This window comes from Xanthomonas sp. NCPPB 4467 (genome assembly GCF_041475665.2).
Taxonomy (GTDB): domain Bacteria; phylum Pseudomonadota; class Gammaproteobacteria; order Xanthomonadales; family Xanthomonadaceae; genus Xanthomonas; species Xanthomonas dyei.
In genome coordinates this window covers 5,187,501-5,245,171 of sequence record NZ_CM191260.1, presented here as the reverse complement: position 1 = coordinate 5,245,171, position 57,671 = coordinate 5,187,501, and the positions used below count along the sequence as shown (strand labels likewise).

Annotated in this window: 48 protein-coding genes and 2 pseudogenes (2 of these 50 cut by a window edge); 30 read left to right on the top strand and 20 right to left on the bottom strand. The window is 65.6% G+C overall.

The window, feature by feature from the left end; genetic code table 11:
* The 7 genes from ACCQ06_RS22910 to ACCQ06_RS22880 all read left to right on the top strand — a co-directional run.
* A protein-coding gene (locus ACCQ06_RS22910) for a putative Ig domain-containing protein (RefSeq protein ID WP_372365905.1) crosses the window boundary here: on the top strand, positions 1-1,929 show its end. The gene continues 2,835 nt to the left of window position 1, outside the view; the window shows 1,929 of its 4,764 coding nt (coding positions 2,836-4,764); its start codon lies off the left edge, out of view; its stop codon occupies positions 1,927-1,929.
* Between the two features lie 361 nt (positions 1,930-2,290).
* On the top strand, positions 2,291-5,695 hold the full coding sequence (recC, locus tag ACCQ06_RS22905; RefSeq protein WP_316689623.1) for an exodeoxyribonuclease V subunit gamma: 3,405 nt from the start codon (positions 2,291-2,293) through the stop codon (positions 5,693-5,695).
* Entirely contained in the window at positions 5,692-9,555 is a 3,864-nt protein-coding gene (gene recB, locus ACCQ06_RS22900; protein WP_316689621.1) for an exodeoxyribonuclease V subunit beta, read from the top strand. The genes recC and recB overlap by 4 nt, the downstream gene beginning before the upstream one ends.
* A 222-nt stretch (positions 9,556-9,777) precedes the next feature.
* Positions 9,778-12,159: an AAA family ATPase gene (locus tag ACCQ06_RS22895; RefSeq protein WP_316689620.1), complete on the top strand. Its 2,382-nt coding sequence runs from the start codon at positions 9,778-9,780 to the stop codon at positions 12,157-12,159.
* 168 nt (positions 12,160-12,327) lie between these two features.
* Entirely contained in the window at positions 12,328-12,618 is a 291-nt protein-coding gene (locus ACCQ06_RS22890) for a HigA family addiction module antitoxin (protein ID WP_316689619.1), read from the top strand.
* Between the two features lie 147 nt (positions 12,619-12,765).
* Complete coding sequence (locus ACCQ06_RS22885) at positions 12,766-13,242, top strand: hypothetical protein (RefSeq protein WP_316689618.1); 477 nt, start codon at positions 12,766-12,768, stop codon at positions 13,240-13,242.
* A 194-nt stretch (positions 13,243-13,436) separates the two neighbouring features.
* A complete protein-coding gene (locus ACCQ06_RS22880; protein ID WP_316689617.1) occupies positions 13,437-13,631 on the top strand; it encodes a hypothetical protein in 195 nt (64 codons plus the stop codon).
* A gap of 426 nt (positions 13,632-14,057) precedes the next feature.
* On the opposite strand, the gene ACCQ06_RS22875 is transcribed toward ACCQ06_RS22880, so the two are convergent.
* Positions 14,058-14,390 carry a hypothetical protein gene (locus ACCQ06_RS22875; protein ID WP_104617336.1) on the bottom strand — a complete coding sequence of 111 codons (333 nt, stop codon included), beginning with the start codon at positions 14,388-14,390 and terminating at the stop codon, positions 14,058-14,060.
* Positions 14,391-14,949: 559 nt separating this feature from the next.
* Between ACCQ06_RS22875 and ACCQ06_RS22870 the strand changes: the two genes are divergently transcribed.
* Both ACCQ06_RS22870 and ACCQ06_RS22865 read left to right on the top strand, forming a co-directional pair.
* On the top strand, positions 14,950-15,357 hold the full coding sequence (locus ACCQ06_RS22870) for a hypothetical protein (protein ID WP_104617337.1): 408 nt from the start codon (positions 14,950-14,952) through the stop codon (positions 15,355-15,357).
* 34 nt (positions 15,358-15,391) lie between these two features.
* The gene (locus ACCQ06_RS22865; RefSeq protein ID WP_316689615.1) at positions 15,392-16,546 is read left to right on the top strand and encodes an XVIPCD domain-containing protein; all 1,155 of its coding nucleotides are present in this window, start codon (positions 15,392-15,394) and stop codon (positions 16,544-16,546) included.
* Positions 16,547-16,661: 115 nt separating this feature from the next.
* Here the strand turns inward: ACCQ06_RS22865 and ACCQ06_RS22860 are convergent, their stop codons facing one another.
* Positions 16,662-16,994 (bottom strand): hypothetical protein, encoded by a 333-nt coding sequence (locus ACCQ06_RS22860; protein WP_316689614.1) that lies wholly within the window; start codon positions 16,992-16,994, stop codon positions 16,662-16,664.
* A 337-nt stretch (positions 16,995-17,331) separates the two neighbouring features.
* On the opposite strand from ACCQ06_RS22860, the gene ACCQ06_RS22855 reads away from it, so the two are divergent.
* Entirely contained in the window at positions 17,332-18,429 is a 1,098-nt protein-coding gene (locus ACCQ06_RS22855) for a hypothetical protein (protein ID WP_316689613.1), read from the top strand.
* Here ACCQ06_RS22855 and ACCQ06_RS22850 read toward each other — a convergent pair whose 3' ends face one another.
* The 3 genes from ACCQ06_RS22850 to ACCQ06_RS22840 are packed head-to-tail and all read right to left on the bottom strand — an operon-like array spanning position 18,430 to position 20,632.
* Positions 18,430-18,918 carry a PIN domain-containing protein gene (locus ACCQ06_RS22850; RefSeq protein ID WP_316689612.1) on the bottom strand — a complete coding sequence of 163 codons (489 nt, stop codon included), beginning with the start codon at positions 18,916-18,918 and terminating at the stop codon, positions 18,430-18,432.
* Between the two features lie 2 nt (positions 18,919-18,920).
* A complete protein-coding gene (locus ACCQ06_RS22845; protein ID WP_316689611.1) occupies positions 18,921-20,036 on the bottom strand; it encodes an ImmA/IrrE family metallo-endopeptidase in 1,116 nt (371 codons plus the stop codon).
* Between the two features lie 5 nt (positions 20,037-20,041).
* Complete coding sequence (locus ACCQ06_RS22840; protein ID WP_146096775.1) at positions 20,042-20,632, bottom strand: hypothetical protein; 591 nt, start codon at positions 20,630-20,632, stop codon at positions 20,042-20,044.
* Positions 20,633-20,910: 278 nt separating this feature from the next.
* On the opposite strand from ACCQ06_RS22840, the gene ACCQ06_RS22835 reads away from it, so the two are divergent.
* Positions 20,911-21,807: an RluA family pseudouridine synthase gene (locus ACCQ06_RS22835; protein WP_316689608.1), complete on the top strand. Its 897-nt coding sequence runs from the start codon at positions 20,911-20,913 to the stop codon at positions 21,805-21,807.
* A gap of 24 nt (positions 21,808-21,831) precedes the next feature.
* Here ACCQ06_RS22835 and ACCQ06_RS22830 read toward each other — a convergent pair whose 3' ends face one another.
* Positions 21,832-22,077, bottom strand: coding sequence for a helix-turn-helix domain-containing protein (locus ACCQ06_RS22830; RefSeq protein WP_115552350.1), 246 nt, complete (start codon positions 22,075-22,077; stop codon positions 21,832-21,834).
* A gap of 111 nt (positions 22,078-22,188) precedes the next feature.
* Here ACCQ06_RS22830 and ACCQ06_RS22825 point away from each other — a divergent pair, with 111 nt between their 5' ends.
* Positions 22,189-22,491, top strand: a complete 303-nt coding sequence (locus tag ACCQ06_RS22825) for a hypothetical protein (protein ID WP_316689605.1) — start codon at positions 22,189-22,191, stop codon at positions 22,489-22,491.
* Between the two features lie 106 nt (positions 22,492-22,597).
* On the opposite strand, the gene ACCQ06_RS22820 is transcribed toward ACCQ06_RS22825, so the two are convergent.
* The gene (locus ACCQ06_RS22820; RefSeq protein ID WP_211287747.1) at positions 22,598-23,029 is read right to left on the bottom strand and encodes a hypothetical protein; all 432 of its coding nucleotides are present in this window, start codon (positions 23,027-23,029) and stop codon (positions 22,598-22,600) included.
* Positions 23,030-23,260: 231 nt separating this feature from the next.
* Here ACCQ06_RS22820 and ACCQ06_RS22815 point away from each other — a divergent pair, with 231 nt between their 5' ends.
* Positions 23,261-23,662 carry an antitoxin Xre/MbcA/ParS toxin-binding domain-containing protein gene (locus tag ACCQ06_RS22815; protein ID WP_316689604.1) on the top strand — a complete coding sequence of 134 codons (402 nt, stop codon included), beginning with the start codon at positions 23,261-23,263 and terminating at the stop codon, positions 23,660-23,662.
* Between the two features lie 403 nt (positions 23,663-24,065).
* Here the strand turns inward: ACCQ06_RS22815 and ACCQ06_RS22810 are convergent, their stop codons facing one another.
* Positions 24,066-25,673: an alpha/beta hydrolase gene (locus ACCQ06_RS22810; RefSeq protein ID WP_316689603.1), complete on the bottom strand. Its 1,608-nt coding sequence runs from the start codon at positions 25,671-25,673 to the stop codon at positions 24,066-24,068.
* A 609-nt stretch (positions 25,674-26,282) separates the two neighbouring features.
* Between ACCQ06_RS22810 and ACCQ06_RS22805 the strand changes: the two genes are divergently transcribed.
* Positions 26,283-26,843, top strand: a complete 561-nt coding sequence (locus tag ACCQ06_RS22805; protein ID WP_104617052.1) for a hypothetical protein — start codon at positions 26,283-26,285, stop codon at positions 26,841-26,843.
* Positions 26,844-26,968: 125 nt separating this feature from the next.
* Here the strand turns inward: ACCQ06_RS22805 and ACCQ06_RS22800 are convergent, their stop codons facing one another.
* The 4 genes from ACCQ06_RS22800 to ACCQ06_RS22785 all read right to left on the bottom strand — a co-directional run bounded on the left by ACCQ06_RS22800 (position 26,969) and on the right by ACCQ06_RS22785 (position 29,080).
* Positions 26,969-27,385 (bottom strand): type II toxin-antitoxin system VapC family toxin, encoded by a 417-nt coding sequence (locus ACCQ06_RS22800; RefSeq protein WP_316689601.1) that lies wholly within the window; start codon positions 27,383-27,385, stop codon positions 26,969-26,971.
* Complete coding sequence (locus ACCQ06_RS22795) at positions 27,382-27,636, bottom strand: FitA-like ribbon-helix-helix domain-containing protein (RefSeq protein WP_316689600.1); 255 nt, start codon at positions 27,634-27,636, stop codon at positions 27,382-27,384. Before ACCQ06_RS22795 ends, ACCQ06_RS22800 begins: the two co-directional genes overlap by 4 nt.
* 138 nt (positions 27,637-27,774) lie before the next feature.
* Positions 27,775-28,887, bottom strand: a complete 1,113-nt coding sequence (locus ACCQ06_RS22790) for a type II toxin-antitoxin system RelE/ParE family toxin (protein WP_316689598.1) — start codon at positions 28,885-28,887, stop codon at positions 27,775-27,777.
* On the bottom strand, positions 28,874-29,080 hold the full coding sequence (locus ACCQ06_RS22785; protein WP_115560731.1) for a hypothetical protein: 207 nt from the start codon (positions 29,078-29,080) through the stop codon (positions 28,874-28,876). The genes ACCQ06_RS22790 and ACCQ06_RS22785 overlap by 14 nt, the downstream gene beginning before the upstream one ends.
* A gap of 247 nt (positions 29,081-29,327) precedes the next feature.
* Here ACCQ06_RS22785 and ACCQ06_RS22780 point away from each other — a divergent pair, with 247 nt between their 5' ends.
* Complete coding sequence (locus ACCQ06_RS22780; protein ID WP_316689597.1) at positions 29,328-29,852, top strand: CcdC protein domain-containing protein; 525 nt, start codon at positions 29,328-29,330, stop codon at positions 29,850-29,852.
* 33 nt (positions 29,853-29,885) lie between these two features.
* On the opposite strand, the gene ACCQ06_RS22775 is transcribed toward ACCQ06_RS22780, so the two are convergent.
* Both ACCQ06_RS22775 and ACCQ06_RS22770 read right to left on the bottom strand, forming a co-directional pair.
* Positions 29,886-31,151 carry a phospholipase D-like domain-containing protein gene (locus ACCQ06_RS22775; protein WP_316689596.1) on the bottom strand — a complete coding sequence of 422 codons (1,266 nt, stop codon included), beginning with the start codon at positions 31,149-31,151 and terminating at the stop codon, positions 29,886-29,888.
* Between the two features lie 168 nt (positions 31,152-31,319).
* On the bottom strand, positions 31,320-31,868 hold the full coding sequence (locus ACCQ06_RS22770) for an RNA 2'-phosphotransferase (RefSeq protein ID WP_316689595.1): 549 nt from the start codon (positions 31,866-31,868) through the stop codon (positions 31,320-31,322).
* 141 nt (positions 31,869-32,009) lie between these two features.
* On the opposite strand from ACCQ06_RS22770, the pseudogene ACCQ06_RS22765 reads away from it, so the two are divergent.
* Positions 32,010-32,222: pseudogene (locus tag ACCQ06_RS22765) on the top strand (YdeI/OmpD-associated family protein); the annotation flags it as partial.
* 114 nt (positions 32,223-32,336) lie between these two features.
* Positions 32,337-33,698: an MFS transporter gene (locus ACCQ06_RS22760; protein WP_228325386.1), complete on the top strand. Its 1,362-nt coding sequence runs from the start codon at positions 32,337-32,339 to the stop codon at positions 33,696-33,698.
* Positions 33,699-33,939: 241 nt separating this feature from the next.
* Here ACCQ06_RS22760 and ACCQ06_RS22755 read toward each other — a convergent pair whose 3' ends face one another.
* The 5 genes from ACCQ06_RS22755 to ACCQ06_RS22735 form a co-directional block, all read right to left on the bottom strand.
* Positions 33,940-36,111 (bottom strand): FUSC family protein, encoded by a 2,172-nt coding sequence (locus ACCQ06_RS22755; protein ID WP_316689594.1) that lies wholly within the window; start codon positions 36,109-36,111, stop codon positions 33,940-33,942.
* Positions 36,108-37,568 (bottom strand): efflux transporter outer membrane subunit, encoded by a 1,461-nt coding sequence (locus ACCQ06_RS22750; RefSeq protein WP_316689592.1) that lies wholly within the window; start codon positions 37,566-37,568, stop codon positions 36,108-36,110. The genes ACCQ06_RS22755 and ACCQ06_RS22750 overlap by 4 nt, the downstream gene beginning before the upstream one ends.
* Entirely contained in the window at positions 37,565-38,488 is a 924-nt protein-coding gene (locus tag ACCQ06_RS22745) for an efflux RND transporter periplasmic adaptor subunit (RefSeq protein ID WP_228325383.1), read from the bottom strand. Before ACCQ06_RS22745 ends, ACCQ06_RS22750 begins: the two co-directional genes overlap by 4 nt.
* The gene (locus ACCQ06_RS22740; protein WP_074052590.1) at positions 38,485-38,703 is read right to left on the bottom strand and encodes a DUF1656 domain-containing protein; all 219 of its coding nucleotides are present in this window, start codon (positions 38,701-38,703) and stop codon (positions 38,485-38,487) included. The genes ACCQ06_RS22745 and ACCQ06_RS22740 overlap by 4 nt, the downstream gene beginning before the upstream one ends.
* A gap of 101 nt (positions 38,704-38,804) precedes the next feature.
* A complete protein-coding gene (locus ACCQ06_RS22735) occupies positions 38,805-39,260 on the bottom strand; it encodes a MarR family winged helix-turn-helix transcriptional regulator (protein WP_104617063.1) in 456 nt (151 codons plus the stop codon).
* Between the two features lie 130 nt (positions 39,261-39,390).
* Here ACCQ06_RS22735 and folE point away from each other — a divergent pair, with 130 nt between their 5' ends.
* From folE to ACCQ06_RS22700, 7 genes and pseudogenes are all read left to right on the top strand, one after another.
* A complete protein-coding gene (gene folE, locus ACCQ06_RS22730) occupies positions 39,391-39,993 on the top strand; it encodes a GTP cyclohydrolase I FolE (RefSeq protein WP_228325381.1) in 603 nt (200 codons plus the stop codon).
* Positions 39,994-40,190: 197 nt separating this feature from the next.
* Positions 40,191-41,660: a DUF3375 domain-containing protein gene (locus tag ACCQ06_RS22725; RefSeq protein WP_316689583.1), complete on the top strand. Its 1,470-nt coding sequence runs from the start codon at positions 40,191-40,193 to the stop codon at positions 41,658-41,660.
* Entirely contained in the window at positions 41,647-42,345 is a 699-nt protein-coding gene (locus ACCQ06_RS22720; RefSeq protein ID WP_316689581.1) for a DUF4194 domain-containing protein, read from the top strand. The genes ACCQ06_RS22725 and ACCQ06_RS22720 overlap by 14 nt, the downstream gene beginning before the upstream one ends.
* A 58-nt stretch (positions 42,346-42,403) precedes the next feature.
* Positions 42,404-45,802 carry an ATP-binding protein gene (locus ACCQ06_RS22715; protein ID WP_316689580.1) on the top strand — a complete coding sequence of 1,133 codons (3,399 nt, stop codon included), beginning with the start codon at positions 42,404-42,406 and terminating at the stop codon, positions 45,800-45,802.
* Between the two features lie 4 nt (positions 45,803-45,806).
* Positions 45,807-46,988, top strand: coding sequence for a Wadjet anti-phage system protein JetD domain-containing protein (locus ACCQ06_RS22710; protein ID WP_316689579.1), 1,182 nt, complete (start codon positions 45,807-45,809; stop codon positions 46,986-46,988).
* A 61-nt stretch (positions 46,989-47,049) separates the two neighbouring features.
* Positions 47,050-47,856 carry a TonB-dependent siderophore receptor gene (locus ACCQ06_RS22705; RefSeq protein ID WP_316689577.1) on the top strand — a complete coding sequence of 269 codons (807 nt, stop codon included), beginning with the start codon at positions 47,050-47,052 and terminating at the stop codon, positions 47,854-47,856.
* Positions 47,748-49,010 (top strand): annotated as a pseudogene (locus ACCQ06_RS22700) (TonB-dependent receptor). Before ACCQ06_RS22705 ends, ACCQ06_RS22700 begins: the two are co-directional and overlap by 109 nt.
* Positions 49,011-49,083: 73 nt before the next feature.
* Here ACCQ06_RS22700 and ACCQ06_RS22695 read toward each other — a convergent pair.
* Complete coding sequence (locus ACCQ06_RS22695) at positions 49,084-49,857, bottom strand: sulfite exporter TauE/SafE family protein (protein ID WP_316692736.1); 774 nt, start codon at positions 49,855-49,857, stop codon at positions 49,084-49,086.
* 85 nt (positions 49,858-49,942) lie between these two features.
* Here ACCQ06_RS22695 and ACCQ06_RS22690 point away from each other — a divergent pair, with 85 nt between their 5' ends.
* From ACCQ06_RS22690 to bphP, 6 genes are all read left to right on the top strand, one after another.
* Complete coding sequence (locus ACCQ06_RS22690) at positions 49,943-50,332, top strand: YchJ family protein (protein WP_316689575.1); 390 nt, start codon at positions 49,943-49,945, stop codon at positions 50,330-50,332.
* A gap of 332 nt (positions 50,333-50,664) precedes the next feature.
* Entirely contained in the window at positions 50,665-50,871 is a 207-nt protein-coding gene (locus ACCQ06_RS22685) for a hypothetical protein (protein ID WP_104617070.1), read from the top strand.
* Between the two features lie 324 nt (positions 50,872-51,195).
* Entirely contained in the window at positions 51,196-53,358 is a 2,163-nt protein-coding gene (locus tag ACCQ06_RS22680; RefSeq protein WP_316689572.1) for a lytic murein transglycosylase, read from the top strand.
* Between the two features lie 710 nt (positions 53,359-54,068).
* Positions 54,069-55,328 carry a TCR/Tet family MFS transporter gene (locus ACCQ06_RS22675; RefSeq protein WP_104617072.1) on the top strand — a complete coding sequence of 420 codons (1,260 nt, stop codon included), beginning with the start codon at positions 54,069-54,071 and terminating at the stop codon, positions 55,326-55,328.
* Positions 55,329-55,433: 105 nt separating this feature from the next.
* Complete coding sequence (locus ACCQ06_RS22670; protein WP_104617073.1) at positions 55,434-56,027, top strand: biliverdin-producing heme oxygenase; 594 nt, start codon at positions 55,434-55,436, stop codon at positions 56,025-56,027.
* A protein-coding gene (gene bphP, locus ACCQ06_RS22665; protein WP_316689570.1) for a bacteriophytochrome BphP crosses the window boundary here: on the top strand, positions 56,024-57,671 show its 5' portion. 257 nt of this gene lie beyond the right edge of the window; 1,648 of the gene's 1,905 nt are visible here — the first part of the coding sequence; it begins with the start codon at positions 56,024-56,026; its stop codon lies beyond the right edge, outside the window. Before ACCQ06_RS22670 ends, bphP begins: the two co-directional genes overlap by 4 nt.

Below are 57,671 nucleotides of genomic sequence, written 5' to 3'. Positions count from 1 at the left end.
ACCGTGTCCGGCGGCGTGGCGCCTTACAGCTTTGCGGTGACCAGCGGCAGCTTGCCGGCCGGCCTGACCCTGGCCGCCAATGGCACGCTGTCGGGCACGCCCAGCGGCGAAGGCGTCAGCAACTTCACCATCGCCGTGACCGATGCCAGTGCCGCCAGCGCTGCGCAGGCCTATAGCTTCAGCGTGGTCGGCGCGGCTCCGGTGGCGGTTGCAGACACCGCCGCAACCATGGATGGCACCGCAGTGACGGTGGCGGTGACCGGCAACGACACCGGCACCATCACCGCGATCGCCATCACCACCGCACCCACCAACGGTACTGCCGTGGTCGATGGCCTGCAGGTGGTCTATACCCCGACCGCCGGTTTCATCGGCACCGACGTGGTGAGCTACACCGCCACCGGCAGTGGCGGCACCTCGGCGGCGACCACGCTGACCATCACGGTCAACGCGCGGCCGGTTGCGGTGTCGGTGACCGCAGAGGCAGTGCCCGGCGAAGCGCAGCAGGTGGATATCACCCGCAACGCCACCGGCGGGCCGTTCGTGGCCGCTGCGGTGGTCGCGGTGCTGCCGGCCTCCGCCGGTACCGCCACCATCACCCGTGTCGGTGGTGCCGCCACCGCATCGGCGGCACGCGCCTCCGGCCTGTCGCCGGCCGCCACCGCGATGGCCGAAGTGCCTACCTTCACGCTGACCTTTACGCCCAACCCGGCATTTGTCGGCCAGGCGACGGTGCAGTTCACCTTGTCCAACGCGTTCGCCACCTCGGCGCCGGCCAGCGTGGTGTTCAACATCGCACCGCGCCGCGACCCGAGCCAGGATGCGGAAGTGCGCGGCTTGATCGATGCGCAGTCCGAGTCCACACGGCGGTTTGCGCGCGCGCAGATCGACAACTTCCAGCGCCGGCTGGAGGCCACCCATCGCGGCGGCGGTAGCTTCAGCAACGCGGTGAGCTTCCAGCCCACCTCGCATTGCCGCCAGGCCGAGCGCGGTGTCAGTGCGCAGCCCTGCAGCCCGGACACGCAGGATGCCGATAACGACTTCCGCGATGCGCCGGCGGTGGCGTCCAGCGGCACCGCGCAGGCGCAGGGGCAGGGCGATCTGGGTCTGTGGATCGGTGGTGCGATCCGCTCGGGCAGCTTGAACCGGCAGGCCAGCAGCAACGGTGTGGACTTCCAGACCGACGGCTTGAGCGTGGGTGCGGATTACCGGGTGGCGCAGTCGCTGGCGATCGGTGCAGGCCTGGGTTGGGGCCGCGATGACAGCGACGTGGGCAACAACGGCAGCCATAGCAAGGGCAACGCGTACACCATGGCCGTGTATGCCAGCTTCCATCCGGGCAAGGCGTTCTTCTTCGACACCCTGGTCGGTTACCAGTTGTTGTCGTACGACCTGCGCCGCTATGTGAGCGACGATGGCTCGCTGGCCGAAGGCAACCGCGACGGCAAGCAGTGGATCGCCTCGCTGTCGACCGGTGCGGACCTGCAGCGCGACAGCCTGCAGATCACCCCGTATGCGCGGCTGGATGTGTCGCGCGCCACGCTGGACGGCTATAGCGAAGACGGCGTGGCACCGTTCGCGTTGCGCTATGCCGACATGGATGTGGCCACCACCACCGGTAATCTGGGCCTGCGTCTGGAATGGCGCCGCGAAGTGAGCTGGGGCCGCCTGACCCCGCAGCTGCGGGTGGAATACCAGCGCGACTTCCAGGGCCGTGGCGATGCCACCCTGAGCTACGCCGACCTGTCTGGCGGGCCGTTCTATCGCACCGGCCAGAGCGCGTTCGATCGCAACCGCTTGATGGTGGGCATCGGCGCGGCGTTGCTGACCGAACAAGGCCTGTCCACGCGACTGGAATACCGCGGCATCACCGACGGCGACAGCGGCAACGACCAGACCTGGATGATCAATCTGGAAAAGAAATACTGATCGCGCCACGCGCGCCGCAGTAAAGGCAACGCGATGGGCCGGGCACTGCTCGGCCCATCGCGTTTGTGGCGCGTACAGTCGTGGCAGGTAGAGCGCAGTGAGGTACTTGTCGCGTGCGGTTGGCTTACACATGCACACGGCAGGCGACACGTCGCGCGCAGCATGGCTCGCATGACGCTGCGTAGGCTGCGCGGCCGCAAGCGATGGCGACACCGATCCCTGCCACTGGCCGCGCTCGCCTGAGCGCAGTTGCCATGTTGCGGACACCACGTGTCGGCGCAGTACGTGCAAGCACATCGACTGGCGCGCATCGGGCAGGTCGACAGCGCATTCCCTCGCCATCCGGCACAATGCCGCACGCATGCACGCCACCTCCGCGCCCGATTTTCGTCTCTATCCTTCCAATGCGCTGGATACCCTGGCTGCCTTGCTTGCGCAGGAGCTGCGTCGGTCAGTGCCCGGGCAGCCTATATTGCAGCCGGAGGTGGTGCTGATCCCGCAGGTGGCGATGCGGCGTTGGCTGCAGTCCACGCTGGCCGCCGAGCATGGCGTGGCGGCCAATCTGGAATTTCTCACCCCGGGCGAATTCGTTGCGCGCGCGCTGGAGCGCAATCTCGGCCCGGCCGACGATGATCTGGACATGGCGACCACGCAGTGGCGCCTGTACGCGACGTTGCAATCGGATCTGGGCAGCGACGCCGCGCTGGCACCGCTGGCCGGCTATCTGGCCGATGGCGATGCGCTCAAGCCATGGGCGTTGGCCGGCGAGTTGGGCAACGTGTTCGAAAAGTACCAGGCATGGCGACGCGACTGGTTGCTGCGCTGGGAAGGTGGCGCCGATCCGGACGACCCGCAGGCACGGCTGTGGCGCAGCATCGCCACCGGGCGGCAATACCGTGCGCGCCGCATCGGCCAGTATCTGGACCGTTACGCGCGCGCAGATGGGCCGTTGCCGCAGGGCTTGCCGACGCGCCTGTTCGCCTTCGCCATCCTCAATATCTCGCCCGACGTGCTGCGCGTGCTGGCCACCCAAGCGCGCGTGGGCACGCTGCATTTCTATCTGCCCACGCCCACGCAAGGCTATTGGGGCGATCTGCAGACGCTATGGCAGCGCCGCCGCGAAGACGGCGCGGTGCAGCTATTCGTCGATCAAGTGCAGGAAAATCCGTTGCTGCAGGCGTGGGGTGCGGCCGGGCGCGATTTCATGGCGCTGGTGGGCGATTACGAGGTGGTGCATCCGCTGGCGGAGATCGCCGCCTACGCCGACCCGCTGGAGTCCGGCCGTCGCGCACTTGCCGATGGCGGCCTGGGCGACAGCCTGCTGCGGCGCATGCAGAGCGATCTGTTCCATCGTCGCGCACCCGCCGTGCCTGCGGCATTGCCGGCGGTGAATCTGCACGACCCCAGCCTGCAGGTGCATGCCTGCCACACGCGCTTGCGCGAGCTGCAGGTGTTGCACGACCAGTTACGCGCCTTACTCGACGACCCGCGCTTCGACCCGCCCTTGCAGCCGCGCGAGATTGCGGTGTTGTCGCCCAACATCGACCCGTATGTGCCGTATCTGGAGGCGGTATTCGGCAGCCATGGCAGCGACGATGCAGTGCCGTACGCCTTGGCCGACGCCAGCCCGCTGGCGAGCGAGCCGTTGGCCGAGGTGTTTTTGACCTTGCTCAAGCTGCCGATCGCACGCTTTGGGTTGCATGAAATTCTCGACCTGCTGGCCAGCGCACCGATCGCCGAGGCCGCCGGGCTGGACGACGCCGGGCTGGAACGCCTGCGCACCTGGCTGCACGCGGCCGGCGCGCGCTGGGGGCTGGATGCGCTGCATCGGCGTCAGCATCAGGCGCCCGGCGATGACGCTTACACCTGGCGTTTTGCGCTGGACCGGCTGCTGCTCGGCCATGCCAGCGGCGCCGACGACGACATCGATGGCGTGGCGCCATGGCCGCAGCTGGAAGGCAGCGCACTGACCGCACTCGACACGCTGATGCGGTTGCTGCGCGTGCTCGAACGCCATCAGTCCCTACTGGCCGAGCCGATGCCGCCTGTCGACTGGCGCGAGCGTTTGCTCGAGCTGCTGGATGCGTTGATTCCCACCGCGCCATCGGCCCCGCGCGCGCAGCGCGCGCTGGATCGGTTGCGCAGCCTGATCGATCAATTCGCCCGCGATGCGCAGCGCGCGCACTACGCCGGCAAGGTGCCGGCCGAGGTGGTGCGTGCGCATTTTGAAGCGATACTGGGCGAATCGGACACGCGTGCGCCGCTGCTGACCGGCGGCATCAGTTTCGGCCGCATGGTGCCGATGCGCTTGCTGCCGTTCCGCGTAATCTGTTTGCTCGGCATGAACGATGGCGATTTCCCGCGTCGCGACCCGGCCGCCGGGCTCAATCGGCTCACCGCAGAATTGGGCACCGAGCGTCGCCGGCATGGCGACCGTTCCACCCGCGAGGACGACCGCTTTTTGTTTCTGCAGTTGTTCGCCTCTGCGCAGGACGTGTTCTATCTGAGCTATCTCGGCGCCGATGCGCGCGATGGCAGCGTGCGCGAGCCGTCGGTGCTGGTCAGCGAATTGTTGGCGAGCGCGGCGCAGTACCACGCCGACCCAGCGGCGATCGACACGCTGGTGGTGCATCACCCGTTGCAGCCGTTTGCCGCCGCCGCATTCGGTGCGCTGGGCGATGACGGCGCAGACCCGCGGCGTTTCAGTTATCGCCGGCAATGGCGCCCTGCCGTGGACAGCCTCACCGGCCAGCGCCAGCCGCTGGCGCCGTGGGTGACCGGTGCGCTGCCGGCCGATCACATCGCTTTGCCCACCAGCGTGTCCATCGACGATCTACGCCGCTTGTTCGGCGACCCGGCCGGGCAGTTTTTGCGCCATCGCTTGGGCATGCGCTTGCCCGACCCGGCCAGCGAAGACAGCGATCTGGAACCGCTGCTCGCGCCCACGCGCGGGCTGGATCAATACGGCTTGCAGCAGCAGGTGTTCGAGGCGGCGTTGGCGGGTGAGGTCGATGGGTTGTACGAGCGGCTGCGCGCACGCGCCTTGCTGCCATCGGGCCCGCTCGGCCGCCGTCAACTCGACGAGCGTGTGGCGCAGCTGCGCCCGTATGCCGACGCGTTTCGGCAATGGCGTGGCGATGCGCCGGCGCAGTCGCGCCGCTTGCAGGTGCAGATAGGCGATATCGACGTCCACGGCCGCGTGCCCGGCTGGTATGCCGATGGCGTGGGGCGCGTGCAGGTCGGCGCGCTCAGTGGCCGCAGCGCGATCCGCCACGGCCTGGAATGGTTGCTGCTGCGCGCCGCCGGCGAGCGCGTGCCGTATGTGCGTTTCTTCGAGCAGGACGATGGCCTGGGCCCGTATCCCATCGATGCCGAACCGCTCTCGCAGACGCAAGCGCAACACGCCTTGGGCGCGCTATTGCAGCTGTATCGCCACGGCTTGCAAATGCCGCTGGCGTTTGCGCCGTACAGCAGCTGGAAATACCACCAGGCCGCGCGCAGCGATGATCTGGACAAAGCCATCAAGGACGCCGCCGGTCAATGGCAGGCCAGCTTCGGCTGGAGCGAGTCGCACAGCCCGGAATTACGCCTGGTCAATCGCGGCCGCGACCCGTTCGCCGATGCGCAGCGCTTTGCCGACTTCGCCACCACCAGCCATCGCGTGTACGACCTGCTCGAACGCGGCAACACCGACACCACGCTCGACCCGGAGCGTCTGATCGACAGTTGGCGGCACTGGCACGGCGCGCAGGACGACGCCGAATGAGCGCGCCTGTGAGCGACCCGTATCTGCAGTTGCCGCTGCACGGCGTGCGCCTGATCGAGGCCAGCGCCGGTACCGGCAAGACCTTCACCCTGGCCACGTTGTTCACCCGGCTGGTGGTCGAGCGCGGCTTGCGCATCGGCCAGATCCTGGCGGTGACCTTTACCGAAGCGGCCACGCAGGAATTGCGCCGCCGCATCCGCGAGCGCCTGGTGCTGGCCGCCTCCCTCGTCCCCGACACCGTCGTAGGAGCGGACCTGGCCGCGACCAAACCACCTGCAACGCAGGCATCCAACGCTCCATCAGCGTCTATAGGAGCGGCGTCGGCCGCGATCGACCTCGCCGACGTCCCGTCGCGGCCAAGGCCGCTCCTACAGGAAGCGCCCGACGTCCTGCTCACCCGCGCCATCCTCACCGCGCATCTGGCTACCGGCGATGAAACCCCGGCCGCGTTGCGTCGCCGCCTGCAGCAGGCGGTAGAAGAAATCGACCTGGCCGCCGTGTTCACCATCCACGGCTTCTGCGCGCGCGTGCTGCGCGAACATGCGCTGGAAAGCGGCCAGGCCTTCGCCGCGCCGCAACTGCTCGCCAACGACCGCGAACTGCTGAGCGAAGTGGCCGCCGATCTGTGGCGCCAACGTGCGGCCGATGCGGTGATGGCCGAAGACTTGATCGCGCTGTGGTCTGGCGGCCCGCCTGCGCTGGCCACCGATCTGCGCGCGTTGGTGCGGCACGCGGCGATCCTGCCGACAGCGTCCGATGCCAGCAGCGACGATGCTGCCGCATTGCTGCAGGCGGTGGACGATGCACGCCACGCGCTGGCAAGCGCATTCCACGCGCATGGCACGGCGTTTTTCGAATCCATCATGTCCGCCATCGATGGCGGCATCTTGAGCAAGGTCAGTTACAAACCGGACTGGCTCACTGCGCTCTGGCACTGGTTCGACAGCTTCGCCGCCGCGCCAACGCACGACAGCGCCCCGCATCCCAAGCTGCTCAAGTTGACCGCTGCCGAACTGGCATCGGGCACCAACAAGAAGTTCGTCGATCGCACGCCGGCCTCGCCGATGAGCCACGAAATCGACGGCTATCTCACCGCGCTGGCACGTGTCGAAGAATGGCGCACACGCCGCCGCATCCGTCTGCTGCATGCCCTGCGCGACGATGCCATCGCACGGCTCGCGCTGCTCAAGCGCCAGCGCCGTGTGCAGACCTACGACGACCTGGTCGATGGCGTGGCGCACGCGCTGCAAGGCCCGCAAGCCGGTGCACTGGTGCAACGCCTGCGCGCGCAATACGCCATCGCGCTGGTGGACGAATTCCAGGACACCGACGACCGTCAGTGGTCGATCTTTTCCAGCGTGTTCGGCGAAGGCCCGCTCGCACGTGCGGCCGGGCTCGAGCCGGCGCTGTTTTTGATCGGCGACCCCAAGCAGGCCATCTACGGCTTTCGTGGTGGCGATGTGCGCACCTATTTGGCCGCCGCAATCACCGCCGAACTGGCGCCACCGCTGAGCCACAATTTCCGCTCGCGCCCTGGCGTGCTGGCGGCGATCGATGCGTTGTACGCGCAGGCCGGCTACACCGAGGCCTTCCTCACCGACGGTATCGCCTTTCACCCGGTGCAGGCAGGCACCAAGCGCGCCGATGCCGACCTGCAGCGCGATGGCGCCACCGCCCCGGCGCTGACGCTGTGGCGCGCGCCGGAACCGCCGCCGCCTGCGAAAGGCAAGCCCAAACCCTGGAGCGCCGGCCGCGCGCGCGAGCTGGCCACCGCCGCCTGCGTGGCTGCCATCCGCGGCTGGCTGGCCGGTGGTCGCGACGGCACCGCCACCATCAATGGCAACCCGGTGCAGGCCGGCGATATCGCCGTGCTGGTGCGTAGCCACGGCGAGGCCACGCGCATCCAGCAAGCGCTGGGCGCGATGGGCATTCCGGCGGTCGCCGCCGGCAAGCAGAGCCTGTTCGCCACCGACGAAGCATTGGAACTGCTGGCCCTGCTACAGGCCTTGCTCGACCCCGGCGACGACAGCCGCCTGCGCGCCGCGCTGGCCACGGTGTTGATCGGCGAAGACGCCATCGCCATTGCCGCACTCGAACGCGATGGGCAACGCCATCGCCGCTGGCAGCAGCACGCACTGGACTGGCGCGAGCGCTGGCAGCGCGGCGGCCCGCTGGCCTTGATCGGCGAGCTGGGCGCCACGCACGGGCAACGCCTGCTCGCGCTGGTCGATGGCGAGCGCCGCCTCACCAATTACCTGCAACTGGCCGAACTGCTGCAGGAAGCCGACGTGCGCGCACTCGGCCCGCACGGTCTGGTGGACTGGCTGGCACGCCGCATCGCCAATGCCGACGACAACGACGAAGCCCAGCAACTGCGGCTGGAATCGGACGCGCGCCGCGTGCAGATCGTCACCCTGCACAAGAGCAAGGGCCTGGAGTATCCGCTGGTGTTTCTGCCGTACATCGGCATCGGCCGCAGCGACAAGGGCGCTGGCCGCCATTGCGTGGTGCATGCGCCGGACAGCGGCCGTCAGCTGCATTGGAAGACAGACAAGGACGACCCCAGCTGGAGTGCCGCCGAAGCCGCCTGGAAGCAGGAACAACGTGCCGAAGACGCACGCCTGCTCTACGTCGGCCTGACCCGCGCCGAGCATGCTCTATGGATCGCCAGCGGCAGCTTCCATCAGCACGAACGCACTGCTTTGTCGGGCATGCTGCGCGCGCTCGATGCGTTGCAAGGCGCGGCAGGCGAGGGCGCGGTGGTGGTGGACACCAGCACCCCGCCAGCCAACCTGCCGCGCCTGCCGCCGCCGATTGAGGCGCAGGTGCCGCCGGCGCGCAGTCCGCAACGGCACATCGCGCCGGAATGGTGGGTCTACAGCTTCACCCAGCTGGCCAACGCCGATGCCGGCGCCGCCATCGACCCGATGGCCAGCGCCACCGTGGTGGGCAGTGGCGGCAGCGACGAGCCGTCCGGCAGCGAGGCGGTGGCGGTTGCCGCAGCCACCGAGGCCGAACCGTTCGATGCGCGTTTTGCCGGCAACCGCTTCGGCGTGGTGATGCACGACGTGTTCGAACGCTGCGACTTTGCCGCCTGGCACGCGTGGCAGCCCGGCCAACCCGCGCCCGAGGGTCAGGCCACCGCAATCCTCGACGCCCTGCAACGCGGCGGCTATGCCCAGGACGATCTCGACGACGGCCTGCGCGTGCTCACCGCCCTGATCGGCCACACCCTCACCGTGGTGTTGCCCGAAGGCACCGCCCTGGCCGCCGTGCCCGAGCCGCAGCGCCGCAACGAAATGGAATTCCACTTCGCCATGCGGCCCACCCGCGTCGATGCGCTGCTGGCGTTGCTGCATCGGTTTGGTGTGGTCGGCGACCGCCAGGCCTTCGGCGCGCGCCACCGCCTGGAAGGCCTGATGACCGGCCTGATCGATCTCACCTACACCGTCGATGGCCGCTGGTACGTGCTCGACTACAAATCCAACCGCCTGCCCAGCTATGACGCCGACGCCCTGGCCCGCGCCATGGCGCACAGCGAGTACGAGCTGCAGGCGCTGATCTACACCGTGGCCCTGCACCGCTGGCTGCGCTTCCGCCTGGGCGATGCCGCCGACGGTGGCGGCTACGACTACACCCGCGACTTCGGCGGCGTGCGCTACCTGTTCTGTCGCGGCCTGGACGCCACCCGCAACGCGGCCGACCCCGGCTCCGCCAGCGCTGCCGTTCCCCGCTCGCCCGCCCCCGGCATCCACGCCTGGCGCTTCGACCCGGCCCTGGTCGACGCCCTGGACGCGCTGTTCGCCGGCAGCGCCCTGGAGCCGACCTCCAGCAACGCAGGCACGCCCAATGCCCACTAGCACACAGCCTCTTGCGGCCGACGCACCAAGGTCCCTGTCCCTCCGGGAGAGCGCGCAGCCCGTCAGCGCCGATGCAATAAAGCCCCTGTCCCCCCGGGGCGATCAGGCACTGGTGGCGCGCCGCTGGCGCGCGTGCCCTGGAGCGCCCGCGCCACTGGCGTGGGCCTGGGCGCGGAGCGGGGGTTGGAGTGACGCTACGTCCGCGAGTCAGGCATCCACCTTATGAGCCACCCAACCCTGCTGACCGCCCTCCACCAGAGCGGCGCCCTGCGCACGCTGGATCTGGCCTTCGCCCAAAGCCTGCAACGCCTGGCCCCAGACACCGACCCACAGGTCCTGGCGGCCGCCGCGCTCGCGTCGCTGGCAGTCACCAGCGGCCATGCCGGGCTGGACCCGGCGCGCGCCGCCATGCTGCTGGACCAACGCGACGGCCCATCGCCCGCATTCCCGGACCCTACCGACTGGCAACGCACCCTGGCCGCCTCGCGCTGGGTCGACCAACCGAACCCCGAAGATCCGGCCGCCGCCGACTGCCCGCTGGTCCTCGAACACGGCCTGCTCTACCTGCGCCGCTACCGCGAGTACGAACGCCGGCTTGCGCTAGGCCTGCAACGCGTCGCTGCCCAGCCCATGCCGGCGTTCGACGCCAACGCGCTGGCGCCGTTGTTCGCACAGCTGTTCCCAAACGCGACCCCAACCGCTCAGCCCGTGGACCCAATCCCTCTCCCCCCGGGAGAGGGTGCCCGAAGCGCGGGTGAGGGGTCGGGCCTGCCCGAGCCATCCCACCACCAAGACGGCACGAAGCCACCGGCCCCGTCCAACTCCCCCGACCGCCAGGCCCAAGCCGCCGCGCTGGCCCTGCGCCGCAAACTGCTGCTGATCACCGGCGGCCCCGGCACCGGCAAGACCACCACCATCGCCCGCTTGTTGCTGTTGCGCATCGCCCAGGCCCATGCCGCCGGCCACGCGCCGCCACGTATCGCGCTGGCCGCGCCCACCGGCCGCGCCGCCGAGCGCATGGCCGAAAGCCTGCGCGCCATCGCCGCCGGCATCCAGCTGCCGCCTACTTACAGTGCCTTCCAAGCGAAGCAGCCACCGAACCCCGCTGTTTCCCCTCTCCCGCAAGCGGGAGAGGGTGCCCGAAGGGCGGGTGAGGGCCCGCCACTGCCCTGGGAATCCCTCCTCCCATCCGGCGCCAGCACCCTGCATCGCCTGCTCGGCGTCATCCCGGATTCGCCAAACTTCCGCCATAACGCAGACAACCCGTTGCCGTTCGACCTGATCGTCGTCGACGAAGCCTCCATGGTCGACCTGCCGCTGATGTGCAAGCTGGTCGAAGCCGTCACCGATGGCACTCAGCTGATCCTGCTCGGCGACGCCGACCAACTGCCCTCGGTAGAAGCCGGCGATGTGCTCGCCGCCATTCTGCAGGCCGCCGGCCCCGGCGACGCCCTGCAACCGCAGGACGCCGACGCGCTGCAACCGCTGCTCGGCCACGCGCCCACTGGCAGCACGCCTGCCAGCATCCAGACCATTAGCCACACCATCAGCCACAGCCACAGCAGCGGCCTGGCCGGCCACCGCGTGCACCTGCTACGCGGCTATCGGCAAGCGGAAAACTTCGCGCTCGCCCCACTGGCCGACGCCATCCGCGCCGGCGACGCCGACACCGCGCTGGCCCTGCTGCGCAGCGGCGAGCTGGCCGGCGTGCACTTCCACGAAGAGGGCGACGACCCGCTCACCCTCGGCCGCGACGCACTGCTTGCCCACTGGCGCGCCCTGGCCGATGCGCAAGACCCCGCCGCCGCCCTGCGCGATGCAGGGCGCCTGCGCCTGCTCACCGCCGTGCGCGCCGGCCCGCAAGGCGCGCGCGGCCTCAACGCCCGCATCGAACAACTGCTCGCCGACACCGGCTCCGGCGCGCGCAGACTCGGCGGCGCCTCGCCCTGGTTCCAGGGCCGCCTGCTGCTGATCACCGAAAACAGCTACCGCCACGGCCTGTTCAACGGCGACGTCGGCATCTGTTTGCGCAGCGACGCGAGTCCCTCTTCGGGGCAAAGCGACGCGAATCCCTTCTCGGGGCGCGACAACACAAGCGCCACCTCAGAGCGCAGCGATGCGAGCACCGAGACAACGCGCGCCGACGCAGCCCCGTCTTCTGGCCCAAGCCACCCCAGCGGCACCGCAAACCGCGCCGACCCCGCCGCCGACCGCCGTGCCCAAGGCCCCTTGGTCGCCTGGTTCGAAGGCGACGGCGACGGCCAGGTGCGCGGCTTCCACCCCGCCGCCTTGCCCGCCCACGAGAGCGCCTTCGCCATGACCGTGCACAAGGCCCAGGGCAGCGAATTCGACGACGTCTGGCTGCAACTGCCCACCCGCGACGCCCGCGTGCTCAGCCGCGAACTGCTCTACACCGGCATCACCCGCGCCCGCGGCGCCCTGCACCTGGCCGGCAGCGAAGCGGTCATCCGCGCCGCGCTCGCCCGGCACGCCGCGCGCATTTCGGGATTGGCGTGGCGGTTGGGTGCGCAGCAGCAGGCGGCACCCGCCAAGCCAGCAACAGAACCATCCACCGCGTCGCCCGTGCAGGGGTCGTTGTTCTGATGGACGCAAGCCGGCGCGATGACAGCAGTGAAAAGTGTTCTCAGGCAAAGAGCTGTAGCCGAAGACAGTTATTCGAAATTTTCGAATAGCTGCCTCCGACGGCAAGAGCTACGACACCAAGCACTAAAATCGCGGCGATCATCGCCACTGAGCACGAGGCATCTGTCCATGACAGTCCTACCCAACATCCACCCTGGCGAAATTCTGCTTGAGGAGTTCCTCGAGCCGATGTGCATCAGCCAGAACGCACTGGCGCGCGCCACCGGCGTGCCGCCGCGTCGTATCAACGAGATCGTGCTGGGCAAGCGCGGCATCACCGCCGACACCGCCGTGCGCCTGGCTGCGGCGCTGGGCACGACCGAGCGCTTCTGGCTGGGCCTGCAAGTCGATTACGAGCTGGAACAAGCGCACCGCACGCTGGGCGATTTGCCGTCACGGATCAAGCGGCTGGCGGCGTGATACGCGTTTTTTCAGCATGCCGCGTTAAGCACATAACCAGAGCAGATTAGCGAATCTGGTCTGACCGTTGCGCGGTAAGGCAGCACTGCCTGCTGCAACGCTTGGCTGTTGTAGGCAGTAATCAATTCTAGAAACAGGACCACACCGATGGACCGACGTCGTCGCAAACGGATGGAGCGCTACTGGGCGCGGGCAGAAGCCAAGGCGCGTGCTGCGGTCGACCGGTTGGACCCGCAGAGCTGGTTCGATCTGTGGCATACGCACGTGGACTGGAATGGCCGCGGCCACTCCTCTGCTGAGCATCGGCAGATGGTTAATGCGGTTGCAGTGCGTGTGCTGTGCTACCTGGAGACACGTCTGGCGCATCGTGGTGCAGCGGTGCAACTGTGGGCGGACCTCAGTTCGGATACGATGGATACCGGCATCTACGCGCACTCTGCCAACCCGAACGGCACGACCTTCCCCGCGACCTTTCCCAACCTGGATTGGCAGCAGGCTCTGCCTAGGGAGGTCGCAGCGATACTGCCCGCCACGCATTGGGCCGGCACCGCGTCATGCGACGGCAGTACCTGGTACGTCGTGCAGCGTCAGCCCGATGCGGCCGGCACGGGGGGCCGCCAATGAATTCCACCGACAAAGCCCACCGCACCGCAGTGCGTTACGCAGTCGGTGCCCGTCAGCCGCGGAGAACGAAGCCGCCTGTCACCGGCGCCACTTAACGCCTGGCGCACGCCTGCTTCGGGTGCCGCAGAAGTCTCAAGATTGCGCCGCGCGACCAGGTGGCACCGTGCCCTGGCTGCGGCAAAGCGCTGTGCGTGATGGGGCGCTCTTTCAAGGCGCCGCCGGCCCGCAACCATGCGCAGTGGATCAAGGTCGAGCGGCTGTACCGCGCGGGATTTCGGTTCTTCAGTTACCGCAACCACCTGTGTGCTCCGCTGCCTGCCAAGCTGTCGGAGGTGGATCGCTTCATCCGTGGGCATCCTACGCACCCGTTACGCCTGGGCGGTGCTTGAAGCCCCTTGTACAGCGCTTCTCTCAAAACGCGAGGTCAGGCGATCCACCTGACCCCGTTTTGCCGTCTGGCAGGCCGGGCGGCTTACTTGCCCTTCTTTTCCTGCTTGGCCGCGCGCTTTTCTTTCAGCGTCTTGGTCGGCTCTTTCTTCTGGCTCTTCTTCTGGTCCATCCCCTTGCTCATGACACCCTCGTAGTTGCTGGATTGATCGGTCGGGCAGCGCCATGACCCTGGCGTGCCTGCGCACTTTACGGCTTGTGCGCCCTGGAATGGGAGGGGGGAGCGAGGCCGGGGGACGAGCGGCGTGTCAGGCGTAGCATTTTCAAGGAGCCGCGCCGGCAGCCCTCGCAGCCGCCGGCAGCCCCAGAACGCAAAACGCCCGCGTGCGACGGTTAACGTCTGCACGCGGGCGCTGGCGGCAAAGGACTTACTTGGTCGGCACGCGCTGGTACTGCTCGCCACCGGTGTTGAGGTGGCCGTTGGTCTCATCGATGGCGAAGTTCACCGTCTCGCCATCGTTGGTGACCTGCAGCGCCCCGTCCTTGTAAACGGCCGGGTAGCTCTCGGTCTTGGGCTTGCGGCTGAAGAACTTCGGCGTGGTGCTGCGGACCATGAAGGTCTCGCCATTGCGCTCAATGTCCATCGTCTCTTCCTGCGTCTGCACGTTGACCCAGTGGCCGACGAACTTCTCGCCCTCCACCTTGGCGCAACCGCTCACCAGCAGTGCCGCGGCCAGCGCGGTGCCCATCCACTTCATCATCGTGCCTTCTCCAGTTGAGTCTGCGGCGAGGATGGCGGGTGGGGAATGTAGAAAGGGTTAAGGCGTATCGGTGACGGATCCAAAAGTGAGCTGGTCCGGCACGAATGCTCAGCCTGATCCGGCGCATCCCACCCCATGAAGCCCGGGTGCAAGCGCCATCGACGGCCGGTAACGCGATTCGCGCAAGCGAGGATCATTTCGCCGTTGGGCGTTGGAGCTGCCGATACAAACGATACCGTGCAACGTCTGAAGACCGTAAAAAGTTCGAACCTCCCGACATACTGCCGCCGTTGGCGGCAGCGCTTTGGTTATTCCAGGTGGGTATTGCCGTGCTAGATTTCCACGACAGTTCTAGCGCGGGATAAAGACAATGGCGCTTCGCATTCGGGGATCACATGGTCTGCCATTTGGCTGGGGACATGCAGCCTTCCCGCGAGCAATCTGGTTGCCGCTTGGGCTATTGGCGTGCACCCTCCATGCGGGATGTGTTTCTAGCACTCCACACAGTCACTCAGCTGTAGCAGCTACCAAGCCCCCCATTGAAACCAGGAGCAAAGACGTGACGGAACGCCTCAAGCAAGATGTGGATCGTTTGATCGGCACCGATTTCCAAGATGTCGCAGCACTCAGCGCCCAGCTTCAAACACAATTTGGCCCTCGTCAATCGCAAGAAGCGATGGTGGTGCGTGTTGGTCAGGGTGGTGCGCTGGCCGGTGCGGCCTTGCAGCATATCGAGCTCCGTAGCACGCAGGACGCCCCTTCGCATGCGACGCTGTTGCTCGACTTTTCTGCGCCTGGCCCGGCGCTCGAGGATGTGCCTTGGCCAGATGCGCTGCTCTACCCGCCGCGGCCAGACGCAGCGGGTTCGAGCGCCTATTGGTCGCTTCAGAGGGGACAGGTAACCGTCATCCTTGGGCTGACTAAAGATCAGGCCAACCTGAGCTTTATTACAATCAGCAAGCAGTAAGTTGCTTAGCTGGACCCCTGCAAAGGAGTGCATGATGAAAAACACCGACGAGTCGAAATATCCCCAGCCACAGCAATCCACGCCATCGACCGCGGCCGTGAAGCCGCCCTCGCCCCTATCAGATCCCGCGGTGATACCTTTTCTGCAACAGTCGCCCACACTTCAAGCAGGTCTTGCGCAGCTCAATCGAGATAATGTCGGTGTTGTCTGGGGAGCCGCTGGTGCCGGAACTTATCTGGTTCCCCGCACGCAAGTGGTCATTGACGAAAATGCAATCGGGCAAGGTGCGCGCATCGCACGTTCGCTCTCCCATGAAATTGGACACCATCGGTTTACCGAGCAGCCTGATCATTCCTCCAAACATGCGTATGTCACCAACATGCTGCGCGGCGAAGCTGCCGCAACACTCAGTAATGCATTGGTCCGGCGTGAGATTCTGAATCATCAAGGTCCCGATATCGGTATCGCTGGCAGCGGTACGAGACCAAAGCAGTACGAAGCAATTGCTGATCAGCAGATGGCAGGCCAAATCACGCGTGATGCAGCGTTGAATCAGATTGCCCAGGCATTCAAGACTGAGCAGCCTTCCGTTGGGCCGAGTAAGACGTACGAGCAGTATTACGGGGACTATTACGACAAGCACATCGCACCACTGCAGCGCAAACACGGTAGGCCGGAGCCAGGGTCTGCTACGGATAGCCTCGTCAACGATGTGAAACAGGACTTGCCGAGCCGTGATTCACAAGCGCCATTGTCGGCAAGGCCATCTCTGCCAACGCAGCAAGATCACGCAGATCACGCGCTGTACCAACAGATCAAAGGTGGCGTGGAAAAGCTCGATGCGCAACATGGCCGGGAGTGGGATGCATCGAGTCAGCGCATGACGGCCAGCCTGCTCGTGCTAGCAAAGGAAGAAGGCCTGACGCGTGTGGACCATGTGCTGCTCAATAACCCAACAGACAAGCTCGCGGCCGGAGAAAAGGTGTTTCTGGTTCAGGGTGTCCGGAGCGACCCAGCGCACCTTCGTGCCGACATGGCCACTATGCAGGCGGTGCAAACACCTGAAAACCAATCGTTCGAACGCGTGCAATCGATCAATCAAGCTCAATCGCAGGTGCGAGAGCAGCAGCAAGCGCTTGAGCAATCGCAACAGACAGTCACTCCGCCTGGGCCAACGATGACGCGTTGAGAGCGTTCGCGGACGTGCTTGCAAAGATATCGACAAACCGGCAGGGCTAAAAAATGCAAAACGCCCGCGTGCGACGGTGAAGGTCAGCACGCGGGCGCTGGCCACAGCGGCGTCCTTACTTGGTCGGCACGCGCTGGTACTGCTCGCCACCGGTGTTGAGGTGGCCGTTGGTCTCATCGATGGCGAAGTTCACCGTCTCGCCATCGTTGGTGACCTGCAGCGCCCCGTCCTTGTAAACGGCCGGGTAGCTCTCGGTCTTGGGCTTGCGGCTGAAGAACTTCGGCGTGGTGCTGCGGACCATGAAGGTCTCGCCATTGCGCGCGATGTCCATCGTCTCTTCCTGCGTCTGCACGTTGACCCAGTGGCCAACGAACTTTTCGCCCTCCACCTTGGCGCACCCGGTCACCAGCAACGCCGCGGCCAGCGCGGTACCCATCCACTTCATCATCGTGCGTTCTCCAGTTGAGGCTGGAGGCGAGGATGGCGGGTGGGGGATGTATGGGAGGTCAAGGCCTCTTCTACTTTATGGGAAGGTGCGCCTGGCTCTACTTATTTACGTGTCACAGAAAATAAACGAGCACGAGCGTGCGAAATGCCTGCTGAGTTAAGCGAGCGGCAGCGTTAGCGAGTGACTTCAACCGCCTACTGCTAATTTTTCTCAAATAAGGAGCGTTATACCCCTTAGCGAAGTTATTTCTGGTCGCATCCTCTTGTCTTTGATTTTTTAGTGTGATAACAAAAGGACGCGTTAATCTTCCGATTGACTGCCAAACACGGGGGGCGGCATGGTTTGCGAGATCATTTATGTCGGTAAGCGGCGGGATGGTGGAAGCCGATTCTGGTGCGTTTCCCATCACGCTAACGCGACAGCGAAATATGGCATCGCCGCCGAAGCATGCGTCGCTGCGCATGATGCGCCAATATTGCCGACTGAGTCTTTAGATCTTGATTACAAGAGCTTTCAGGGTGGAATAGCTCTGTGGGGTTCTGTTCCGGCAGTTTATGACACGACCACCCTTCCGACGGATCGTGGAATCCATGTTCATGCCCGAAAACTAGACGGTCAGTCCATTAAATATATAGATAAAACCTACCGTAGGCTACGTATCCCATTTTCCGCAGATCTAATTTCTTCCGGCTGGTTCGTTGTTGATGAGATCGATGCCATTAACTACATGATTTCAAGTGTATTCGGCTTAACAACCGCCACTGTAATTTGCACACATTGTGGGTTTGAACACCTAGACAGAGACTGGTTTGCTGTTCATCTTCATCGTAAGCATCAGTGCCATGGTTGTGGTAGACAGTTCTCAGACACCTATGCAGGCATCGGCAATCCTCTCGCAAAGCTGAAGTCGACAATTGAAAATTGTCCGAGAAAACAAATTTCAGCGCCCAGAAAAATCAACATATCGCAAGCCCAATTTCCAGGCGGCTTGCAGATCTGGGGATCAAACCCTGCGATCTTATGGACATCAGAAAATCCAGAGGAAACAGGCATTCACCTTCATGCTCTAAGCGAAGAAGGAGAGATTGAGCCGAAGGTTGACGACACCTTTGAGTCAGTCACCATAGATGGAGTTGAGCTCGATCCAGACCAAATCCGCTATTACATGGCGCAGAGTGCAATGCCACATCTAGGCGGAAGAGTTGTCGCGCTAACTTGTCCAGCCTGCCTCACGCCGCACTTTGACATTGGAGTATGGGCCTACACTCCGCATATTGATCATCAATGCCACAAATGCAGCAGCGTATTTCAAAGCCGTAGTCAGATAAAAAAAGTAATCTCAAATCCTTTCGTCGCTGTACGCCAATATTTGGCGGAATACACCAGCCGTGTATTGCGAAATGACACTCTTGGGTTACGCCCAGAAAAAATTTAGCTATTTTGCGAAATAGTCCGACTTCACATCAGGAAGATAGCCACCGCACTCCCTCATTTTCGTCACAGCTGCTTGTGCCTGTTCGGGTGTTATGAGTTTTCTTCGGCAGGCGATGGTTAGTAAGCCTATCGAGCCTGTGACGCGACTTTCATCGCCGAGTCTGCTGACGGCCTTTTTTCTAGCCCTTCCATCATCACAGGCGATCAAACAGCCAAGTGCTTCTGCTATCAAAATGCACTCTGTCTCACCGTCACCAAGGCCCATGCCGACTTTACCGTCACGGAACGCACCTAAAGAAATCAAATCATCAGAGGAAGTCGTTAGGTGATTGCTCTGCAAAAGCTTCTCGATAACCTCAACAATAGAGCTCGACTCATTTCTTACAAAGGAGCTGATATGAAAATCTATGTCTTCGAGCTTCAAGATGAGGGCCAGTACCTCGCCATTGGCGAGGTTGATCAGCGTGGATGCATCAAGTAGAACGATCACGCCTATGTCTTAACGTTTGCTGCGAAAAGCCGAGACACCGGAACGTTGAGAAGTTCTGCTGCTCTTCCTGTTGAGAGTTCTTCCTGTTGAATTTGCCTACAAGCTTCTGCCAGAAGGAAAGATGACGTCTCTATTACTATAGGAGCGCGCGGCTGAAGCTCCAGCTCGTCAGCACGGCGCTCCGGGTTTTTATGCTTTGCAACTATCGCTTGATAAAGCGCACGCGCACCGCTTGGCTCTAACAGCCCAAACGTTTCACAGCGCCTGGCTGCCACTTCAAAGCTTACGCCGAAGAATCGTGCGAGAGTCATGATCTCAATGTCTCCCAGAGCCCCATGGGCGCCATAGTGCTGCCGTATGTGTTGAAGGCTAATAAGAAATCCCTTCTTAGGCATCAAAACAGCAGTAGCAAATGCGTCAGCGAAGCGCTCCTCATCCTTATTTTGCGTGCCATCAATGTGCCCAACATGCTGATCCAGCTGCGCAAAATCTTGATTGCGTAAATCATGACGTGCTACTAGATGGCCAACTTCGTGAGCAAGAGTAAAAAGCATTCTTGGTTTAAAAGTCCGTGCTCCCAACAAGATAATGGCCCGACCTTCAATGATTGCCGAAACACCATCGATCTTTATGTCACGTCCATAGCAAACCAAAACACCCAGTTCTTCTAGCGTTTGAGGAAGAAATAGGAATGGTTCTTGATCATCGAGCTGAGCAAATGCGCGCCTGAATATGGAAGAGAACTCTTCAGCTTGTTCAACCCGCGGAAGAAGGCCTCGAAATATGCTCAGCCATTCGATGTTTTTCTTTAAGTCACGCGTAACATCTAAAATATCCGCGATTTGACTTGAAACGATCTCAAGAGATGACTCGACGTCTTCACCCCTCTGATCTAATGTTCTTCTTAGTAAGACCCGATAAGGAGGCTCTGCTCGGTTGCCTGCTTTATCATATAGGAGATTGCCAATAGGAACATGGATTGCCCTTGAGATTTTCTTGACTTCTGCCAGTGATGGCTCATCTCCTGCAACTATTTTCTCAACGCGGGATAATGGGATAGAGGTTTTTCGAGCAACATCGCCCGTCGTTAAATTTCGGCCGGCAATGTGCTGAGCCAAGTTCATTATCTTCTGGCTTCTCTTTTAAGTTCTTCCAGTGCTTCCTTGAGTCTTCCTGCCTGATCGTCACTTAGTTTTCGCATCCGCCCAATAACTTGCTGTATACGGTCTGCGCGGGATTTTTCGAATATTCGAGCCAAAATGTCAACCGATCGCTCACGTCCTAACTCAACTTCTCTTGGCGTTTCCAGTAACACAGAAGTTGAGCCTACTAAATAATTTTTGATTCTAGTTTCAAAATTGGAATGGCGGTCTTGTGGGTGATGGCGACCATCCTCAGTGACGATGATGTTGCCAAGTCGTTGACCGGCTTCATTGAATTGAAGTCGATTTTCGGGAAATTGATTGAAGGCTGAAATCTGGCTTGCCAACTTGTCTTGGATTTCAAGTCCCCCGATCACATACTGCTGTACATTCTTTCCCATGCTGCCACTGACCACGAAGATAGTGTCTCCTAATTGCACCCGTTTACGTAAGTCGGGCCGGCAAGTTCCCATAGTAGAACGCGCACCAGCAGTAGTTCTAAGAATTGGATCAGCTAGCGGACGCCCCATCCCAGGATCAGAGCCCGGTGAAACAAAGATGTAGCTCGACACGACCACCCCCCGTGTGAGTAAGCTTGCTTCGCCTCACTGGCGGAGCATATAGCAACTGTCTTTTACCTTTTTCTTAGTGGATTTGCCACGGAATTTTTTGCAAAGCTGGCTCGGCTGTGAAGTTGAGTTGATAAAAGTGGCTTGGCTGGACCGGTGCACGTCGCTAGCGCTGGCCTGACCGATGGATTAGCGAGATCTGCTGATAATTCAGCTCGGTATTAGGACTGTGATACACCGGGCGCTACGATCTAGGCTCTCCAGTCAACTCGATCCTATCGATGTCTATAGTTCGCTTTGCACAAGACGGCAGCCGGGCTAGCCGCTTTCAGCTCCCGTCGGGGCCATGGGAAACGGTGTTCGAAGCGCTGTGTGCCTGCTTCCCACGTGTGGATGTTGGTACCTGGCGTGATCGCTTTGTGCGGAGTCGTGTGCTGGATGCGAATGGCTATGCGCTCAACACATCGACACCATGTCGGCCTGGCGCCGACATCCACTATTTTCGCGAAGTAGTGGACGAGCCAGCCATACCGCTAGCGGAAGCGATAGTACATGTCGATTCGCACTTGGTGGTTGCCTGCAAGCCGCACTTCCTGCCCGTGATGCCAGCTGGTGCCTATGTGCGCGCGACGCTGCTGACGCGATTAGTGCGCCGCTTCGATAACCCCGCGTTGGTGCCGCTGCACCGTATCGACCGCGATACCGCTGGGCTGGTGCTGTTCTCGGCCAACCCGGCGACACGCGGGATCTACCAGGCGCTGTTCCGCGAGCGACGCATCCGTAAGCACTATCTGGCGGTGGCGCCGCCGCTGCCGGGGCTGATGTTTCCGTATGTGCATCGCAGCCGACTTGAGCCGGGCGAGCCGTTCTTTCGCATGCGCGAGTGCGTGGGCGAACCGAACAGCGAGACGCTGATCGATGTGGTTGCGCGCGGCGCCGACACGTGGACGTACCGGTTGGAGCCGGTCACCGGGCGCAAGCATCAGTTACGCGTTCATATGGCCGCGCTGGGCGCGCCGATCCTGCATGACCGCTTCTATCCCGATCTGGAAGATCAGCGGCCCGATGATCCCGAGCGGCCGTTGCAGCTGTTCGCGCAGACGCTGGCATTCGATGACCCGATCACGGGCGAGCCGAGACACTTCACCGCGACGGTCGCGCCGAACAGTCATGAGTGACCCAACAAGCGCTGGTTCGATGCGTTATTTCAGTTCCTTCTCGAAATCGCTAACGAACTTCGTCAGTGAGGTTCCGCAGGCGTTGCAGAAGTCGCGTAACTGGAGAAGATCCATCCGGCGACTGCCTCGCTCGACGTCACTCACATACGACTGTGGACGCTCAAGTGCTGTGCTCAAGGCAACCTGCGTCAACCCAGCGGAGAGGCGAAGCTCGCGCAGTTGCTGTAGCAGAATGTCGTAATGGTCTTTGTGGATCGACTTGATTGGCATGGCGGCAACGTTGATGGGCCGCACTGAAGCTATATCCCCTTTTCAAATATCTGAAAAAGGGATAAATTTGGCATGCGGACATCTTGTCCGCTCACGTCGAGGACGGATGCCATGACGACTTCGAAAACCCGCAAAACCGCCACGCTACGGACGCAGCAAGAGCCCTTCACCTTCGGTGTCACCGTCGCGCAGATCGACCAGTTCCACACGCTGCTGCGCACGATCACCGCGCAGAGCGACATGGTGGCGGTGTGCAGCGGCCATCCACTGGATGCCACCAGCCTGTCGGTGCTGGGCGAGAACATTTTCAATGCCGCACGCGCGGTGCGCGTGGTCGTCGACCAGATCCACGCGCAGCGGCTTAGCGATGATTGCGCAGTGCGGGTATCGCTAGGGCGCGGTAGCAAGCCGTAGTGCAGATATCAGATGCCGGGGCGCGCGCGTGCATGCGGCCCCGACGGGTGCAGGCATCGCTCGGGATGCCGGCTGAAACGGTTCCGGCGCGTAGCGCCGGATGGCCTCAACGCACCTTGTACAACACCGCCGCACCCGGCCGTGGTTCGAACATCGGCACGGTCTGCTGCTTGAGTGCGGTGCCCTTGGCGTCCCACACCAGCGTTTCGACCGGGTAGTCGTCCTTGCGGGTCATGGTGTCGATCTGCTTGACGATCACGGTCTTGCCGGCGGGCACTTCCGGGTTCCAGGCGAACACGCCCAGGCGCCCGTAGAACACGGCCGGAGCGGTGGCATCCAGGCGGCGGTCGGGGCACATCACCAGGCCACGCTCCAGCATCACGCGCAGCGCGCCGACAGGCACGGCCTTGACGGTGGGGCTGGTGCGCTCGGTGCTGTGGCCGGGGCAGACATTGGCCGAGCGGGTGATCATGTCTTCGGCGACTTGCCGGTCGGATTGCGCCAACGCCGGCACGGCGGTGGTGGACAGGGCAAGCAGGGCAACGGCGGACTTCCAGTTCATCGGCGACTCCTCATGAAATGACACTCCAGAAACGACGGCCCGGGTCACCCGGTGCCGCCAGCAACGCGCCCAGATGCTAGCAAGGAGGTTGTTAAAGACTGCCGATGGCAATGCCGGCTGACTGAGGCCGCGGCTGTCGGGAGACTCCTGATTGAGCGCGGTCAGCCGCACCGTTAGCGTGCGCGCTAGACACTGCCGGACTGCACCGTGGAACGCGCCGACCTGATTGACTCATTGCTCATTGGCATGCGCCGGGCCGAAGCCCTGCGCGCGCAGCCGTCCAGCTACAGCACCGCGCACAGCGCGCAGATGGCAGTCGATCACGGCAAGGCCGCCGACGCCGAGCTGGTGCTGTCGCTGTTCAAATTCAGCCAGGAGCATCTCAAGTTGCTGGGCGGTGCCGGGATCGAGGCGCTGGGCGAGATCGTGTGCCACGCCTGGGCACTGCACGGTGGCAATAACGAGGCGCTGATCCGCTGGTTTCGCGAGCCGATGAACGCGCTGGATGGCCAGACCCCCGCCGCATTGGTCCGCTCCGGCAGCCTCAAGGTGCTGCTGCTGGTATTGCGCCAGCAGATGGAGTGGGAGCTGCCCAAGCGCTCGGCGTGAGCAGCGAACAAACCGACTGTACCCATCGCCAGGCAGGCGTGGCCGGTGCGCGGTGCGCGCGTGCACACCGGTGATGGGTGCATCGTCCGGAGTCACCTGACGACTGCTGGATACGTGTTGTTAGCCGCTCTCAGTGGTAAGGCGACGATGCACGCGGTGTCGTCAGTGCGCGGTGTGGTCAGTGCCAGGCATCTTGCGCGTCGTGCGCTGCACGTTGGCGCAGGTATCGCGATGCGCAGCTGCGTTGCTGCACACAGCAGCCCTGCATGCGGTTGCACGAGCGCGCTGCTGGGCCGTGCGGTGTTGCACCGCAGGCGCAGATATCGCGTTAATCAACCGCGCGAAACCCCTCACGCACACCGCCGGGACGCCACGCGGCGGCCCCGGCAGTGCGTGGGCGCACTTACTGCTTCGGTCGCGCCACTGCGTACATTTCCGCGGCGATCTTCTTCATCAGGGCGTTGCCGTCGTCGCCTTCCTTGTACAGGTCGAAGTGGCTGCGGCCTTCCAGATAGCGGAAGTCGCTCTTGGCGCCCAGGCCGTCCAGCACCGACTGGAACTTATGCGCCGCGCCGTCCAGGTAGAACGTGTCGGCGGTGCCGACAATCAGGTGAATCTTGCCGTCCAGGTCCGGCTTGAGCGTGGGCCATTGCGCGGCCACGCGGGCGGCAATGTCGTAATGCGTGCGCCAGTAGGCTGCCACGGCCGGGTCGACCTTGCCGGTGTCGCGGTCGAACATCGGCACCGGGCGGCCGTCGGCGCCGCGCGGGGAGAACACCCATTCGAATGAGGTGAGCTGGCCGCCGTACGGGCCGAGCACGCGTTCGAGCTTGGCGAAGGTTTCCAGCTCGGCCACCACCTTGCCCCCATCGCGGACCAGCGGGAACTGGCTGCCGTCGGGGCGCCGGTAGACGTTGGCATTGGGCGCGTACAGATCCGGGCCGGTGAAGTCGCGGAAGTCGCTGGAATCGGGCGAGGTGGACCAGGTGCCGCCGAACAGTTTGGGGTAGCGCGTCTGCAGCCACAGCGTGGCCCAGCCGCCGGACGAGTGCCCGGTCAAGAACCGGCCGCTGGCCTTGCCGTCCATCTTGTACTGGCGCTCCAGCGCCGGGAGCAGCTCTTCGGTCAGCGCGGTGCCCCAGGGGCCGTTGTTGACCGAGTCGGCGAACTCGTGGGTGCCGGTGGGCGTGGCCTGATCCAGGAACACCCAGATCATCGGCGGCATCTGCTTGGCCGCCATCGCGCTCCAGGTGGCGGCGATGCTGCCGGCAAAGCGGTTGTAGTTGCCGCCGAAGCCGTGGGTGACATACACGGTGGGGTAGCGCGTGCGGGCCTTGGCGTCATAGCCGGGTGGGGTGAGCACGCGTGCGCGCAGCGAGACCGGCCGGCCCCAGAACGCACTCAGCGACGGGCTGACCATCGAGGCATCGGTGGTGTGCAGCTTGGCCTCGGGCACGGCGTCGCGCACAGCCTGCGGTGCGCGTGGCGACACCTGCCACGGGTCGTCGGAGACAGGCAGCTGTGTGCTCAGCGTCAGTGCCGGCAGCGCTGCGCCTTTGCCCAGGGTGACCGGCGTCACCGCGCTCAGCAGATCGCCGCCATCGCGGCCGCTGTAGCCATAGCTGTGGTCCGCGTCCAGCACGGCCTGGAACAGATAGGCACCGGCCGGCAGCGCAGAAAACCCGTTCGGGTAGGCGATGTTGTCCAGATCGATCTGCACGCTGGCCCCCGGCGCAAGCCCGGCGACTTCCTGCGCTGCCACCGCGGTGGCACTGGGACGGAACGGGTTGGTATCCACCGCCTCCACCTTGCCGTCCTTGGCCTGCGCCTGCGCGTCCTTAGCCAGGGTGGCGAACACCAGCAGCCGCCCGGAGACGGGCTGGTCGGTGGCGCCGCCCAGGGTGACGCGCAGCAGGCGATGCGCGGCCTCCGACTCGGCGGCGTGCGCGGCGCAGGCGCACAGCAGGCCAACGGCCAGCCCAAGGCGAGGTGCAAGACGATGCAGGGACATGCGGATCCTTTGAGACGCAGATGGATGGAGTGGGCGTGGCAACCCTGCGCAGACTGTAGCCAGTTTGCAGCGGGCTGCGGGCTCTTGGTGCGATGTCAGGTCAACGGATCCGATCTGCCTGCCCTGTGACCCTGTCCGGCCGCGCTGGCCAGCGTCAGTAACCGGGTGGCCTGACTGGTGTGTACGCAGGTTGCGCCGTGCAGTGATTCCATTGCTACGGCCGTGGATTTTCAGTATCGGTCGATCACTGAGATTGAGAACAGATCCGACCTTCTGTCGGGTTGAAAATAGGCGATGCATCACGCATCGAAGTGAATGAGACGATTTGTCGGGTTGTGAAACGACCGCTCTCCAAGATCGCTATATCAAGCGTTTCTCAGCGTGCCGAGTGACATATTCGTTAGAGCATGCGTTGGCGAGAATCGTGAGATCGAGATTGGAATCAAGCGAGAACGTAAACCGACGGTTTTTGTTTGGATGGCTGAGTGAGACATGTCACTTGTGCGGGATGCGCAGGAAACGTCGGGATGAACATGTTCGTCATGCCAGGCAACGCCGCCAATGCGCGTCCAGTGCCATTAACCCGCTTCAGACTCAGGAGTTTTCGACATGCATCAAACACTCAGCCTTTCTCGCCAACTCGTCGCATGCAGTGCATTACTGCTGACGACGGCGGTGTGCATGGAATCGACTATTGCGGCCCCGGTCAGCAACACCGAGCGGGTTACCTTGAGCCATGTCTTCGCCACGCTGCAGAGCGGGCAGGAAGACAAGAAGCCGGAAGACATTGCCGCATGTCGCAAGCAGGTTGCGGCGCCGAGTTCCAAATACCTGGGCGTGGTGGTCACCACCAAGTATTCCATCGATGCGCAGTCCATGATCATGACCGCCTCGTCGTCGCTTCCCTCACCCGTCGCGACACAGCCGCTGATGCTGACGGTGCCGCTGTCCCCGTTGGGCTTGTCTGGCGAATATGCCTTCGGTGCGTTTCGCCCGAGCGCGTTGCCCAATACCTATGTGCTGTTTTCGACCGGGCTGAATTTCAAGGGGCCGCAGTCGTCCGTGCTGGTGCTCAACAGCGACAAAACCTACAACTGTCTGGTGACCAGCAATCCGGCGCCGTTCAAGGGAGCACTGGGGACCAAGCTGGGAAAAGACCAGGGGAGCTGATGTCTGCGACCGCCAGGTAATCGACGCACGAGCCGAAGACAGCTTCGGCTCGTGCGGTCGCTGCTTTCAAAGCAGTGCGTTAGAGATCGGTGCCGGAATGACGGTGTATCACCGCACGCTCCAGATCAATTCCACGGGTTGATGACGTCCAACCCCATCGCCGCGAACGGTGCCGTGTCGCGCGTGGCAACGGCCAAGCCTTGCGCGGCTGCCGTTGCAGCGATGTAAGCGTCGGCGCGCCCGAGTGTGAGTCCTACGGTTCTGGCTTTCGATGCGAGTGTCGCGAATGCGTGCGATGCGTCCAGGTCGAACGCCAGCAGGCGCCCGTTGAACAGCGGCAATACATCGCTTTCCAATCTTGCATGCAACGTGGATCGCTTGCGGCCCTTGGTCATCACCGCAATACCAAAACGTAGTTCAGCCACCGTCACGACCGACAGTAACAGCGTCTCAACCGCCTGCGCATCGATCCAGGCGATGACCTTCGGGTTGGGCTGAGGCCGCCAAAGTTCGGAGATGACATTGGTATCGATCAGGATCACTTCAGACCGATTGGCTTGATCGCGGCCCTGTCGCGCAACGAGTCGAACGCGTCTGCCTGTTTTGCTGTCAGGCCAGCGTCGCGGCCGATATCCACCAGCAGGGAGCCGAGTTTGACCCGGTCTGCGGGTTTGGCCGCCGACGCAAGGATTGCGCGGATCTCCGCCTCGGTGCTGCGGCCGTGCAGTGCGGCCCGCGCGCGGATTGCGCGATGCACTTCCTCGGGGATATTGCGGACGGTGAAAGAAGGCATGTTGCCCTCCCGATGACATCAGGGTGCTTGCACTTTAGAGAAGTGCAAGCACTCAGGCAACGCCAACACGCCGGTTATCGATGTAGTCATTCCCGCACTAGCAGGTAAGTGGAATCCGGCCCAACCCAGACCCACCGCTTACCGATACGGCCCCGGCCCGCGCCAGACCGGTTCGCCCTGGCGGTAGACCTCCATCATGTTGATGACCTCGCGGGCGTCGCCGATGTTCTTCAATTCCGGCGAATCCGGCGGCAGCAGGCGGCATTTGCTGGAGCCGCGTTTGAGCGCGACATCCAGCGGGCAGACCATGCGTTGCTGGGTGCCGGGCAGGATGATGGCGATCTCCTGCATGCCCTGTTCCTTCCACGCGCGCAGCTGGGTTTCGCTGCGCACGTCGTAATAAACCTGGAAGCCGCCGATATCCATGCTGGGCTGGGCGTTGCTGCGGTCGCGGCGGCGGCCTTCGCTGATGGTGGGCGTGTTGGCGCTGCCGTCTTCGGCGGCATCGGCCGGTTCGTCGAGCATGCCCGGTGGGCGGCCGGTCCAGGTTTCGGGGCGGCGCTGCGGCGGCGATGACGGTTCGGCCGGCGGTTGCGGCGGGGTGGGGCGTTGCACCGGTTGTGCACGGCGCTGCTCGGCCAGGCTGCCGCGGCGGGTGTTGCCTTGCGGCGGCACCGGGTTTTTGGCGTTCTGCACCAGCGTGGATTGCAGCGGCGAGGCGGCCGGCGGCGGCTGCACCGGCGCAGGGGTCTGCGAGGGCGGTGTGGGCGTCGGCGAGGGCACGGGTTGCTGCGACTGATCGGTGTCGCCGACAAAATCCACCTTGGTGCGGCCACCGCTGGCCGAGCCTTGCGGCGGGGTCATGCTGGGGGTGGAGGCGGACAGCAGGATCAGCAGCATCAGCACATGCAGCAGCGCGCTGATCAGCGCGGCGATCCACGGCTCGATACGTTCGATCAGCGGTTCGCTGCGGGGCAGCCAGTCGCTGGGGTCCAGATGGACGTGCAGCAGCTGCAGCGCGTCGTCGCGCACGCGGTAAACCAGCACGTAGGGCGTGTGCTTGACCACCCACTCGCGGGTACCGGGCACGCGGCCGGCGTGGCCACGCCCGGGCTGCTCGGCCAGGGTGCGGGTGGCCTCGAGCACCTGCCGCGCCATCGCCGCGGCAATGGTCGGGTTGAGCGCGTGGTAGTGATCCTGGGCGTGGGCGAGCTGCTTGGCGGCCGGGACGGTCCAGTCACGCCGCAACATCAACGCCCCATCTGGCGAACAGTGCGGTGACCTGGGCCGGTGCGGTGATGGCGCCCTGGTCGGCTGCGGCAATCCCGTCCAGCACCGCGGCCTGGAAGCTGGCCGCCCCCACGACGCGCACCACGTCCTGCCAGCCTGCCGTGTCGGGCAGCGTATCGATCAGCGTCTGGGCGTGGTGCTTGATGGCGGACATGGCACTGCGGTGGGGGAGTACTGCCGGCAAGTCTACCGCCGCGGCCTTGATCCGCGTGTGGCAATGGCTGGCGCGCGTGCGCGTCGTTCACCGGAGGCGATGGCAGCGGCGGTCGGGAGGGCGACGCACCAAGAGGCTTGCCGCCGCCAGACACGCCGCCGGCTGCAGAAAGTGACGCTTGGCACCTTGTTCGCGGTGCCGGCGGGTTTCATCCTGCAGCGGTCACTTCACCCACACAGGATTGGTCATGCCCGCTGCTGCCATCGCACCGTTTACCCCGTACCTGTCGATGGCGGCCATCGCCTTCATTTACTACCGGCGCATCCGCCGCAGCTTCGGTCGCCAGCAGTGGAAGCCGGTGGGCACTGCGGTGCGTGCGGCGGTGCTGGTCATCGCCGCGGCTGCGCTGGCGTTTGCGGTCTACGGATTACCGCAGGTGCGGCTGGGCGTTGCGCTGGGAACGGCGGTCGGCATCGGGTTGGGCGCAGTGTCGCTGCGTTACACGCATGCCGAATGGGTGGACGGCCGCGGCTGGTACACGCCCAATCCATGGATCGGCGGGGCGTTGATGCTGGTGCTGCTGGGCCGGCTGGCCTGGCGCTGGGGCGCCGGTGCTTTCAGCGAGGGTGCGGCCGCTGCCGGGTCGCAGGCCAGCCCGCTGACCTTGGGCATTGCCGCCGCGCTGGTGCTGTATTCGCTGGTGCATGTGGGCGGGGTGTGGTGGCGCCTGCGCCAGCTGCGGTTGCAGGCCGCGGCTTCCGCAGTGGTGTGAGCGGGTGCGGTGCGCGCCATCGGTGACGTTGCATCACACCTGCGAACGGAACGGGAACACCAGCTTTTCGCCCAGCTTCTGCCGCAGCGGCCGCGCCAGCCAGCGCTCCAGCGTGTACTGCTCGGCGTGTTGCAGGTCGCGTCCGAATACTTCGGTCATGCGCGCGGCCAGCGCGGCGTCGTAGACATTCAGGCTGGCCTCGTCGTTGAGGCGGAACGAGCGGATGTCGAAGTTGGTCGAGCCCACCGACACCAGCAAGGTGTCGATGATCAGCAGCTTGTTGTGCAGCATGGTGGGCCGGTATTCGTGGATGGCGATGCCTGCCTGCAGCAGCGGCTCCCAGCTGGCCTTGGACGCCAACCGCACCGACACCGCATCGATATGTTTGCCCGGCAGCAGCACGCGGATCTTGACGCCGCGGCTGCGCGCTTCCAGCAGCGAGCGGGTGATCAGCGCATCCGGCACGAAGTACGCCGCGGCCAGATCGATGGACGTGCGTGCCGCGGCAATGGCGATCAGATACATCAGGTGCATGCTCTCGCTGCCGCCGGCCGGCGAGGCCACGAACAGCTGCGCATCGCTGTCGCCTGCTGTCGCCAGCTGCGGGTAATACTCGGCGCCGTTGAGCACGCGCCCGGTGGTCTTGATCCAGTTGTCGTTGAAGGCGGCCTGCACCTGCGCCACCACCGGGCCTTCGATGCGGTAATGCGAGTCGCGCCAATGCTCCGGGTCCTGCGCATCGCCCATCCACTGATCGGCCACGCCCACACCGCCGGTAAAGCCGATGCGGCCATCGATCACCAGCAACTTGCGATGGGTGCGGTTGTTGACGCGGTGCAGGTTGTACCAGGTCAGCGGGCGGTAGCGGTGCACTTCTACGCCGGCATCGGTCATCTCTTCGACCAGCGACGGGTCCATCTTCAGACTGCCGCCCCAGTCGATGGTGACGCGCACCTTGACGCCGGCGCGCGCGCGCCCGGACAGCGCCTGGCTGAACTCGCGGCCGATCTCGCCCGACCAGTAGATGTAGGTTTCGAAGGTGATGGTGTGCTGCGCTGCGCGGATGGCGGCCAGCATCGCCGGAAAGATCTCGTGGCCGTTCTGCAGCACCTCGATCTTGTTGCCGGGCAGGATCGCAGGGCCCAGCAACACCGACATCTCGCGTTTGAACTGCGGGTCGGACACGTCGTAGCAATGGCTCGGAATATGCTCGAGCTTTTTCTCAGGCGTGGCGAAGTTGAGCAGCAGCAGCCCCACCAGCAAGGCGATGACGACCGTGGCCACGATGATCCATGTCATGCATCCAACTCCTATTCCCCTGCCACTGCGGCCACAAGCGGCCGGCATTCTGCCAAGGCGCGCGGCATGGGGGTTGTGAAGGCAGGCGCGTGCGCTGCGCTGCGAGGCACTGCCGTGGTGCCGTACCACATGCCGCTGCGCGTAGCGGCAGTTGCCGGCCTGCGCGGGTCAGGTGGCCTGGGTCAGAAACGCTACCGGTACCGCGTCGATGAGCCACACGCCATTGTCGGCTTCAAAAAACCGCAGGCCCTGGTCATGCATCTGCCCGGCCTGGACGATCAGCAAGACCGGCGTGCCATAGCGGGCGCCCACGTGCATGGCGGTCTGCGGATCGGCCGACAGATGCACATGGTGGCGTTGGCCCGGGCGCAGGCCTTCGCGCAGGATCGCGTCGAGAAACCGCGTGGCGGTGCCGTGGTACAGCAGCGTCGGCGGTGTCTTTGCCACGTGCGCAAGCGCCACGCTCGCCGTCGAATGACCCTGCACTGCACGGATGCGCAGGCCGTCGGCAGACAGCCCAAAGCGCTGCTTGTCGCTGCTGGAGACCACCGCGCCGATCAGCTCCGCATCCAGCGCCTTGCCGTGGGCATTGGCTGCCGCAATCAACGCGTCGATGTCTGCCCAGCCGTCGCGATCCAGCGTCAGCCCGATGGATTCCGATGCATGCCGCAAGACGTAGCTGAGGAATTTACTGGTCTCGGTGTGATGCTTGCTCATGGTGATTGCGCTGGACGATCCGTGTGCCCTGGACGCTGGAGTTTACAAGCGGGGATGGAGGCGGCTGCCTGAGCGCCGGGCAGGCGCGTTTGCTGCTGCGGTTCGGCGGTGCGTCCGTTTCTGGTGCAGCGTCCGTGCTTCCCAAACGCACGTGCCACCTGGGGCGTCATCACCGCGGTGGAGCGGCGCGACTGGATCTTTTGGGTCACCTCGGGCAAGAAGGCCGACACACGGATCAAGCGCATTGCCACTGCCTGCGACATGCTCGCCTCCGGCAAGCGGCGTGCGTGCTGTTTCGACCGGTCGGGTATGTACAGCACATCGCTTGCGGCGCCAACGCCCAAAGCGGGCTGAAGCGGGCGCGCGGCAGCCGGATCTGCGGGGTGTATATGCGCCGAAATGCTTACATGCGTCACACAAGTGCGCACCTATACTCCCAGGCTGCCCCACCGAAGAGGTTCTGACCGCATGAGCGCACCCCCCTCGTCTCCGATCGCCGCCGGTTCTGGCGCAGCACCCGGTAGCCTTCGCCGCTCGGTGTCCAATACGCTCAAGGGATCGGCCGGCAACCTGGTCGAGTGGTACGACGTCTACGTCTACTCGGTATTTGCCACCTATTTCGAATCGCAGTTCTTTTCCAAGGAGGACAAGAACGCCACCATGTTCGTGTGGGCGATCTTTGCGATGACGTTTTTGATGCGGCCGATCGGTGCGTGGTACTTCGGTCGCTTTGCCGACCGCTACGGCCGGCGCCTGGCGTTGACGATCTCGGTGTCGATGATGGCGCTGTGCTCGTTCGTGATCGCGGTGACGCCGACGGTGGCCACCATCGGTATTGCCGCGCCGATCATCCTGTTGCTGGCGCGCCTGGTGCAGGGCTTTGCGACCGGTGGCGAATACGGCACTAGTGCGACCTACATGTCCGAGGCGGCGATTCCAGGCCGACGCGGGTTCTTGTCGTCGTTCCATTACGTCACCCTGGTGGGCGGGCACGTGCTGGCGCAGACCACCTTGCTGGTGATGCTGCACTTCTTCGATGCCTCGCAGGTGTCCGAATGGGGCTGGCGTGTGGCGTTCGGTCTGGGCGGTATCGGTGCGCTGGTGGTGTTCTGGTTGCGTCAGACCATGGACGAATCGCTGAGCTCCGAATCCATCGCCGATTCGCGCACCGGCAAGGCCAAGGCGTCCGGCTCGATGCGCGAGCTGTTCGTCAATCAATGGCGCCCGCTGTTGCTGTGCTTCTTGATCACGGCCGGCGGCACCATCGCGTTCTACACCTATTCGGTGACGGGCCCGAAGATGATCCAGACCGCGTTCGCCGGTGGCGACGTGATGGCCGGCACCATCATCAACCTGGTTGCGCTGACGCTGTTGATGCTGATGCAGCCGGTGGGCGGTTGGCTGTCGGATATCGTGGGGCGCAAGACCTTGCTGGTGTTCTTCGGCATCGGCGGCGTGCTGTACACCTGGTTCCTGGTGACCGAGCTACCCAAGCAGACCGACTGGTTGACCGCATTTGCGATCCTCACCGTGGGCTTTGTGATCCTGACCGGCTACACCTCGATCAATGCGGTGGTGAAGGCGGAATTGTTCCCCACCCATGTGCGCGCGCTGGGCGTTGGCCTGGGCTATGCGCTGGCGAACTCCGCGTTTGGTGGCACCGCGCCGCTGTTGTATCAGGCCTCGTTGAAGACCGGTCACGTGAGCGAGTTCGTGATCTACGCAACCGCGGTGATCGCGGTGTCGTTGGTGGTGTACATGTTCTTCCTGACCAACAAGGGCAGCAACTGGCTGGATGACGAAGCGGCGATGCGTCAGCGCAAGCGGTGAGGTGCTTTGTCCTTCTCCCATCGGGAGAAGGTGCCCGAAGGGCGGATGAGGGGCGCCTCAGGCGACTAGCATGCCAGCCATGGTGAACGCGTCGCCACGCGTCGCCAAGGTGAAGCATCGATATTGCGGTCGTGCATTGGGACACCCCAACCCCAACCCGGGCTCCGGCCCCGCGCCCCGGCCCGCGCCAGCAGCGCGGGCGCTCCAAGGCACGGCGCGCCAGTGGCGCGCAGGCAGTGCCTTATCGCCCCGCAGGGAGAGGGGCTAAATCAGGCTTCTGGTGTCTGGCATTTGCTTCCTTCTGAGCCATCTCGGCAAACACGCTGTAACGCAGGCCGATCAAGCCCAGCAGCGCGTCATCGCGATGCGTTCCCGCCGTCACCTTGCCCACGCGCGCCAGCGAGGCATCCAGACGCGTACGCAAGGCATCCGGTGCAGGCAACGGACGCTTGTGCGCGATCTGTTGCCGATAGTGCGCAGCGACATCGGCCAGGATGGTGTCCACCGCGTCCACGCTCGATGGCGGCAAGCCGTGCCGTGCGCTGCGCAGCTGCAAGATGTTCAAGCCCACGCGTACTTCGCTGAGCATATCCATCGATGCCAGGTCGCTACCTTCCGGCGCCAGCGCCAGCCTGGGCGCGAGCAAGCCGAGCAGATCCAGCATGCGTGCGGCGAACTGGTGGCGGTCCTGCGCACCATGGCCATCGGCGGCGTCGGCCAGCGTGCGCCACGCCTGGCGGACCAGGCGACGCGCGCTCCATTCGGCGCCGACCGAGCGGAACACCTTTGTGAGCACCACCGCGAATCCGATCCCCAGCACCATCGCCACGGCAGCGTTGACGAAGCTCTGGATGTTGGCGTTGTAGGTGTTCTGCAGGCTGAGCAGGGCGGTGAGATTCACCACCAGCGGCAGCGCGATCAACATGCTCTTGGGCCGATGCAGCAAGGCGCCGATGGGCAGAAACACCGCCGCCAACAGCAGCACCAACATCGGGAAGTCGTGGATCGCGGGGAAGATACCGAACAGGTAAATACCTGCGACCACGCTGGCGACTACCGCCCAGGTCAGAAACGACACCATGCTGGGTGCGGGGTCGTCCTGCGCGGCAAAGAACGCGGCCGTGACCGCGGCCATCATCGCGCCGTTGCCGCCGCCCTCCCAACCGATGCCGATCCACAACACGCAGTACGCCAGCAGCGCAAAGCCAGCGCTGAGCGCGGAAAACGCCGCCATGCCGAAGTCGATGTGGCGCGCGCTGCTGGCAGGGACGCCCGCATCGGCGGTCTGGGGCCGCGAGATGCCGAGGCGCTGCAGCAGCGAGGGTCGCAGGCGCGAACGCACACCGGCATCGCCTTGCGCAGCGTCCATCGATTCGGCTGTTGCAGGCTGTCTTGCCGCCGGCGGCGCGGTGCCTCGCAGCAACGCCTGCTCCAGCGCGCGGCAGTCTTGCCAGAGGTCGAGCAATTCTTCCAGGCGCAGCAGCAAGCTCGCCAATAGCAGATGCTCGATGTCCTGATCGACCACCGGGCGCAGCGCGGCGATGCGTGCGCGCATCGCGTCGACATCGGCATTGCTGCCTGGGTCCTCGCGCTGATCCACCCAACCGGCGACCTCGTCCAGCAGCGCCTTGAGTGCGGGCGACTGTGCAGACCCATCGCGCTGCAATGCATCCAGCCGGTCGGCGATCGACGACAGCACCGGCAGCAGCATCAGCATGCGCGCGCGCAGTTGCTCCATCGCCGGCGCCGCACTGGCATGCCGTGGGTCGTCGTGACGCACGAAGGCGATCAAGGCCTCGAACTGCACCAGGTCTGCCGCCAGCCGGTTACGCGGCGTGTGCGAGTCGCCACGCTGCAGCACCTGCCGGCACCATTGCGCAGCGTCCTGCATCCAACCGCCGATGCGTGCGGTGACCATCGGCCGCACCGAAGCGGGGAACACCAGCGAGGCAAACAGCACCGCCATCACCGTGCCCAACACGATCTCTTCGCTGCGCGCCACCACGGTGTCGAAGATGCCTTCCGGCGCAGTCACCGCAGGAAAGCCGATAAACGCGGTGGTGTAGCCGGCCAGCAAAAACGCATAGCCGCGCGGGCCGCGATTGAGCAGCGCCAGAAACAGGCAGGCCGACAACCACAACGCCATCGCCGCGCTCAGCAGTAGCGGGGTTTCTACCAGATTCGGCAGCATCACCAAGGTGGCCGCGCCGGCCAGCACGGTGCCGAGCACGCGGTACACGCCCTTGGCGCGGGTGGGGCCGAGCAGTGGTTGCGAGACGATATAGACGGTGGCCATCGCCCAGTACGGCCGCGACAGATTGCCGGCCAGCGCCACGTACAACGCGGCGATCGAGGCGGCAAAGGTCTTGACCGAAAACAGCCAGGCCTGGCGATCGCGCAGCAGTGCGTTCATGGCGCGGCAGTGGTAGCGGTGGCGTCGGTGCGGGCGTCGGTGTCCCAGCCGCCGCCCAGCGCCAGAAACAGCTGGAGTTGATCCTGCGACACCTGTGCCTGCGCAGTGGCCAGGGTCATGTCGGCGGTGGCCAGGGTGCGCTCGGCATCCAGGCTGGACAGATACGGGGTGCGCCCGCCCTGATACAGCCGGCGGTTTTGCGCCGACGCCAGTTCGGCCTGTTGCTGTGCCTGTTCCAGCAGATGCAGGCGGTCCAGATCCTGCGCGTAGCGCGCCAGCGTGGTCTGCACCTCGCGCAGCGCCTGCAGCACGGTGTTGTCGAACTGCGCCAGCGCGGCGTCGGCGCCGGCTTCTGTGGCGCGCACGCGGGCACGCGCACCGCTGGACGGCAGCGTCCAGGAAATCAGCGGGCCGAACGACCAGGCATGCGTGGCCGGCTCACCGAAGTCCGCCAGCAGGCCGGTGGCGCCGATCGAACCGCCCAGGCGGATCTCCGGATACAGCTCGGCGGTGGCCACGCCGATACGCGCGGTGGCCGCGGCCAGCCGCCGCTCGGCCTGGCGCACGTCCGGGCGACGGGCGAGCAGGCTGCGGCCATCGCCAATCGGGATGGGTTGCTGCAAGGCCGGCGCATGCGCGCAGCGGTCGACACCGGCAGGCACTTCGCCGGGCGTCTTGCCGAGCAATGCCGCCAGTTGATAGCCGGCTGCCTGGCGGCGCGCGCGCAGCGGCGGCAGGGCGGCTTGCAGCATCGCCACCTGCGCGGTGGCGCGGGCCAGATCCGGTGGGGTGCCGCGTCCGGCGGCGATCAAACGTTGGGTGATCTCACGGCTGCGCTGCTGCAATTGCAGCGAATGCTCGGCCACCTGCAGTTCGTGGTTGGCGTGGCAGATCTCCACATAACTGCCGGCGACCTGCGCGGCCACATTGACACGGGCCAGATCGATCGCGGCCTGCGCCACCTGCGTATCGGCGTGCGCGGCTTCGGCGCCGCGTTGCAGCTTGCCGAACAGGTCGAACTGGTACGACACGCCGAACTTGCCATCGGCCAGGTTGAACACCGGCAGCTTTTCTTCCTGCAGGAAGGCTTCGGCCGACACCTGCGCGCGGCTGACGCCGGCGTCCACCTCGTAATCGAAGCCGCCGGCATCCATGGCCTGTTCGTACACCGCTGCGGCACGGCGCAGGTTGGCGCTGGCGACCTTCAACGCGACGTTGTCGTGCAGCGCCTGTTCGACCAGGCCATCGAGCATCGGGTCCTGGTACAGCGCCCACCAGCGTGCCGGCAGCGGCGCGCCGGGCTGCACCTGGTCGTTGCCGGTGTCCAGAAACGCGGCGTTGGCGGCCGGCCGCTGGTAGGCGGACTGGTCGGGCAGTGCGTAATTGGGGCCGACCGTGCTGCACGCCGCCAGCAACGTGACGGCCGCGCTCAGGCCGAGCAGACGCAGGCGCTTCATGGCGCGGCCTTTGCCTGCACACGTGCAGGAGCCCCAGCAGACGGCGCCGGTGCGGCATCGGGCAGGATCGTCACCGTGGCGGTACGCCCCGCAATCAGCTGCACGTGCGTGGGCACCTGATCCAGCGCAATGCGTACCGGGATGCGCTGCGCCAGCCGCACCCAGTCGAACGCCGGGGTGACATTGGGCAGTGCGCCGGCGCTACCGCTGCGATAGCGGTCTTCGATGCCGGCAGCGATGCTTTCCACATGCCCGTGCAGGGTCACTGGCTCGCCCATCAGGCGCACGTCCACGCGCTGGCCGGCATGCACGCCATGCAGGCGGGTTTCTTCGAAATAGCCATCGACGCGGAACGAACCGGTATCCAGCACCGCCACCACCGGGCGCCCGGCGCTAACGTAATCGCCCACGCGCACGGTGCGGTCGCTGACATGGCCATCGGCCGGGCTGCGCACCTGCGTGCGCTCCAGATTGAGCTGGGCCAGATCCACCGCCGACTGCGCGGTGGCCACCGCAGCCTGCGCCTTTTGCACGTTCGAGCGGCGCACCTCGGCATCTTCGGCCGCCACCAGGTCCTGCAGGCTGCGGTCGCGTGCAATCTCGCGGCGCAACTGGGTCAGCGTGGCCTGGCGCTCGGCCAGCGCGGCTTGCGCCTGTTCCAGCGCAATTGCATAGCGCGCGCGGTCCACCACAAACAGCAGCTGGCCGCGCGTGATCGCCTGGTTGTCGTCCACCGCCACCGATTCCACCAGTCCGGACACGTCGGGGGCCACCTGCACCACATCGGCGCCCACGTGCGCATCGCGCGTCCACGGCGCGTCCATGTAGTAACGCCACAACTGCTGCAGCACCAGCGCGGCTACCACCACCATTGCCAGGGTCAGCAGCGCCGGCCCAGCGGTCTTGATCAGCTTTTTCACGATTGCATCCAACGGGTAAGGAAAAACAGGCCGCCCAGCAGCGCGATGTACAGCGCCAGGTTGAACAGCGCCGGGTGCCAGACATGGCGATACGCACCGGCGCGGGTCAGCAGCGCGCCAATGGCGCTGTTGAGCAGGTAGGCCAGCGTCATCAACGCCAGCAAGGTGGGAACGAACACACCGTAGAGACTGAATTCGCCGTACATCGGGCACATCCTGGGAAAGGGAAACAACCACGCCCGGCGCAGCGCAGCACGCGCGCGAGGGCCTGCGGAACGTCACAACCGGCGTCGCAGCACGACGCCTGACAGCTGACTCAGTCGGGCTGACTCAGCCGCACATGCGCCTGCGCGATCTGCTCCCACAGCGTCAGCACTGTCTGCACCTGGGCTTCGCTGAGCGCGCCGAAGACCTCGGCGCGCAGCGCATCCAGGCGGATCTCGATGCGCCCGACCAGCGCCTGGCCTGCGTCGGTGAGCCACAACTGGTTGGCGCGGCGGTCGCTGCTGTCGGCCTCGCGCCGGATCAACCCCTGGGCTGCCAGCTTGTCCAGCAGCCGCACCAGCGACGGGCCTTCCATGCCCAGTTGCTGGGCGAGTGCGACCTGGCGGATGCCGCCGCCGGAGCGGCCGACCATCAGCAGCGGGCCGGTGCAGGCGCTGGACAGGCCGAATTCGGCAAAGGCCTGGTCGGCCAGCCGCTGCCACTGGCGGGCGGCGACCAACAGGCCGGAGCTGAGCCGGGCGCGTGGAGTGATTGCCTTAGTTGTCATAATAGTTAGCATGCTATCAATTCAACAATGAATCAATAGTCACTGAACCCGGCCCAGCGGCCGCAACCGCCACTGGGGCCGCTGCCCCGTCCTCGGGTACCATGCTCGCCCCCTTTGGGTGCACCTGCGCATGAGCCAGTCCGACCAGCCCGATTCCTCCGTCACCCAGGCCCAGGCCGAAGACGCCGTGCGCACCTTGTTGCGCTGGGCCGGCGAAGATCCCAGCCGCGAAGGCCTGCTGGACACCCCGCGCCGGGTGGCCGAAGCCTATGGCGACTGGTTCAGCGGCTACCGCGAAGAACCGCGCGACTACCTGGAACGCACATTTGAAGAGGTGGCCGGCTACGACGAGCTCATCGTGCTGCGCGACATCTCCTACGAGAGCCACTGCGAGCACCATATGGCGCCGATCATCGGCAAGGTGCACGTGGGCTACCTGCCCAGCGGCAAGGTGGTTGGCATCAGCAAGCTGGCCCGCGTGGTGGAAAGCTACGCGCGCCGCTTCCAGGTGCAGGAAAAAATGACCGCGCAGATCGCCCAGTGCATCCAGGACGTGCTGCAGCCGCGCGGCGTCGGCGTGGTGGTCGAAGGCTCGCACGAGTGCATGACCACCCGCGGCATCCACAAGCGCGGCGTCAGCATGGTGACTTCCAAGATGCTTGGCAGCTTCCGCGAAGACGCGCGCACCCGCGCCGAATTCCTGCAGTTCCTCGAAGTGGGCGGCAAGCGTTGAGGCATGCCGTGCCGGCGCGCGCTACGCGCTGAGGCAAGCATGCGGGCAGTGCAGCAGACGGTGGGAGACCGCATGAACATCCCGGTGGGAGACCGTAACGCATCCGTCGGCCGGGCAGAGGTTTTGCGCACCCTGCCATTGGCGTGTCAGCGCGCTATTGGCCGGACCCCGCTGAGGCCGTGCCACGGTGAACCGGCATGAAGGTGCGCGCCCGCATCGCCCGCTACCGCAGCTTGCGCGACGAGCCGCTGTGGAAACTGCTGGCCGCCGACCATGCACCGGAGGTAATCGGTCTGTTGCAGGGGCTTTTGCTGGATGGAGAACGCGTGTTGCCGGCTGCGGTGCTGCACGAGCGCCTGCAGCGCCTGCTCGACGACATCAACGCCGAACATCTGGCGCGCGACCTGCCGCGCACCGCGCAAGCCTATGTCGCGCACTGGCTGGCGCAAGGCTGGCTGGAACGGCGCCTGCCCGACGGCGCGCAGCAGGAAGAGTACGAGCTGTCCACGCAGGCCGCGCAGGCGATCCGCTTTGTCGACGGCCTGGAGCACAGCCGCAGCACGGCCACCGAAAGCCGGCTGGCGTTGGTGATGCAGCAGCTCGCCCAGCTGGCGGCACTGACCGAAACCAACCCTGACGCGCGCCTGTCGGCGTTGCGCGACGAGCGCGACAGGATCGATGCGGAAATCGCGCGGGTGTCGGCCGGCAAGGTCGCCTCGCTGGACGGCAAGCGTGCGCTCGAGCGCACCCGCCAGGTGATCGCGCTGGCCGACGAATTGACCGAAGACTTCCGCCGCGTGCGCGACGATTTCGAACAGCTCAACCGGCAATTTCGCGAACGCATCATCGATGACGAAGGCGAGCGCGGCGAGGTGCTGACCAAACTGTTCGAAGGTGTGGATGTCATCGGCGACAGCGAGGCCGGGCGCAGCTTCCAGGCGTTCTGGGCGCTGCTCAACGATGCCGAACAGAGCGCGCAGCTGGATGCGGCGCTGGAGACGGTGCTGGCGCGTACGTTCGCGCGCAAGCTCGATCGCCGCGAACGCAGCTTCCTGCGCGGGCTCACCGGCACCATGCTCGAACGTGGCGGCCAGGTCCACGATGTGATGCAGCATTTCGCGCGCAGCCTGCGCGGTTTCGTGCAGAGCCGTGGCTATCTGGAACAGCGCCGGCTCAACCGGTTGCTCAAGCAGGCGCAGGCCGAAGCGCTGAGCCTGCGCGAGCACCTACCGGCCCAGCGGTTGATCGGCCGCAGCCTGATGCTGACCACCTGCCGGCTGCGGTCGCTCGCGCAATGGCGCCTGCACGACCCGCGCCAGCAGCAGGTCGATGGCAGCATCCAACGCAACGAGGCGGCCGCGATCTCGCTGGACAGCGTGGGCGATCTGGTGGCGCAGTCGGAGATCGATTTCCGTACTCTGCGACGCGATCTGTTCGAGCTGCTGGCCACCCAGCCGCAGCTGTCCATCGCGCAGGCATTGACGCAACGTCAGGCTACCCAGGGCCTGGGTAGCGTGATCGGCTACCTGTCGCTGGGCACGCGCCATGGCATCGTCAGCGCCGATCAATCGGAAGTGGCGCAATGGCGCGGCAGCGATGGTCAATGGCGTCGCGCGCGCATCCCGCTGATCTGGTTTACCCAGGAGAAACGCCATGAACTGGCCTGAGCACGATCCCGATACCGACACCGCCCCCGGGATCGCCGACCCCCAGCATCCGGGCGCAGACAGCACCGGCCTGTTCGCCAGCGATACCGGCCGCTTGCCGGTGGAGGCGCGCCGCGTGCTGTGCCAGTTGCTCAGCGGCCCCAGCGTGGACGCGCAACGGCATGGCCGCCTGTGGCCGGCCTTGCTGCGCAGCGAGGCTGGCATTCGCAGCGCCCTGGCCGAGGTGTTTCTGGAGTTGGTGCTCGATCGTGAGGCCGGTATCGCCTTCACCCGTCAGGCCGATACCGGCGAGCTGGAAGCGCCGGTGCTGCTGCGCTCGGCGCCGTTGACCTTCATCGATTCGGTGCTGCTCCTGCATTTGCGTCAGCAACTGGCCGAAGCCGATGCGCGCGGTGTGCGCGCGGTGGTGGAAGAAGCGGCATTGGGCGAGGCGCTGGCCGTTTACGAAAAGAACCTGTCCACCGACCGCGCCGGCTTTTTGCGTCGGGTAGCCACCGCGGTGCAAAAGATGAAGGACAACCATGTGCTGACCCGTCTACGTGGCGAAGACGCACGCTATGAAATCTCGCCCGCGCTCAAACTGCTGTTCTCGGCCGAAGATGTCGCCGCCCTGGGCCAGGTCTACCGCCAGCTGCGCGAGAGCCCGGCTGGCGACGAGGACGAGGCGGACCTGGCGCACGCCTAGCACCGCACCACCCGTTCGAGCGCAGACCTGCGCTTTTCTGGCTTCCCGGACCGTATCGATGACCTCCTCTGCTGCGCCTTCCAGCCTGTTTGCCAACGATCTGCCCGACGCGCGCGTGCAGCAGTTCCGCATGCGCCGCCTGCAGGTGCACAACTGGGGCACGTTTTCCGGCTTGACCGAAGTGCCGATCGCCGAGCGTGGTTTCCTGTTCGTCGGTCGCTCCGGCTCGGGCAAATCGACGCTGCTCGATGCGATGTCGGCACTGCTCACCCCGCCCAGCATCGTCGATTTTAACGCCGCCGCGCGCGAGGCCGAGCGCAGCGGCCGCGATCGCAATCTGGTGTCGTACGTGCGCGGCGCCTGGGCCGACCAGCAGGACAGCGCGTCCGGCGAGATCGCCACGCAATACCTGCGCAAGGGCGCCACCTGGACCGCCCTGGTACTGGAATACCGCAATGGCGAGGACCGCGTGGTCAGCCTGGTGCGGCTGTTCTGGATCGCCGGCAACAGCGCGGCTACCGGCGATGTGCGCAAGCACTACATGGTGGCCGAGCGCGCCTTCGACGTGGCGCAAGATCTGGCCGGCTTCGACCTGGATCTGCGCAAGCTCAAGCAACGGCTGCACGATGTGCATCACTTCGACAGCTTTGCCGGCTACGCCGAACGCTTCCGGCATCAGCTGGGCATCAGCAACGAGATGGCGCTGCGCCTGTTGCACAAGACCCAATCGGCCAAGAACCTGGGCGATCTCAACGCCTTCCTGCGTGGCTTCATGCTCGAAGAACCCAAGACCTTCGATGCGGCCGAACGCCTGGTCGGCGACTTCGCCGAACTCGACGGCGCACACCATGCGGTGGTGACGGCGCGGCGCCAGGTAGAGACTCTGCTGCCCGCGCGCGCGCACCATGCCGAGCTGATGCAGCTGCGCCGCGAGCGCAGCGAACTGGACGAACTCAAGCTCGGCATCGATGCCTACCGCGAGCAGCGCCGGCTTGCCCTGCTGGACGCGCGCCTGCAGGAACTGGACGTGCAAGACCGCGGCCTTGCCGGCGAAGAAGGCCAGCGCCGCGCTGCGTTAGACAACCACACCCGCCACCTGGACGATCTTGAGGCGCAGCGGCGCGCGCAAGGTGGCGAACGCATCGATGCGCTGGAGCGCGAACAGTCCCAGCTGCAGGCCGAGCGCGACCGCCGCGCGGCCAAGCGGGTGCAGGCCGAACAGGCCTGCCGTGCATTGGAGCAGGCGCTGGCCGACAGCGCGCACGGCTTTGCCGAACAGGTCGCGCAGGCGCGCGCCGCGCTGGAAAACGGCCAGCGTGCCGCCGCCCAGCTCGACGAAGCGATCAGCGAACGCCTGGCTGGCAAACACGAAGACACCAAGCGCTTTGCCGAGGTGCGCGCCGAAATCGACGCGCTGACGCGCAACCCGTCCAATATTCCGGCGCCCATGCAAAGCCTGCGCGCGCGCATGAGCGCCGACACCGGCGTGCCGGAAGCGGCGCTGCCGTTCGTTGGCGAGTTGATCCAGGTGCGCGAGGACGCATCCGCCTGGCGTGGCGCCATCGAGCGCGTGCTGCACGGTTTTGCGCAATCGTTGCTGGTGGACGAGCGCCATTACGCCGAGGTCGCCGACTGGGTCAATCGCACCCAGCTGGGCACGCGCCTGGTCTACTACCGGGTGCGTAACAACGAGCAGGCGCTGAGTGGGCGCGACCCGGGCAGCGCCTCGCTGCTGCACAAGCTGGAATTGCGCGATCATCCGTACGCCGCCTGGTTGCGGCGCGAGCTGGGCAAGCGCTTCGATTACGACTGCGTGGACAGCGCCAAGGCCTTGCGCCACGCCGAACGTGCCATCACCCGCGAAGGCCAGGTCAAGCATCCGGGCGAGCGTTACGAAAAAGACGACCGCCATGCCGTGGGCGATCGCCGCCGCTGGCTGCTGGGCTTCAACAACCGCGACAAGCTCGCCTTGTTCGAGCGCGAAGGCCAGGAGCTGGCGCAACGCATTGCGGCCTGCGACGCCGACGTGGCCGGCCTGCGCGCGCGCCGCGAACGCGATGGGCAGCAGCGTCTGGCCCGCAACACCCTGGTCAATCTGGGCTGGGAGGAAATCGATGTGGCCGCAGCGCTGCAACGCCTGAGCCAGATCACCCAGACCCTGCAACAGCTGCGCGAAGGCGACGCCAACCTGCGCGCGCTGGGCGAGGCGATCGACCGCACACGCGGCGACATCGCGCAGGCCACGCGTACGTATGAGGGCGTGCGTACCGAACGGATCGCGCTGGGCGTCGAACGCGCACGGCTGGAAAAGCAGCATCTGGAATGTGCCGATGCGCATACGCGCCTGGTCACGCCGTTGCAGCAGCAAGGCCTGGCCGAGCGCTTGCTCGGTTTGGGCGAGTTGAGCCTGGATAACCTGCAGGACCGCTTCCGCACCCTGGAGCGTGGTCTGGATGCCCAGCTTGGCGTCAGCAAGGACGAACTGACCCGCCTGCAGCAAGCGTTGATCGGATGTTTCCGCCGCTACTTCCAGCAATGGCCGGAAGACAGCGGTGATTTAAGCCCGACGCTGGAAGGCGCAGACGATTTTCTCGCTCGCCTGCAGCGGCTCGAACGCGACGGCCTGCCGCAACACGAGGCACGTTTTTTCGACCTGCTGCAAAGCCAGAGCAAGAACAATCTGCTGGCGCTGCAGCGACATACCGCCGAAGCGCGCAAGTCGATCGCCCAACGCCTGGACGAGGTCAACGCCAGCCTGGAGCAGGTGCCGTTCAACCACGGCACCTTGCTCACCATCGAACTCAGCGACCGTCGCCTGCCGGAGGTGATCGAGTTCCATCAGCATCTGCGCGATGTGCTCGGCCATCACCAGACCGAACAGCGCGAGGTGGCCGAGCAACAATTTGCGGTGCTGCGCGGGCTGGTGCGCAAGCTCGGCTCGCAGGAGGGCGAAGACAAGCGCTGGCGCGAGTTGGTACTTGACGTGCGCCTGCATGTGGAATTCGTCGGCGTGGAACTGGATGCGGCCACCCGCCAGCAGGTGGAGATCTATCGCAGCGGCGCCGGCAAGTCCGGCGGCCAGCGGCAGAAACTGGCCACCACCTGCCTGGCGGCGGCGCTGCGCTATCAGCTCGGCGGCGAAGACGGCGAACTGCCGCGCTATTGCGCGGTGGTGCTGGACGAAGCCTTCGACAAGGCCGACAACGAATTCACCGCACTGGCGATGAACATCTTCGAAAATTTCGGCTTCCAGATGGTGGTGGCCACGCCGTTGAAATCGGTGATGACGCTGGAGCCGTTCATCGGTGGCGCGTGCTTTGTGGAGATCAGCGGGCGGCACGACTCGGGCGTGTTGCTGATCGAATACGACGAAGCCTCGCGCAGGCTCAAGCTGCCAGAGCGCACGCGCACTGCATCTGCAGCGGCCGATATCGACCCGGTGGCCGACCAGGAGTGAGCTGATGGCGCGCGCCGATTGCATGCTGTTGCCGCCTGCCGCACTCCAGGCCTTGCGTGGGCAGTGGCAACGTCATCGCGGCGACTGGTTGATCGGCGCCGCGGCGCCACGGCCCATTCCCCTGCAGCCACCGACCCAGGCACAGGCCAGCGCCCGGTTCGATGCGTTCGGCGACTGGCTGCGGAGCTGGCAGCGCACTGCGCTACCGGGACGGGTGGAGTATCGCGACGTGCTGTGGTCGCAGCTGGGGCCGCAACGCTTGCCGCACAGCTGGGTGCTCGCCACGCCGGCCGATGCCGCCGCAGCGCTGCAGGAACACGACCGCTGGCAACGCGCCAGCGCGCGCTGCGCCGGTCTACAGGCGCACTGGCCGGAGGCGGCGGGATTGGCTGCGCGCCTGCGGCGCCAGTTCGATCTGCTCGCCGATAGCGCACAGGCCGATATCGACCGGCTGGTCGCCGTGGTCGACTGGCTGCATCGGCACCGCGACAGCGGCCTGTTCCTGCGTCAACTGCCCATTGCCGGCATCGACAGCAAGTGGGTGCACGCGCGGCGGGGCATCATCGCCGACTGGCTGGGCGGGCTGCGCGGCATCGCCGAGCCGCGCAGCTTCGACACCCTGTCCGGCCTGCGTAGCGCACCGGATCGGGTGCGCTTGCGGCTGCTGGACCCGGCGTTGTCCCGACAGCTCGGCGGCCTGGACGATCTGAGCGTGCCGATCCAGCAACTGGCCGCGCTGCGGCTGCCGGTCGAGCGCGTGCTGATCGTCGAAAATCTCGACACCGGCCTGGCCTGCGAAACCTTGCCGGGCACGGCGGTGCTGATGGCACGCGGCTATGCGCTCGACTACGTACGCAGCATCGACTGGCTACGCACGCTTCCGCTGTTCTATTGGGGCGACATCGATACGCACGGGTTGGCGATCCTGCACCGGCTGCGCACGTATGCACCGCAGACCGTGGCACTGCTGATGGATGAGGCCACGCTGCTGTCCACGCCACGCGCCATGTGGGGGCACGAGCCCAGGCAGCATCGCGCCCACCGGCTTGCGGCGCTGACCCCGGACGAGCAACTGCTGTATACGCGCCTGCGCAACGGACACTTCGGTGCCGCGCCGCGGCTCGAGCAGGAGCGCATCGCCTGGAGTCATGCCTGGCCACAGATCCAGGCAGCATTGCGACGCTAGTGGCGGGGTCTGCGCCTGGCATGGGCGCGATGCCGGCGGGGCGTCATGACGAGGTGCGCGATTGCCTTCTGAATGCTCGCAGCGATGCCTGCAGGCGCATCTGAGAACCGCCGGCGCTACCCGCACGCAGACGCCGGTGGAGCGCATCCCGCAGGCGATCCAGGTGGTGCCGCGTTCGGTGATCGACGAGCAGCAACTCACCCGGTTGGTCGATGTGGTGGCCAATGTGTCCAACGTGCAGCCCGGCGGCACCCAGGGCAATCGCTCGGAAACCTTCGTCATTTGCGGCTTCGAAGCCGCGTCGTATGCGGTCGACGGCATCCTGCTCAACCCGGCGCAGAACTTCACCGAGACCGTGCGCGACCTGGCCAATGTCGCCCAGGTGGAAGTGCTCAAAGGGCCTGCGGCAGTGTTGTACGGGCGCGGCGAGCCCGGCGGGGTGATCAACCTGGTCACGCTGCGGCCGGACGACACGTTTGGCGGCAACGCGTCGCTGCAGGTGGCTGAACATGGCCTGCGCCGCGTGCAGTCCAGCATCACCGGGCCGCTGAGTCCCACGCTGTCTGCCCGCGTCAGCGCCGCTGCGCAGCAGACCGGCAGCTTTCGCGCTGCGCAGGCCGATGGCGACCGCCTCTTCGTCTCGCCCTCGCTGGCATGGCGGCCCACTGCGCAGCTGCGTGCCGATCTGGGTCTGGACTACACCCGCCAGACCAGCCTGGGCGATCGCGGTCTGGTCGTCATCTGGTCGTCATCGACGGTGTGGTGCGTGGCCCGGCAGAGCGCAGTTTCGGTGAGCCGTGGTCGCGCAATCGCGGCACCTCGCGCACTGCACGCGGCCGTATCGAATACGACGCGAATGAGTGGCTGACGCTGCGTCAGATCCTCAATCACCAGGACGGCGACAGCGGTCGCGACGTGGCCGACTTCACCGGCTTCAGCGCCGACCGTGCGTTTGTGCAACGCCGCGCCGTGCGTCAGGAGCAGCAGGTGCGCGCCACTACCTCGCAGACCGAAGCGCTGGCCCGTTTCGACACCGGTCCGCTGCGCCATCAGGTGCTGGCTGGCGCCGAATACGTCGATGCGCGTCGCCATACCGACGAAGCCCGCGCGCCCTTGGCCCGCATCAGCGTGAGCAACCCGGTGCAGGGCGCACTACCGGGCCGCTACGTGCCGGCGCGGCAGATCGAGGTCGATGCGCGCTACGCCGCGTTGTACGTGCAGGAACAGATCAGCATCGGGCAGCGCTGGGACGTGCTGGCCGGCGTGCGCTGGGACGACGTGCAGCAGACCACCGTCGATAACGGCGCGCGTACCCGCGAAGACGGCCGACGCGCCTCGCCGCGTGTGGGCGTGGTGTGGAAGGCCACGCCGCAGCTGTCGCTGTATGCCAATACATCGACGTCGTTTCGCCCGCGTAGCGCTACGCTCGCGTAGCGCTACGCTGTTTGCCGGCGGCAGCGCACCGGCAGCGCACCGCCGGAGACCGGCCGCCAATACGAGATCGGCCTGAAAAGCGCGCTGCTGGACAACCGCGTGCTTGCCACTGCTGCGGCATTCCAGATCACCAAGGACAACGTCGCCACCAGCGACCCGGACAACAGCGGCTTTGTGCTGGTTACCGGTCAGCAGCGCGTGCGTGGCGTCGAGCTGGACATCACCGACGACCTCACCCAACACTGGCGGACGATTCTCGGCGCCGGCTATCTGGATGCGCAGGTCACCCGCGACAGCGTGATTCCGGTCGGTAATCGCCTGCGCGGTGTGCCGCGCGTCAGCGCCAGCTTGTGGAGTACTTACCATGTGGCCACCGGTCCGTTGTACGGCCTGACCCTGGGCGCCGGTGCGGTGCATGTCGGCGAACGCGAGGGCGACTTGAACAACAGCTATCGCATTGCCGGCTACACGCGCTTCGATGCATCGGCGGCGTATCGGTTCGGCGGCCGTTATCAACTGGCGTTGATGCTGCGCAATGTCGCCAACCGTTTTTACATCGAGCAACCAGTGACGCAGACAACCAACTAGCCGGGTGTACCGCGCACGCTGTCGGCGACGTTGAGCATGGAGTTTTAGAAAGGCGAGGACATCTGCAGCGTGATCAGTGCAGCAGATCCCAGCCCATCTTGCCGATCAGCACCACCACCAGCACCAGGAACAACGTGCGGATCAACGGCGTGCCACCGCGCAATGCCATCCGCGTGCCTGCCACCGCGCCGGCCACGTTGGCCACCGCCATCGGAATGCCCAGCGCCAGCATCACCTGGCCGCTGGGCAGAAAGAACGACAGCGCTGCCAGGTTGGTGGCCAGGTTCACTACCTTGGCCGCCGCCGAAGCGCGCAGAAAATCCAGCCCGAAAAAGCGAATGAACAGGAAGATCAAAAAGCTCCCCGTACCCGGACCGAAGAACCCATCGTAAAACCCGATCGCTGCGCCCATCGCCAAGGCGGTGATCAACTCGCGTCGACCGATCTCGCGCGGCCGATGCAGCGCGCCGAAATCCTTGTTGATCAGCGTGTAGACCAACATCGCGATCAGCAACAGCAAAATCAGCGGCCGCACCGCCTGCTTGGGCAACAGGCTGACCGCCGTGGCGCCCAGAAACGAAAACGTAAACGCCGCCGCGGTGGCATACAGCACCGGCCGCCACGGGAAGCGCACCGTGCGCGCATACCGCCACGCCGACGCCCCGGTGCCGAACATCGCGCTGAACTTGTTGGTGCCCAGAATCAGCGACGGCGCCTGCTGCGGCAAGGTCGCAAACAATCCCGGCAACTGGATCAACCCGCCGCCACCCACCGCGGCATCCACCAGCCCGGCAACGAACGCGATGCACAGCAGCCACGGCAACTCGGTGGGAATCAGTTCCAGCACAACGGCGCTCCGCACGACGGGGCGACAGCATAGACGCGTAGAAACCCGCCTCCCAATTCCCAATCCCATCCCGCACAATCGCCAGATGCCGACCTCCACGCCCACCGATCCCTGTCCGTGCGGCCGCCCCGCCGATTACGCGCGCTGCTGCGGGCTCTACCACGCCGGTGCCGCCGCGCCGGATGCCGAAACCTTGATGCGCTCGCGCTACAGCGCCTATGTACGCCGCGATGTCGACTACCTGCTGACCAGCTGGCACCCGTCCACGCGCCCGGCCGAACTGTCGCTGGACGAAGGCGGCCGCACCACCTGGCTCGGCCTGACCATCCAGCGCACCAGCGTCGCCGGCGAGGACACCGCCGAGGTGGTGTTTCTGGCCCGCTACCGCATCGGCGGCGGCAGCGCAGTGCGCATGACCGAACACAGCCGCTTCGTCCGCGAAGATGGCCGCTGGTATTACCTCGACGCCCGCTGAGCGCAGCCAGCGGCGCCGGAGTGTGTACAGGGCAGAAATGCCCGATGCGCGGACGAGCGCCGGCGCACTTCCACGCCCACCCAGACCCATTCCCCAAGCCGTCGGCGGACAACAACCGCAAGCTCTGCCGTTGCGGCCCCGGGCTGACGTTTTTCAGCCGGGCACCGCCGCCGCCAACCGGCGCCGTCGCAAGCAGGCCATCGCGCACCTAGACCATCGCCGCCTGACCCGACCAACGGCGCCCATCGCGCCGCTTTGTCGACACAGCGTTCGCAGCCGATCCGGGAAGCTTGCCGCGCGGCGAAACTCGCCGCGGGGGGCGGACAGCGATCATGGCAACCTTCAACTTCTGGCAATGGGCGCTGACGGCCTTGGTGGTCTTTGCAATCGTGTTGCCGGCGTTGCTGGCCACCTGCATGGTCCGCTTCGGTCCACGCCACGATGCACCGCACCGCACGCGTCCGCGCCGTGTCGCCGAGACCGGCGCGTCCAGTCCGGCACTGTCGCTGCTGAGCGGCATCACCGGCGACGGTCGCTGACGCGTCAACGCCGGCGCCCGCTTTACCCCAGCTGCAATGGCAAGCCGGCCAGTGCCGGCACACTCCTGATTCAAGCGGTTGATCGGTGAACAACTCCTGGTGCCGAGCGTGTGCCGTTCGATGGCGGCAACAGACACCGGTCGCCAGCCCGCAGCCGCCGCGCCAACGCACCACACTCGCTCCTGCCGCCCGCGGCAGCGACCGCGTTGCTCCGGTGCCGCCGCTTGCACGCCTCGACCCAGCCAGGTTGGCTATCCTTCCGGATCGATTCGCGACTGGAGCGCTTTACCGCATGACGTCCGTCCACCCGCCGGCCACCGCGCCATGACGCCGACCCGGCGCGCCTTGCCGCTGTTGATGGCCTTGCTGCCTCTGGTCGCCTGGGCCGACCCGGCCTTCGACCGCTGCCTGGCCGGGTTGCAGATCCAGGCCGCCGCCAAGGGCGTGGACGCCGCCGGTTTCCAGCGCTTTACCGCCGGGTTGGCGCCCGATCCCAGCGTGTTGCCGCTGCTGGACGCGCAACCGGAGTTCACTACGCCCATCTGGGACTACCTGGCCAGCCTGGTCGACAGCCAGCGCGTCACCGACGGCCAGGCCATGCTGGTCACCCACCACGACTTGCTCACCCGCCTGTCCGAGCAGACCGGCGTCGACCCGGCCACCATCGTGGCGGTCTGGGGCGTGGAGAGCGACTACGGCCGCGTCACCGGCAAGCGCCCGCTGCTGGTCTCGCTGGCCACGCTGTCGTGCGCAGGCCGCCGCCAGCCGTTCTTCCGCGGCGAATTCCTCGCCTTGCTCAGCCTGTTGCAGCAGGGCGATCTGTCGCCGGATGGCTTGACCGGCTCGTGGGCCGGCGCGTTCGGGCAGACCCAGTTCATGCCCTCGACCTATGCGCGGATTGCGGTGGACGGCGACGGCGACGGCCGCCGCAATCTGGTCGCCAGCATTCCCGATGCGCTGGCCTCCACCGCCAACTACCTGGTCAAGGCCGGCTGGGAACGCGCCCGCCCCTGGGGGATGGAAGTCACCCTGCCGCGCGGCTTCGATGCCAGCAAGGCCGGCCGCACCCGCCGCCAACCCTTGCAGGCCTGGCAGGCTGCCGGCCTGCTTGGCACCGACGGCAAGCCGCTGGCCCCGACCGGGCTGCCGGCCGAGACCGCTGCCGCCTTGCTGCTACCGGCTGGTGCCACCGGCCCTGCCTTCCTGGTGTTCCGCAACTACGACGCGATCTACGCCTACAACGCTGCCGAAAGCTACGCGCTGTCGATCGCGCTGCTGGCCGACCGCCTGCGCGGCGGCCCCGGCCTGGTTGCCGCCTGGCCCACCGACGACCCCGGCCTGGGCCGTCCGGAACGCCGCGACCTGCAGCAGTTGTTGCTCGCCCGCGGCCACCAGATCGGCGAGGCCGACGGCATGGTCGGCAGCGCCACCCGCCGCGCCATCCAGGTCGAGCAGACCCGGCTGGGCTTGCAGCCCGCCGACGGCCGCCCCGGCCAGCGCATCCTCACTGCTTTGCGTGCTGCGCCGCCGCTCACCGGCATGGCCGCCGTGCGCGGCACCGCCTTCAAGTTGCCGGCCGCGTACCCCGCATTCGCCCAATCTCCCATCGTCCACAAGGCATCCCCCATGTCCGACACCACCGGCCTGACCACAGGCGACTTCCACGGCTTCCCCTCGCTGCTGATCGACACCCCGTTCTCCACTGCCGCCATCAGCCTGTTCGGCGGCCAGTTGCTGTCGTTCGTGCCCAAGGGCGGTCAGGACGTCATGTGGCTGTCGCCGCTCGCCAAGCAGCCGCCCACCCCGATCCGCGGCGGCGCGCCGGTGTGCTGGCCGTACTTCGGCCGCCAGGACCAGACCGGCGACGTGCCCGCGCACGGGTTCGTGCGCACCGTGCCGTGGCAACTCACCGAGAGCCACCGCGAAGACGACGGCACCGTGGTGCTCACGCTCACCCCGCCGGCCTTCGACGACCTGGCGCTGCGCCTGCGCATGACCCTGCGCATCGGTCGCACCCTCGAACAACGCTTGATCACCGAAAACACCAGCGGCACCCCGGTGCGCTTCACCCAGGCGCTGCACAATTACTTCCGCGTCGGCGACGCGCTCACCGTCAGCGTGCAGGGCCTGGATGGCCTGGACTATCTCGATAAATACGAGAACTACGCCACCGCCCACCGCCAGCAAGGCGACTGGAGCCTGCGCGACCCGCGCGATCCCGGCCGCAGCGACCGCATCTACACCAACGCCGGCGGCCGCTACACCCTCACCGACCCGGTACTCGGCCGCCGCATCGTCATCGCCACACAGGGCAGCCGCTCGCTGGTGGCCTGGAACCCGGGCGAGGAGGCCGGCAAGAAAATGGCCGACGTGGGCGAAGGCTGGCGCGACTACGTCTGCCTGGAAGCGGCCAACGCCGGCCCGGACGTCATCGAACTGGCCCCCGGTGCCAGCCATACCCTGAGTCAGACCATCAGCGTCGAATAACCCGTCGGTGGTTGCCACGGCTGAGGTGGCGCAGGCCCGCCCAGCCGCGCGCGCAGATCGTTTACGGGCTGCGGCTCGTCGATGGATGCTTGAGCGGTGAAGTCGCATCGATTCGGTTGAGCGTTGCGACGGAGCGCGCCCTGTCTGCTCGTCGCGCAGTGTCTTCGACTGCAACCTGCTCGAAGGAGGTAGCGGGCAAAAGCCAGCAGACGTCAGACCCAGCAGATGTCAGACGGGTAAAGGTTTAGATAAGCAGCGCAGCCTCACCAAACGCAGCCGCCGTACCCTCACCCCACCCCCCTCTCCCGCAAGCGGGAGAGGGGCACTAAACGCACATCGCAGCACCCACTCCCTTCTCCCACCGGGAGAAGGTGCCCGAAGGGCGGATGAGGGCAAGGTGTCAGCCAGAGTTCCAGCCGAACGCCCACGCACCTCCAGCACTGCCCTCGGCCAAAAAGATCCGCTGACATCGTCCTTCAGGCATCAAGTCGCTCAAGCCCGATTCGCACAAGCCCCACCAAACCCACGCGATCCCCCAGATCGATCGCACGAATCTCCTGCGGTCGATCGCGCACACCTCCTGCGGTCGAGCCCAATCCAGCCGCTCGCACCGCTCCCAAGCCTCATACCCCACGCCTCGCCGCCGCACCCAGAGCCGATCCGGCCCAATCCGCAGCTACACTTCCCGCCTCGCCATCCTGGGCCGCGCGATGTCTCTCTCCGCCGATTCCGCTCCAGCCCCGGGGCGCCGCCGCGCCGCGTTGATCTTCATCTTCATCACCGTGCTGATCGACGTGCTGTCCTTCGGCGTGATCATCCCGGTGCTGCCGGATCTGGTGCGGCATTTCACCGGTGGCGACTACGTGGTGGCCGCCGGCTGGATCGGTTGGTTCGGCTTCCTGTTCGCCTCCATCCAGTTCGTCTGCTCGCCGCTGCAAGGCGCCTTGTCCGACCGCTTCGGCCGTCGCCCGGTCATCCTCCTGTCGTGCCTGGGCCTGGGGCTGGATTTCATCCTGATGGCCATCGCCCACAGCTTGCCGATGCTGCTGCTGGCGCGGGTGATCTCCGGCATCTGCTCGGCCAGTTTTTCCACGGCCAACGCCTACATCGCCGATGTCACGCCCGCCGACAAACGCGCCGGCGCGTTCGGCATGCTCGGCGCCGCGTTCGGCATTGGCTTTGTCGCCGGCCCGTTGATCGGCGGTTGGCTGGGCGGCATCGGGTTGCGCTGGCCGTTCTGGTTTGCCGCAGGCCTGGCGCTGTTGAATGTGTTGTACGGCTGGTTCGTGCTGCCCGAATCGCTGCCGCCCGAGCGCCGCACCGCGCGCCTGGAGTTGTCGCAGGCCAACCCGCTGGGCGCGCTCAAATTACTGCGCCGCTACCCGCAGGTGTTCGGCCTGGCCTCGGTGGTGTTTCTGGCCAACCTGGCGCATTACGTCTATCCCAGCATCTTCGTGCTGTTTGCCGGCTACCAGTACCACTGGGGCCCGCGCGAAGTGAGCTGGGTGCTGGCCGGGGTCGGGGTGTGCAGCATCATCGTCAACGCGTTGCTGGTCGGCCGGATCGTGCGCTGGCTGGGCGAACGTCGCGCCTTGTTGCTGGGCCTGGGCTGCGGGGTGGTGGGCTTCGTCATCTACGGGCTGGCCGACAGTGGCACCGCCTTCCTGATCGGCGTGCCGATCAGCGCGTTCTGGGCGATCGCCGCACCGGCTGCGCAAGCCTTGATCACCCGCGAAGTCGGCGCCGATGCGCAGGGTCGCGTGCAGGGCGCCTTGAGCGGCCTGGTCAGCCTGGCCGGTATCGCCGGGCCGTTGTTGTTCGCCAACGTGTTTGCCTGGTTCATCGGCAATGGCGCGCCGCTGCATCTGCCCGGCGCGCCGTGGTTGCTGGCCGGCGTGCTGCTCGCCGCCGGGTGGGGGATGGCATGGAAGCGTGCAGGGCGGGGCGGTGGCGTCGCACCGGCAACATAGGGCTGATGCCAACGCATTCATCCAACCCTCGCGCCCGCTTTATCTGATTTGCGCAGGCGCTGCTAGGCTGGTGCACTCCGTTCCGCAGCACCGCATCGATTGCTTATGTGTCCTGACACCCTGGCTGTTCCGCCATCGGCCGCGCGCGCGCTGCGTCACGCCACCCAGGACACCCATCGCCTGGTCGAAGCGGTGCCGCTGATGCAGGCCCTGGGGCAGGGGCAGGTCGATCGCGCCAGCTATGCGCAGATCCTGCGCCGCCACCACGCCTTGCTGGGCGGTTTCGAAGCGCATCTGGGCGATTGGCTCGGCACGCTGGTCGGCAACGGTTGGCACTATCGCCGCCGCGTGCCGGCCTTGCGTGCCGACTTGCGGGCGCTCGATCAACCCTTGGATCTGCCGATTGCACTGCCCGCCACGCGCACCGACGCCGCGCGCTGGGGCATGTTGTACGTGGTCGAAGGCTCGCAGCTGGGCGGCCGCGTCATCGCGCGCGGTCTGCGCAAGTCCCAGCCCGGCCTGACCGGTGCGCTGCAGTATTTCGAACTGGCCGACGAAGACCCCGCCGGCTGGCGCCGCTTCCAGGCGGTGCTCGATCGGCGCCTGAATTCGCCCCGCACACAGGCCGCCGCCATCGACGGCGCGCACGCCATGTTCGCCCACTTTCATACCTGCCTCGCAGCGGAGCCGCGTCCGTGAATCAGCCTACCGAACCCCTGGATATGGATGTCTGCGCGCGCGAGCCGATCCACATCCCCGGCATGATCCAGCCCTACGGCGTCCTGCTGGTGATCGACCCGGCCGATGGCCGCATCGTGCAGGCCAGCAGCACTGCAGCCGACCTGCTCGGCGTGCCGATGGAGGCCTTGCTCGGCATGCCCTACACCCAGGTGCTGGAACTGACCGACGCCCCGCCCGTTGCCGTGGACGACCAACCGCGCCACCTGCTGCATGCCGAGGTGCGCTTCCCCAGCCGCACCGTGCCTACCGACCACCCCTGGGTGGCGGCCTGGCATCTATATCCCGAGCAATGGCTGATCGAAATCGAGCCGCGCGACGCGCGCCTGATGGACGTTACCCTGCGCGAGGCGTTGCCGCTGTTGCGCAGCATCGAGCGCGACCCAAGCATCGCCGAAGCGGCCGTGCGCGCCGCCAAAGGCCTGCGCAGCATGATCGGCTTCGACCGGGTGATGATTTACCGCTTCGACGAAGAGTGGAACGGCGACGTCATCGCCGAGGCCCGCCAGCCCGACCTGGAGGCCTACCTCGGCCTGCATTACCCGGCCACCGATATCCCGGCCCAGGCGCGCGCGCTGTACCTGCGCAACCGCGTGCGCCAGATCGCCGATGTCGGCTACCAGCCATCGCCGATCGTGCCGACCCTGCATCCGCGCCTGGGCACCCCGGTGGACCTGAGCGATGTCAGCCTGCGCAGCGTCTCGCCGGTGCACCTGGAATATCTGGCCAACATGGGCGTGACCGCCACGCTGGTGTCCTCGATCGTGGTCAACGACGCGCTGTGGGGGCTGATCGCCTGTCATCACTACAGCCCGCACTTCACCAGCCACGCCATGCGCGATGTCACCGATGCGATCACCCGTGCGCTGGCCGGCCGCATCGGCGCGCTGCAGGCGGTGGCGCGTGCGCGGCTTGAATCGGTGCTGCTCACCATCCGCGAAAAGTTGATCACCGACTTCAACGATGCCGAACATCTGACCGTGGACATGCTCGCGGACATGGCACCGGACCTGATGGACGTGGTGGACGCCGATGGCGTGGCGATCTTCCACGGCGACGACATCAGCCGCCACGGCACCAGCCCGGACGTCGGCGCATTGCGCCGCATCCGCGACCATCTCGAGTCTCGCCACCATCACGCCTTGCGCGAGGACGCCGTCGGCGCGCTGCATGTCGATGCCATCGGCGAAGTGTTCCCGGAGCTGGCCGATCTGGCACCGCTGGCCGCCGGCTTCATCTTTGTGCCGCTGATGCCGCAATCGCGCAGCGCGCTGCTATGGACACGCCGCGAACAGGTGCAGCAGGTCAAATGGGCCGGCAACCCGCAGTTGGCCAAGTTGCCAGATATCCCCAACTCACGGCTGTCGCCGCGCAAGAGCTTCGATCTCTGGCAGGAAACCGTGAGCGGCCGCGCGCGCCGCTGGTCGCCGCTGCATCTGGAATCGGCGCGCAGCCTGCGCGTGTTGATCGAACTGATGGAGCGCAAGCGCTTCCAGCAGGATTTCACTTTGCTGGAAGCCTCGCTGTCGCGTCTGCGCGACGGCGTGGCCATTATCGAGCGGGGCGCCGCCGCCGCCGCGCACCGGCTGATCTTCGTCAACCCGG

Bases quoted from the DNA above. Each gene is read 5' to 3' on its own strand.
- ACCQ06_RS22725 (WP_316689583.1), top strand. From the start codon at position 40,191: ATGAAGGTGCGCGCCCGCATCGCCCGCTACCGCAGCTTGCGCGACGAG.
- ACCQ06_RS22810 (WP_316689603.1), bottom strand. From the start codon at position 25,673: ATGTCCCTGCATCGTCTTGCACCTCGCCTTGGGCTGGCCGTTGGCCTG.
- ACCQ06_RS22885 (WP_316689618.1), top strand. From the start codon at position 12,766: ATGGACCGACGTCGTCGCAAACGGATGGAGCGCTACTGGGCGCGGGCA.
- ACCQ06_RS22735 (WP_104617063.1), bottom strand. From the start codon at position 39,260: ATGACAACTAAGGCAATCACTCCACGCGCCCGGCTCAGCTCCGGCCTG.
- ACCQ06_RS22720 (WP_316689581.1), top strand. From the start codon at position 41,647: ATGAACTGGCCTGAGCACGATCCCGATACCGACACCGCCCCCGGGATC.
- ACCQ06_RS22790 (WP_316689598.1), bottom strand. From the start codon at position 28,887: ATGTTGCGGCGTGACTGGACCGTCCCGGCCGCCAAGCAGCTCGCCCAC.
- folE (WP_228325381.1), top strand. From the start codon at position 39,391: ATGAGCCAGTCCGACCAGCCCGATTCCTCCGTCACCCAGGCCCAGGCC.
- ACCQ06_RS22685 (WP_104617070.1), top strand. From the start codon at position 50,665: ATGGCAACCTTCAACTTCTGGCAATGGGCGCTGACGGCCTTGGTGGTC.
- ACCQ06_RS22855 (WP_316689613.1), top strand. From the start codon at position 17,332: ATGGTTTGCGAGATCATTTATGTCGGTAAGCGGCGGGATGGTGGAAGC.
- ACCQ06_RS22830 (WP_115552350.1), bottom strand. From the start codon at position 22,077: ATGCCAATCAAGTCGATCCACAAAGACCATTACGACATTCTGCTACAG.
- ACCQ06_RS22755 (WP_316689594.1), bottom strand. From the start codon at position 36,111: ATGAACGCACTGCTGCGCGATCGCCAGGCCTGGCTGTTTTCGGTCAAG.
- ACCQ06_RS22750 (WP_316689592.1), bottom strand. From the start codon at position 37,568: ATGAAGCGCCTGCGTCTGCTCGGCCTGAGCGCGGCCGTCACGTTGCTG.
- ACCQ06_RS22860 (WP_316689614.1), bottom strand. From the start codon at position 16,994: ATGATGAAGTGGATGGGTACCGCGCTGGCCGCGGCGTTGCTGGTGACC.
- ACCQ06_RS22740 (WP_074052590.1), bottom strand. From the start codon at position 38,703: ATGTGCCCGATGTACGGCGAATTCAGTCTCTACGGTGTGTTCGTTCCC.
- ACCQ06_RS22805 (WP_104617052.1), top strand. From the start codon at position 26,283: ATGCATCAAACACTCAGCCTTTCTCGCCAACTCGTCGCATGCAGTGCA.
- ACCQ06_RS22875 (WP_104617336.1), bottom strand. From the start codon at position 14,390: ATGATGAAGTGGATGGGCACCGCGCTGGCCGCGGCACTGCTGGTGAGC.
- ACCQ06_RS22895 (WP_316689620.1), top strand. From the start codon at position 9,778: ATGAGCCACCCAACCCTGCTGACCGCCCTCCACCAGAGCGGCGCCCTG.
- ACCQ06_RS22690 (WP_316689575.1), top strand. From the start codon at position 49,943: ATGCCGACCTCCACGCCCACCGATCCCTGTCCGTGCGGCCGCCCCGCC.
- ACCQ06_RS22795 (WP_316689600.1), bottom strand. From the start codon at position 27,636: ATGCCTTCTTTCACCGTCCGCAATATCCCCGAGGAAGTGCATCGCGCA.
- ACCQ06_RS22675 (WP_104617072.1), top strand. From the start codon at position 54,069: ATGTCTCTCTCCGCCGATTCCGCTCCAGCCCCGGGGCGCCGCCGCGCC.
- ACCQ06_RS22780 (WP_316689597.1), top strand. From the start codon at position 29,328: ATGCCCGCTGCTGCCATCGCACCGTTTACCCCGTACCTGTCGATGGCG.
- ACCQ06_RS22770 (WP_316689595.1), bottom strand. From the start codon at position 31,868: ATGAGCAAGCATCACACCGAGACCAGTAAATTCCTCAGCTACGTCTTG.
- ACCQ06_RS22715 (WP_316689580.1), top strand. From the start codon at position 42,404: ATGACCTCCTCTGCTGCGCCTTCCAGCCTGTTTGCCAACGATCTGCCC.
- ACCQ06_RS22680 (WP_316689572.1), top strand. From the start codon at position 51,196: ATGACGCCGACCCGGCGCGCCTTGCCGCTGTTGATGGCCTTGCTGCCT.
- ACCQ06_RS22760 (WP_228325386.1), top strand. From the start codon at position 32,337: ATGAGCGCACCCCCCTCGTCTCCGATCGCCGCCGGTTCTGGCGCAGCA.
- ACCQ06_RS22880 (WP_316689617.1), top strand. From the start codon at position 13,437: ATGGGGCGCTCTTTCAAGGCGCCGCCGGCCCGCAACCATGCGCAGTGG.
- ACCQ06_RS22785 (WP_115560731.1), bottom strand. From the start codon at position 29,080: ATGTCCGCCATCAAGCACCACGCCCAGACGCTGATCGATACGCTGCCC.
- ACCQ06_RS22670 (WP_104617073.1), top strand. From the start codon at position 55,434: ATGTGTCCTGACACCCTGGCTGTTCCGCCATCGGCCGCGCGCGCGCTG.
- ACCQ06_RS22835 (WP_316689608.1), top strand. From the start codon at position 20,911: ATGTCTATAGTTCGCTTTGCACAAGACGGCAGCCGGGCTAGCCGCTTT.
- recB (WP_316689621.1), top strand. From the start codon at position 5,692: ATGAGCGCGCCTGTGAGCGACCCGTATCTGCAGTTGCCGCTGCACGGC.
- recC (WP_316689623.1), top strand. From the start codon at position 2,291: ATGCACGCCACCTCCGCGCCCGATTTTCGTCTCTATCCTTCCAATGCG.
- ACCQ06_RS22775 (WP_316689596.1), bottom strand. From the start codon at position 31,151: ATGACATGGATCATCGTGGCCACGGTCGTCATCGCCTTGCTGGTGGGG.
- ACCQ06_RS22865 (WP_316689615.1), top strand. From the start codon at position 15,392: ATGAAAAACACCGACGAGTCGAAATATCCCCAGCCACAGCAATCCACG.
- ACCQ06_RS22825 (WP_316689605.1), top strand. From the start codon at position 22,189: ATGACGACTTCGAAAACCCGCAAAACCGCCACGCTACGGACGCAGCAA.
- ACCQ06_RS22710 (WP_316689579.1), top strand. From the start codon at position 45,807: ATGGCGCGCGCCGATTGCATGCTGTTGCCGCCTGCCGCACTCCAGGCC.
- ACCQ06_RS22890 (WP_316689619.1), top strand. From the start codon at position 12,328: ATGACAGTCCTACCCAACATCCACCCTGGCGAAATTCTGCTTGAGGAG.